Source organism: Maritimibacter sp. 55A14 (assembly GCF_003122205.1).
In the GTDB taxonomy this organism is placed as follows: Bacteria; Pseudomonadota; Alphaproteobacteria; order Rhodobacterales; family Rhodobacteraceae; genus QEYE01.
In genome coordinates, this window is sequence record NZ_QEYE01000006.1 from 110,664 (window position 1) to 165,940 (window position 55,277).

55 protein-coding genes (1 of these 55 only partly in view) are annotated in these 55,277 nt (G+C 66.7%); 24 read left to right on the top strand and 31 right to left on the bottom strand.

The genetic code is table 11. The annotated features are described in order from the left end of the window. A protein-coding gene (locus tag DDZ14_RS06910; protein ID WP_109424218.1) for a hydrogen peroxide-inducible genes activator crosses the window boundary here: on the top strand, positions 1-472 show its 3' portion. 467 nt of this gene lie to the left of the window's left edge; 472 of the gene's 939 nt are visible here — the last part of the coding sequence; the start codon falls outside the window, past its left edge; the stop codon is at positions 470-472. Positions 473-481: 9 nt separating this feature from the next. Here the strand turns inward: DDZ14_RS06910 and DDZ14_RS19860 are convergent, their stop codons facing one another. Further along, positions 482-658: a hypothetical protein gene (locus tag DDZ14_RS19860; RefSeq protein ID WP_199221303.1), complete on the bottom strand. Its 177-nt coding sequence runs from the start codon at positions 656-658 to the stop codon at positions 482-484. Between the two features lie 217 nt (positions 659-875). Here DDZ14_RS19860 and lipA point away from each other — a divergent pair, with 217 nt between their 5' ends. Next, positions 876-1,835 carry a lipoyl synthase gene (gene lipA, locus DDZ14_RS06915; RefSeq protein WP_199221304.1) on the top strand — a complete coding sequence of 320 codons (960 nt, stop codon included), beginning with the start codon at positions 876-878 and terminating at the stop codon, positions 1,833-1,835. 13 nt (positions 1,836-1,848) lie between these two features. On the opposite strand, the gene DDZ14_RS06920 is transcribed toward lipA, so the two are convergent. From DDZ14_RS06920 to hpt, 3 genes are read right to left on the bottom strand one after another with little or no spacing between them, the layout of a single operon-like run. Further along, entirely contained in the window at positions 1,849-2,739 is an 891-nt protein-coding gene (locus DDZ14_RS06920; RefSeq protein ID WP_109424220.1) for a cytochrome c, read from the bottom strand. A gap of 9 nt (positions 2,740-2,748) precedes the next feature. Continuing rightward, positions 2,749-2,904 carry a hypothetical protein gene (locus DDZ14_RS06925; RefSeq protein ID WP_369914626.1) on the bottom strand — a complete coding sequence of 52 codons (156 nt, stop codon included), beginning with the start codon at positions 2,902-2,904 and terminating at the stop codon, positions 2,749-2,751. 34 nt (positions 2,905-2,938) lie between these two features. Continuing rightward, positions 2,939-3,478 (bottom strand): hypoxanthine phosphoribosyltransferase, encoded by a 540-nt coding sequence (gene hpt / locus DDZ14_RS06930; RefSeq protein ID WP_109424221.1) that lies wholly within the window; start codon positions 3,476-3,478, stop codon positions 2,939-2,941. 76 nt (positions 3,479-3,554) lie between these two features. Here hpt and DDZ14_RS06935 point away from each other — a divergent pair, with 76 nt between their 5' ends. The 4 genes from DDZ14_RS06935 to DDZ14_RS06950 all read left to right on the top strand — a co-directional run bounded on the left by DDZ14_RS06935 (position 3,555) and on the right by DDZ14_RS06950 (position 5,572). After that, the gene (locus tag DDZ14_RS06935; RefSeq protein ID WP_109424222.1) at positions 3,555-4,013 is read left to right on the top strand and encodes a type II toxin-antitoxin system RatA family toxin; all 459 of its coding nucleotides are present in this window, start codon (positions 3,555-3,557) and stop codon (positions 4,011-4,013) included. Between the two features lie 109 nt (positions 4,014-4,122). Beyond that, the gene (locus DDZ14_RS06940) at positions 4,123-4,632 is read left to right on the top strand and encodes a TetR/AcrR family transcriptional regulator (protein WP_158275471.1); all 510 of its coding nucleotides are present in this window, start codon (positions 4,123-4,125) and stop codon (positions 4,630-4,632) included. Between the two features lie 58 nt (positions 4,633-4,690). After that, complete coding sequence (locus DDZ14_RS06945; protein ID WP_158275472.1) at positions 4,691-5,260, top strand: carboxymuconolactone decarboxylase family protein; 570 nt, start codon at positions 4,691-4,693, stop codon at positions 5,258-5,260. A gap of 90 nt (positions 5,261-5,350) precedes the next feature. Further along, the gene (locus DDZ14_RS06950) at positions 5,351-5,572 is read left to right on the top strand and encodes a glutaredoxin domain-containing protein (RefSeq protein WP_109424225.1); all 222 of its coding nucleotides are present in this window, start codon (positions 5,351-5,353) and stop codon (positions 5,570-5,572) included. 36 nt (positions 5,573-5,608) lie between these two features. Here the strand turns inward: DDZ14_RS06950 and DDZ14_RS06955 are convergent, their stop codons facing one another. The 4 genes from DDZ14_RS06955 to DDZ14_RS06970 all read right to left on the bottom strand — a co-directional run bounded on the left by DDZ14_RS06955 (position 5,609) and on the right by DDZ14_RS06970 (position 9,082). Then, entirely contained in the window at positions 5,609-6,790 is a 1,182-nt protein-coding gene (locus tag DDZ14_RS06955) for an ammonium transporter (RefSeq protein WP_109424226.1), read from the bottom strand. A 161-nt stretch (positions 6,791-6,951) separates the two neighbouring features. Further along, positions 6,952-7,437 carry a CinA family protein gene (locus DDZ14_RS06960; protein WP_109424227.1) on the bottom strand — a complete coding sequence of 162 codons (486 nt, stop codon included), beginning with the start codon at positions 7,435-7,437 and terminating at the stop codon, positions 6,952-6,954. Continuing rightward, on the bottom strand, positions 7,434-7,922 hold the full coding sequence (locus tag DDZ14_RS06965; RefSeq protein ID WP_109424228.1) for a phosphatidylglycerophosphatase A: 489 nt from the start codon (positions 7,920-7,922) through the stop codon (positions 7,434-7,436). The genes DDZ14_RS06960 and DDZ14_RS06965 overlap by 4 nt, the downstream gene beginning before the upstream one ends. Then, positions 7,919-9,082: a bifunctional 2-C-methyl-D-erythritol 4-phosphate cytidylyltransferase/2-C-methyl-D-erythritol 2,4-cyclodiphosphate synthase gene (locus DDZ14_RS06970; protein WP_109424229.1), complete on the bottom strand. Its 1,164-nt coding sequence runs from the start codon at positions 9,080-9,082 to the stop codon at positions 7,919-7,921. Before DDZ14_RS06970 ends, DDZ14_RS06965 begins: the two co-directional genes overlap by 4 nt. A 105-nt stretch (positions 9,083-9,187) precedes the next feature. Here DDZ14_RS06970 and dusB point away from each other — a divergent pair, with 105 nt between their 5' ends. The 9 genes from dusB (at position 9,188) to hflX (ending at position 21,021) form a co-directional block, all read left to right on the top strand. Further along, positions 9,188-10,168 carry a tRNA dihydrouridine synthase DusB gene (gene dusB, locus DDZ14_RS06975; RefSeq protein WP_109424230.1) on the top strand — a complete coding sequence of 327 codons (981 nt, stop codon included), beginning with the start codon at positions 9,188-9,190 and terminating at the stop codon, positions 10,166-10,168. Then, positions 10,165-11,244: a nitrogen regulation protein NR(II) gene (locus DDZ14_RS06980; protein ID WP_109424231.1), complete on the top strand. Its 1,080-nt coding sequence runs from the start codon at positions 10,165-10,167 to the stop codon at positions 11,242-11,244. Before dusB ends, DDZ14_RS06980 begins: the two co-directional genes overlap by 4 nt. 28 nt (positions 11,245-11,272) lie before the next feature. Then, a complete protein-coding gene (locus DDZ14_RS06985) occupies positions 11,273-12,634 on the top strand; it encodes a response regulator (RefSeq protein ID WP_109424232.1) in 1,362 nt (453 codons plus the stop codon). Between the two features lie 131 nt (positions 12,635-12,765). Then, positions 12,766-14,976, top strand: a complete 2,211-nt coding sequence (locus DDZ14_RS06990) for a PAS domain-containing sensor histidine kinase (protein ID WP_109424233.1) — start codon at positions 12,766-12,768, stop codon at positions 14,974-14,976. A 25-nt stretch (positions 14,977-15,001) separates the two neighbouring features. Then, a complete protein-coding gene (locus tag DDZ14_RS06995; protein WP_109424234.1) occupies positions 15,002-16,414 on the top strand; it encodes a sigma-54 dependent transcriptional regulator in 1,413 nt (470 codons plus the stop codon). 64 nt (positions 16,415-16,478) lie between these two features. Beyond that, positions 16,479-17,855 (top strand): Trk system potassium transporter TrkA, encoded by a 1,377-nt coding sequence (gene trkA, locus DDZ14_RS07000; RefSeq protein ID WP_109424235.1) that lies wholly within the window; start codon positions 16,479-16,481, stop codon positions 17,853-17,855. Continuing rightward, the gene (locus tag DDZ14_RS07005) at positions 17,855-19,366 is read left to right on the top strand and encodes a TrkH family potassium uptake protein (RefSeq protein ID WP_109424236.1); all 1,512 of its coding nucleotides are present in this window, start codon (positions 17,855-17,857) and stop codon (positions 19,364-19,366) included. Before trkA ends, DDZ14_RS07005 begins: the two co-directional genes overlap by 1 nt. A 143-nt stretch (positions 19,367-19,509) precedes the next feature. Beyond that, complete coding sequence (gene hfq, locus DDZ14_RS07010) at positions 19,510-19,749, top strand: RNA chaperone Hfq (protein ID WP_109424237.1); 240 nt, start codon at positions 19,510-19,512, stop codon at positions 19,747-19,749. Positions 19,750-19,764: 15 nt separating this feature from the next. Then, on the top strand, positions 19,765-21,021 hold the full coding sequence (hflX, locus tag DDZ14_RS07015; protein ID WP_109424238.1) for a GTPase HflX: 1,257 nt from the start codon (positions 19,765-19,767) through the stop codon (positions 21,019-21,021). A 15-nt stretch (positions 21,022-21,036) separates the two neighbouring features. Here hflX and DDZ14_RS07020 read toward each other — a convergent pair whose 3' ends face one another. Both DDZ14_RS07020 and DDZ14_RS07025 read right to left on the bottom strand, forming a co-directional pair. Then, positions 21,037-21,654 carry a protocatechuate 3,4-dioxygenase gene (locus DDZ14_RS07020; RefSeq protein WP_109424239.1) on the bottom strand — a complete coding sequence of 206 codons (618 nt, stop codon included), beginning with the start codon at positions 21,652-21,654 and terminating at the stop codon, positions 21,037-21,039. 87 nt (positions 21,655-21,741) lie between these two features. After that, entirely contained in the window at positions 21,742-24,204 is a 2,463-nt protein-coding gene (locus DDZ14_RS07025; RefSeq protein WP_109424240.1) for a penicillin acylase family protein, read from the bottom strand. Between the two features lie 90 nt (positions 24,205-24,294). On the opposite strand from DDZ14_RS07025, the gene DDZ14_RS07030 reads away from it, so the two are divergent. Continuing rightward, the gene (locus DDZ14_RS07030) at positions 24,295-25,170 is read left to right on the top strand and encodes an NAD(P)-dependent oxidoreductase (RefSeq protein WP_109424298.1); all 876 of its coding nucleotides are present in this window, start codon (positions 24,295-24,297) and stop codon (positions 25,168-25,170) included. A gap of 37 nt (positions 25,171-25,207) precedes the next feature. Here DDZ14_RS07030 and DDZ14_RS07035 read toward each other — a convergent pair whose 3' ends face one another. Together DDZ14_RS07035 and hemB are read right to left on the bottom strand one after the other, a co-directional pair. Continuing rightward, positions 25,208-25,768 carry a YSC84-related protein gene (locus DDZ14_RS07035; protein ID WP_109424241.1) on the bottom strand — a complete coding sequence of 187 codons (561 nt, stop codon included), beginning with the start codon at positions 25,766-25,768 and terminating at the stop codon, positions 25,208-25,210. 118 nt (positions 25,769-25,886) lie between these two features. After that, positions 25,887-26,888, bottom strand: coding sequence for a porphobilinogen synthase (hemB, locus tag DDZ14_RS07040; protein ID WP_109424242.1), 1,002 nt, complete (start codon positions 26,886-26,888; stop codon positions 25,887-25,889). Between the two features lie 130 nt (positions 26,889-27,018). On the opposite strand from hemB, the gene DDZ14_RS07045 reads away from it, so the two are divergent. Both DDZ14_RS07045 and mfd read left to right on the top strand, forming a co-directional pair. Then, on the top strand, positions 27,019-27,546 hold the full coding sequence (locus DDZ14_RS07045) for a component of SufBCD complex (protein WP_109424243.1): 528 nt from the start codon (positions 27,019-27,021) through the stop codon (positions 27,544-27,546). Positions 27,547-27,585: 39 nt separating this feature from the next. After that, positions 27,586-31,047 (top strand): transcription-repair coupling factor, encoded by a 3,462-nt coding sequence (gene mfd / locus DDZ14_RS07050; protein ID WP_109424299.1) that lies wholly within the window; start codon positions 27,586-27,588, stop codon positions 31,045-31,047. Between the two features lie 115 nt (positions 31,048-31,162). On the opposite strand, the gene DDZ14_RS07055 is transcribed toward mfd, so the two are convergent. Genes DDZ14_RS07055 through DDZ14_RS07065 form a run of 3 tightly spaced genes read right to left on the bottom strand, consistent with a single transcriptional unit; the run spans position 31,163 to position 33,866 of the window. Then, complete coding sequence (locus DDZ14_RS07055) at positions 31,163-31,660, bottom strand: metal-dependent hydrolase (RefSeq protein WP_109424244.1); 498 nt, start codon at positions 31,658-31,660, stop codon at positions 31,163-31,165. After that, positions 31,657-32,310: a DsbA family oxidoreductase gene (locus DDZ14_RS07060; protein ID WP_109424245.1), complete on the bottom strand. Its 654-nt coding sequence runs from the start codon at positions 32,308-32,310 to the stop codon at positions 31,657-31,659. The genes DDZ14_RS07055 and DDZ14_RS07060 overlap by 4 nt, the downstream gene beginning before the upstream one ends. Further along, on the bottom strand, positions 32,307-33,866 hold the full coding sequence (locus tag DDZ14_RS07065; RefSeq protein WP_109424246.1) for a class I adenylate-forming enzyme family protein: 1,560 nt from the start codon (positions 33,864-33,866) through the stop codon (positions 32,307-32,309). The genes DDZ14_RS07060 and DDZ14_RS07065 overlap by 4 nt, the downstream gene beginning before the upstream one ends. 133 nt (positions 33,867-33,999) lie before the next feature. Here DDZ14_RS07065 and DDZ14_RS07070 point away from each other — a divergent pair, with 133 nt between their 5' ends. Further along, positions 34,000-34,623 (top strand): helix-turn-helix domain-containing protein, encoded by a 624-nt coding sequence (locus DDZ14_RS07070; protein ID WP_109424247.1) that lies wholly within the window; start codon positions 34,000-34,002, stop codon positions 34,621-34,623. A gap of 18 nt (positions 34,624-34,641) precedes the next feature. Here the strand turns inward: DDZ14_RS07070 and arsJ are convergent, their stop codons facing one another. The 6 genes from arsJ to DDZ14_RS07100 form a co-directional block, all read right to left on the bottom strand. After that, entirely contained in the window at positions 34,642-35,904 is a 1,263-nt protein-coding gene (arsJ, locus tag DDZ14_RS07075; protein WP_109424248.1) for an organoarsenical effux MFS transporter ArsJ, read from the bottom strand. Further along, on the bottom strand, positions 35,904-36,911 hold the full coding sequence (locus DDZ14_RS07080; RefSeq protein WP_109424249.1) for an ArsJ-associated glyceraldehyde-3-phosphate dehydrogenase: 1,008 nt from the start codon (positions 36,909-36,911) through the stop codon (positions 35,904-35,906). Before DDZ14_RS07080 ends, arsJ begins: the two co-directional genes overlap by 1 nt. Then, a complete protein-coding gene (locus DDZ14_RS07085) occupies positions 36,908-37,762 on the bottom strand; it encodes a helix-turn-helix domain-containing protein (protein WP_199221305.1) in 855 nt (284 codons plus the stop codon). Before DDZ14_RS07085 ends, DDZ14_RS07080 begins: the two co-directional genes overlap by 4 nt. 66 nt (positions 37,763-37,828) lie before the next feature. Beyond that, on the bottom strand, positions 37,829-38,254 hold the full coding sequence (locus DDZ14_RS07090; RefSeq protein WP_369914635.1) for a DUF4399 domain-containing protein: 426 nt from the start codon (positions 38,252-38,254) through the stop codon (positions 37,829-37,831). Between the two features lie 95 nt (positions 38,255-38,349). Then, positions 38,350-39,384: a patatin-like phospholipase family protein gene (locus DDZ14_RS07095; protein WP_109424250.1), complete on the bottom strand. Its 1,035-nt coding sequence runs from the start codon at positions 39,382-39,384 to the stop codon at positions 38,350-38,352. Between the two features lie 91 nt (positions 39,385-39,475). Beyond that, positions 39,476-40,249 (bottom strand): 3-hydroxybutyrate dehydrogenase, encoded by a 774-nt coding sequence (locus tag DDZ14_RS07100; RefSeq protein ID WP_109424302.1) that lies wholly within the window; start codon positions 40,247-40,249, stop codon positions 39,476-39,478. A gap of 282 nt (positions 40,250-40,531) precedes the next feature. Between DDZ14_RS07100 and DDZ14_RS07105 the strand changes: the two genes are divergently transcribed. Then, entirely contained in the window at positions 40,532-42,343 is a 1,812-nt protein-coding gene (locus DDZ14_RS07105; RefSeq protein WP_109424303.1) for an extracellular solute-binding protein, read from the top strand. Between the two features lie 8 nt (positions 42,344-42,351). Next, complete coding sequence (locus DDZ14_RS07110) at positions 42,352-42,462, top strand: entericidin A/B family lipoprotein (protein WP_109424251.1); 111 nt, start codon at positions 42,352-42,354, stop codon at positions 42,460-42,462. A 16-nt stretch (positions 42,463-42,478) separates the two neighbouring features. Here the strand turns inward: DDZ14_RS07110 and DDZ14_RS07115 are convergent, their stop codons facing one another. Both DDZ14_RS07115 and DDZ14_RS07120 read right to left on the bottom strand, forming a co-directional pair. After that, positions 42,479-43,189, bottom strand: a complete 711-nt coding sequence (locus DDZ14_RS07115; protein ID WP_109424252.1) for a DUF502 domain-containing protein — start codon at positions 43,187-43,189, stop codon at positions 42,479-42,481. Positions 43,190-43,283: 94 nt separating this feature from the next. Continuing rightward, a complete protein-coding gene (locus DDZ14_RS07120) occupies positions 43,284-44,198 on the bottom strand; it encodes a pseudouridine-5'-phosphate glycosidase (RefSeq protein WP_109424253.1) in 915 nt (304 codons plus the stop codon). A 198-nt stretch (positions 44,199-44,396) separates the two neighbouring features. On the opposite strand from DDZ14_RS07120, the gene rpsB reads away from it, so the two are divergent. Beyond that, complete coding sequence (gene rpsB, locus DDZ14_RS07125) at positions 44,397-45,188, top strand: 30S ribosomal protein S2 (protein ID WP_109424254.1); 792 nt, start codon at positions 44,397-44,399, stop codon at positions 45,186-45,188. Positions 45,189-45,273: 85 nt separating this feature from the next. Continuing rightward, the gene (gene tsf, locus DDZ14_RS07130; protein ID WP_109424255.1) at positions 45,274-46,149 is read left to right on the top strand and encodes a translation elongation factor Ts; all 876 of its coding nucleotides are present in this window, start codon (positions 45,274-45,276) and stop codon (positions 46,147-46,149) included. A 331-nt stretch (positions 46,150-46,480) separates the two neighbouring features. On the opposite strand, the gene DDZ14_RS07135 is transcribed toward tsf, so the two are convergent. After that, complete coding sequence (locus DDZ14_RS07135; RefSeq protein WP_109424256.1) at positions 46,481-47,236, bottom strand: LuxR family transcriptional regulator; 756 nt, start codon at positions 47,234-47,236, stop codon at positions 46,481-46,483. After that, positions 47,233-47,688 (bottom strand): type II 3-dehydroquinate dehydratase, encoded by a 456-nt coding sequence (aroQ, locus tag DDZ14_RS07140; protein WP_109424257.1) that lies wholly within the window; start codon positions 47,686-47,688, stop codon positions 47,233-47,235. The genes DDZ14_RS07135 and aroQ overlap by 4 nt, the downstream gene beginning before the upstream one ends. Positions 47,689-47,860: 172 nt before the next feature. On the opposite strand from aroQ, the gene DDZ14_RS07145 reads away from it, so the two are divergent. Then, positions 47,861-49,042, top strand: coding sequence for an FAD-binding oxidoreductase (locus DDZ14_RS07145; RefSeq protein ID WP_109424258.1), 1,182 nt, complete (start codon positions 47,861-47,863; stop codon positions 49,040-49,042). A gap of 66 nt (positions 49,043-49,108) precedes the next feature. On the opposite strand, the gene phoB is transcribed toward DDZ14_RS07145, so the two are convergent. The 6 genes from phoB to DDZ14_RS07175 all read right to left on the bottom strand — a co-directional run bounded on the left by phoB (position 49,109) and on the right by DDZ14_RS07175 (position 55,181). Then, positions 49,109-49,801 (bottom strand): phosphate regulon transcriptional regulator PhoB, encoded by a 693-nt coding sequence (gene phoB / locus DDZ14_RS07150; RefSeq protein ID WP_109424259.1) that lies wholly within the window; start codon positions 49,799-49,801, stop codon positions 49,109-49,111. Further along, on the bottom strand, positions 49,801-50,526 hold the full coding sequence (phoU, locus tag DDZ14_RS07155) for a phosphate signaling complex protein PhoU (RefSeq protein WP_109424304.1): 726 nt from the start codon (positions 50,524-50,526) through the stop codon (positions 49,801-49,803). Before phoU ends, phoB begins: the two co-directional genes overlap by 1 nt. A gap of 14 nt (positions 50,527-50,540) precedes the next feature. Next, positions 50,541-51,338, bottom strand: coding sequence for a phosphate ABC transporter ATP-binding protein PstB (gene pstB / locus DDZ14_RS07160; protein ID WP_109424260.1), 798 nt, complete (start codon positions 51,336-51,338; stop codon positions 50,541-50,543). 16 nt (positions 51,339-51,354) lie between these two features. Further along, positions 51,355-52,662 (bottom strand): phosphate ABC transporter permease PstA, encoded by a 1,308-nt coding sequence (gene pstA, locus DDZ14_RS07165; RefSeq protein ID WP_233252512.1) that lies wholly within the window; start codon positions 52,660-52,662, stop codon positions 51,355-51,357. Between the two features lie 10 nt (positions 52,663-52,672). Beyond that, the gene (pstC, locus tag DDZ14_RS07170) at positions 52,673-54,049 is read right to left on the bottom strand and encodes a phosphate ABC transporter permease subunit PstC (RefSeq protein ID WP_109424261.1); all 1,377 of its coding nucleotides are present in this window, start codon (positions 54,047-54,049) and stop codon (positions 52,673-52,675) included. 76 nt (positions 54,050-54,125) lie between these two features. Further along, positions 54,126-55,181 carry a substrate-binding domain-containing protein gene (locus tag DDZ14_RS07175; protein WP_109424262.1) on the bottom strand — a complete coding sequence of 352 codons (1,056 nt, stop codon included), beginning with the start codon at positions 55,179-55,181 and terminating at the stop codon, positions 54,126-54,128. Positions 55,182-55,277 lie beyond the last annotated feature (96 nt).

Here is a 55,277-nt window from a genome sequence, read left to right on the forward strand (position 1 = left end):
GGTAGAAACGGAATTGTTCGAGGATCGTTTCCTGCTGGCCGGCTCGCAGTCCCAGATCGCCGCGCTGCGCGAGACCGGCGACAGGTTGCGCCCGCGGGAGATCAAGCCGGACCGGTTGCTGCTGCTCGACGAGGGGCATTGCCTGGCCGATCAGGCACTCGAGGTCTGCGGGCTGGACCGCCCGGCGACGCGGGTGGATCTGGGAGCCTCGTCGCTGGCCACGCTGGCGCGGCTGGTGTCCGAGGGGTTCGGTCTGACCTTCCTGCCGGAGATCGCGCTGCGCGCGGAAACCGCGGGCACGGACGGGCTGGCGCTCATGCGCTTCGCCGAACCGCAGCCGGGACGCAGGATCGGCCTGGTGCGCAGGGGCGCATCGCAGCCCGAACCGTGGTTCGAGGAATTGGCCGGTCTCCTGCGTGATGCGGGCGAACGGCTGCTTTCGCAGGTCTCACAGCAGTGTGGCGCCGCCTGAGCGCGGCGGCTAGTTTGCCGCCGTCGCCATGTTCGACGCGATATTGGCCGCGAGCGACTCGGTGGGTTCCGTAAGCGCCGTACCGACAATGAGGCCGAGCACCGCCACACCGGCTGTGAGAACGACCCAGTCAACGGTCACGGCCCCCGATTCCTCCTGAAGAAATTTTTCAAATGTAAGCCGCATGGCCTTGTCCCTTTCCCTTTGTCACACCGTGGTATCCAATCAGCAGTGCTTGATATGGTTATTCCACCCAACCGTGACGCGAAATCGTGGGAATTCAGGTCATTCTGTGGCTGCATACACCATAAACACGGCGTAAATGAGTCGCTGATCCACTAATCTTGGACAATCCCTGCCACGCGGCATAAATAGTGCGATGCGACCGACGAAAGGACGAGCAATGGCCCCGCGCGATCTCAAGCTCCCCGAACAGCGCCATCCCGAGAAGGCGCACCGTCCGGACAATGCCCAGCCGCGCAAGCCGGACTGGATTCGGGTGAAAGCCCCGACATCGGCGGGCTACAAGCAGACCCGCGACATCATGCGCGAGAACAAGCTGGTCACGGTGTGCGAGGAGGCGGGCTGCCCCAATGTCGGTGAATGCTGGAGCGCCGGCCACGCCACGATGATGATCATGGGCGAGATCTGCACCCGCGGCTGCACCTTCTGCAATATCGCGACGGGCCGGCCGGATACGCTCGACCTCTTCGAGCCGGGCCGGGTGGCCGATGCGGTGGCCAAGCTGGGGCTCAACCATGTGGTGATCACCTCGGTGGACCGGGACGATCTGGAAGACGGCGGGGCGGAGCATTTCGCCATGACGATCCGCGCGATCCGCAAACGCGCGCCGGAAACCACGATCGAGATCCTGACGCCGGATTTCCTGAAATGCGCGCCGGAGGTGCTGGAAACCGTCGTCGCGGCCCGGCCGGATGTCTTCAACCACAATCTGGAGACCGTGCCGGGCCTCTATCCCGAGGTGCGGCCGGGCGCGCGCTATTTCCATTCGCTGCGCCTCCTGCAACGGGTGAAGGAACTCGATCCATCGATGTTCACGAAATCCGGTATCATGGTGGGGCTGGGAGAGGACCGCGCGGCGGTCGGGCAAGTAATGGATGACATGCGCGCCGCGGATGTCGATTTCCTGACCATCGGGCAGTATCTGCAACCCACGCCGAAGCATCACGCGGTGGACCGTTTCGTGACGCCCGAGGAATTCGCCGCCTATGAGAAATCCGCCTATGGCAAAGGCTTCCTGATGGTCTCTGCCACGCCGCTGACCCGGTCCTCCTATCACGCGGGCGAGGATTTCGCCCGGTTGCGCGCGGCGCGTATGAAGCGGTTGGGGCTCGAGGCATAGCGCCCCGCGTGCGTCACGGCCGGCCCGGTACCGCCTTCAGATAGGCCGCGATCGCGGCGCGATCCGCATCCGCCAGGCGCGAGAGCGCGGCGATCACCTCCACCATCTCGCCGCCGGCGCTGTCGTATTCCGGCGTGAAGCCGGTCTTCAGGTAATAGGCAATGTCCTCCGCCGACCAGTCGAGCGCGCCGGGCGTGATGTTCGGAATGCGGCCCTCGCCATCGGGGTCGGGCGCGCCGGCCAGCCAGTTCTCGCGGTCGAGCCCGCCCAGCGGGCCGCGCGGGGTGTGGCATGCGCCGCAATGGCCCAGCGCCTCGACCAGGTAGCGCCCGCGCCGGGTGGTCTCGTCCAGCCCGTTCTCAGGCACCACCCAGTCCGCGCGCAGGTGGAGCCGTTTCCAGAGGCCCAGCATGGGCCGCAGGCTGTAGGGGAAGCGGATCTCGTGCGGCGTGTTCGGTGTGGCTGCGGCGGGCAGCGTGTCGAGATAGGCTTTCAGATCGGCGATGTCGCGGGCCGAGGCATGTCGGTAGCTGGTATAGGGGAAGGCGGGATAATAATGCCGGCCATCGGGCGAGACCCCGTCGCGCATCGCACGCAGCAGGTCGCGCGCGCTCCAGCCGCCGATCCCGTGTTCGGGGTCGGGGGAGATGTTGGGCGCCACGAATATGCCGTAGGGCGACGCCAGGCGCCGCCCGCCCGCCAGAACCAGCCGCGCCGCACCCTCGGCCCCCGGTTCGGCGTGGCAGCCCGCGCAGCCGCCCGCATCGAAGACGGCCTTGCCCGCCGCCGGATCGCCCGCGCGCCTGTCCAGAACGTTCGTCCCGGCGGGCAGGGGGCGCGTCAGGACCCAGCAAACGGTGAGCGTGGCGGCGAGGGCGGCGAGGAGGGCGGTCCGGTATCGCATGGGGCTCGGTCAGGGGCGCGCGCCGCGCGCGCCGCCATTGGTGGTCAGCCAGTCGGGCCAGCCGATGAAATACTCGATCCCGCCCAAGAGCAGGCAAAGCGCGATGATCGAAAGGACGATCTTCACCCGGCGTTCCGAGGGCGGCCTGTGCGCCCATTTCGCCATCCTCAGCATCCAGCGGATATTCATCGCCCCCACATCAGCCCGTGAACCGGACCCTGCCGATGAAGGGCAGGTTGCGGTTGCGCTGCGCATAGTCGATCCCGTAGCCGACCACGAACTCGTCGGGGATCTCGAAGCCGGTCCAGTCGGCCCGCACATCGACCTCGCGCCGTGAAGGCTTGTCGAGCAGCGCGCAGACCTTGAGCCGGGCGGGCCCGCGCGCGCGCAGCAGGGTCAGCACATGGGCGAGCGTGAAGCCGGTATCGACGATATCCTCCACCACCAGCACGTCGCGGCCCTCGATCTCGCCGCGCAGGTCCTTGAGGATACGCACCTCGCGGGAGCTTTCGATGCTGTCGCCATAGGAGGAGGCTTCGAGGAAATCCACCTCCACCGGCAGGTCCAACTCGCGCACCAGGTCGGCGATGAAGACGAAGGAGCCGCGCAGCAGCCCCACGACCACCAGCTTGTCGGTGCCGGCGAAACAGTCGTGGATCTCGCGCGCCAGCGCCTCGACGCGGGCGGCGATGGACTTGGCCGAAATCATCTCGTCAATCAGATAGGCGCCATCCGGCATGGCCTTCCCCCTTGCATTCCGCGGCGCATCCTAGGACAAAGACCGCCGCATTTGTAAGGGGCAAAGGGCGGGGCGCATGCCGACACATGGCGAAAAACGCAAGCTGCCGTATTCCGCGCAGCAGATGTACGACCTTGTCGCGGATGTCGGCCGTTATTCCGAGTTCCTGCCCTGGTGCGCCGCCGCGCGCATCCGCGGCCGCCGCCCCTTCGAGGAGGGCGAGATCCTGGATGCCGACCTGGTGATCTCCTTCAAGGTCTTCCGCGAACGCTTCGGCAGCCGCGTCACGCTGCGCCCCGCGCGCACGATGATCGACGTGGAATACCTGGACGGGCCGTTCCGGTATCTCAACAACCACTGGCATTTCACCGACCGGCCCGAGGGCGGTTGCGAGGTGGATTTCTTCGTCGACTTCGAATTCCGCTCGCGCACGCTTCAGGCGCTGATCGGCGTGGTCTTCAACGAGGCGATGCAGCGCATCGTGGCCGCCTTCGAGAAACGCGCCGAGGCGCTCTATGGCCGCCCCTCGGAGTGACATCAGGGCGGATACCGCTTTTTCCATTTGAACAAGCGTTCCGAATCTGTATTCTTCCGCCATGCCTTGGGAAAAGACATATGATGACCGGGACGTCGTGGAGCGCGCCATGCGGGCCTTCTGGGCGCAGGGCTATGGCGGCACGTCTGTCGCGGATCTGGTCGCCGCGACGGGGATCAACCGCGGCAGCCTCTACAGCGGCTTCACCGACAAGCGCACGCTCTTCCTGACCGCGCTGCGCCATTACGACCGGGTCCAGCGTGAGGAGTTTCTGGCGCGTCTCGCGCGCGAGAACCCGCCGCGCGAGGCGATCCTCGCGGCCTTCGCCGCCGCCGCGCGCAGCCCCGACGACACGCCGCCGGGATGCCTGCTGGTCAACACCGCGCTGGAGGTCTCGCCACATGACGCGGAGGTGCGCGCCGTGGTCAACGAGGCGCTGGCCGGGGTCGAGGGGTTCTTCGCCGACCGACTGGAGGCACTGGAAACCGGCACCGGAACGCGCGCCACGGTGCAGGCACTTCTGGGTCTTTTTCTGGGGCTTCGGGTTCTCACCCGCGCGGGCGCGCCGCAATCGACGCGGGAGGCCGTCTCGGCCCAGGTGGCGGAAATGCTTGGGTAAAAAAAATTTCACTGATTTGGAACGAACGGTCAAACGCAAGCAAAAGGGAGATAGACAGATGACGGTATCCTATGTGGAACGCGACCAGGCAGGTCCGAAGACGCTGCAATTCTACGATGCGGCCGAGGAGCGCTTTCAGGCGCTGCTCAACATCTTCAAGGTCTTCGGCCACCAGCCCGAATACGGGCGGGTCTTCACCGACACGATCATGGCGATCCTCAAGGACGGGGTGATCGACTGGAACACCAAGGAGCTGCTGATCCTCAAGGCTACGCAAGGCAACGACTGCCAGTATTGCGTGGTGCAGTACGAACGGCTCTGCGACATGCTGGGCATCCCGGCCGAGAAGATTGCCGATCTCGACGGCACGAAGTACCGCGACAGCCCGCATTTCACCGAAGGCGAGAAGGCGCTGCTGGATTTCTGTGTGCAGATCGGGGAGGACGCGAACCGTGTCTCCAAAACGCTCTGGGACCGGCTCCACGCCCATTGGACCGATGCCGAGATCGTCGATGCTGCCTTCGTCATCACCACCTATATCGCGGTGTCGAAATTCGGCGACGCGCTCGGCGTGGAACTGGAGCCGATGTTCGAAGGCGTGACCCCGCAACTGACCATCAAGCACTGAAGACCGGCCGGACCACACCACTCACGGAAAGCCGGTGCCGGGCCGGGATGCGCGCAGGCTGATCCCGGCCCGGCGGAAAGGAGGAAGCCCATGCAGATCGAGATTTTTACCGGTCCGGGCTGCGGATATTGCGAGCGCGCCAAGGCGCTGCTGACCCGCAGGGGCCTGGACTTCCGCGAACGCGACATGAGCGATCCGGCGGTGCGCGCCGAGTTCGCCGAGCGCCTGCCGCGGCAGAAGGCTATACCGCAGATATTCATCGACGGCGCCCATATCGGCGGCTTCGAGGATCTGGAGATACGCCTGGGCTAGGGGGCGCGGCGCGCAGAACACGCGCCGCTGCCCGGATCAGGAGGTGAACTCGTAGGCCCGCTCGCCATGCGCGGTCAGGTCGAGTCCCGTCACCTCCGCCTCGGGATCGACACGCATCGGGGTCACGAGCCCCGCCAGCCTGGCGACAAGCACCGTCATGACCACCGTGAAGACGCCCACGACGGCGAGCCCGCCCAGTTGCGCCGCCCAGGCGCCCTGACCGAAGACGGCGATCATGAGGGTGCCGAAAATGCCGCCCACGCCATGCACGGCGAAAACATCGAGCGTGTCGTCGATCTTGAGCCTGAACTTGATCAGGTTCACCGCTTCCTGGCAGAGGATGCCCGCCACGCCGCCGATCGCCAGCGCCTCCAGCGGGCCGACGAAGCCCGACGCGGGCGTGATCGACGCCAGCCCGGCGATGGTGCCGGTCACGATCCCCACAAGCGACGCCTTGCCGTATTTGATCTTTTCCCACAGCGCCCAACTTAGCGAGGCGGTGGCAGCCGAGATATGCGTGACGGTCAGCGCCATCGCCGCGCCACCATCGGCGGCCAGTTGCGAGCCGCCGTTGAAGCCGAACCAGCCGACCCAGAGCATCGCCGCGCCGATCATCACGTAGCCGGGATTGTGCGGCGGCTTGGTCTTGTCGCGCCGCGCGCCCAGCATCACCGCCAGCACCAGCGCGGCAAGCCCCGCGGTCTCGTGCACGACGACGCCGCCGGCGAAGTCCCGCACCCCGGTCGCACCGAAGATGCCGCCATCGGCCATCATGCCGCCACCCCATATCCAGTGCACCACCGGTGCATAGCAAAACAGCATCCAGAGTCCCGAGAAGAGCATCACGAACCCGAAGCCCACGCGCTCGACATAGGCCCCCACGATCAGCGCCGGCGTGATGATGGCAAAGGTCATCTGGAAGGCGAAGAAGAGCACTTCGGGCAGCGTTCCCGACAGGCTCTCGGCGGTGACACCGGCCAGGAAGGCCTTGCCAAGCCCGCCCCAAATCCCGCTGTCGGCCGGCCCGAAGGCGATGGAATAGCCGAGCGCCAGCCAGAGCACACTCATAAGGCAGGCGATGGCGTAGCATTGCATGAAGACCGACAGCACGTTGCGCGAGCGCACCAGCCCGCCATAGAAAAGCGCCAGTCCCGGCAATGTCATGAACAGCACCAGCGCGGTGGCCACGATGATCCATGCAGTATCTGCCCCGTTCATCGGCCTCTCCTCCCGTTGTTTCCTGCGTTGGGCCGAGGAAGCGGGGAGCGAACGGGGGCGCAAGCGAAGATTGCCCGAAGATTGGGCAGAGCGGGGTGCAAATCGGCGTTTGCCTGAAAATTGTGCGCTATGGGGCGGCTGCGGCTATGGTGAAGGCAGTTTCAGGACGCCGCGTGGGCGCCCTCCAGCAGTCGGGTGAGTGCGTGGAGCACCGTCGCTTCGCGCACCTTGGCCCGACCCAGCGGGCCGAAATCGCGGGTTTCCGAGAAGATGGCCGCCCCGTCGCGGGCGAGGGCGAAGCAGACCCGGCCCTCGGGCTTGTCGTCGGACCCGCCGGGGCCCGCGATGCCGGTGACCGCCACGGCGAGTTGCGCGGCCGAGCGCGCCAGCGCGCCTTCGGCCATCTCGCGCGCGACCGCCTCGGAGACCGCGCCATGCCCCGAGAGCGTCTCGCCCGAAACGCCCAGCATCTCGACTTTGGCAATGTTGGAATAGGTCACGAAGCCGCGCTCGAAGATGTCCGAACTGCCGGCGATATCGGTGATCGCAGCGGCGATCATGCCGCCGGTGCAGCTTTCCGCGGTCGCCACCATCAACCCCTTCGTGCGGGCGGTTTCCAGAAGATCGCGGGCCAGAGCTTGTGTCACAACAGCACCCCATGCGCCAGCGCGGCTAGGACGGCCACGACGATGGCGGCCATGATACCAGCGATCACGTCGTCAAGCATCACCCCCAGCGCGTCGGCACGCCGGTCGGCGCGGCCCACGGGCCCCCATTTGGTGATGTCGAAGAGCCGGAAGAAGAGGAAGGCGCCCAGGATGCCGGGCCAGAGCTGCGTCACCTCGGCGCCCGTGTGCCAGGCCCCGGCGGAGACCGGCAGCAGCGCGATCCATTGTCCGGCAACCTCGTCGATCACCACCTCGGACGGGTCGTGATCGGCCTTGCCGCGGGTCCATGCCTCGGTCGCCCACCAGCCCAGCGGCAGCACCGCGAGCGTGGCCAGCAGCAGCAGCGGGAAGCCGCCCAAACCATGCAGCACCCAGGCCGCGGGCAATGCGGCGAGCGAGCCCCATGTGCCCGGCGCGGGGCGCAGATGCCCGACATAGAAGAAGGTCGCGACAAGCCGGCTCATGCATGCACCAGCGCGGCGGTGGCGGTGGCGGCGATGCCTTCCTCGCGCCCGGTGAAGCCCAGCCGTTCCGAGGTGGTGGCCTTAACCGAGATACGTCCGGCCTCCAGCCCCGTGATCTCGGCCAGCCGGGCGCGCATCGCTTCGGCATGGGGGCCGATCCTGGGCGTCTCGCAGATGATCGTGCAATCGATGTTGTTGATGGCGAAGCCGCGCCGGGCCGCGAGGTCCACCGCATGGCGCAGGAAGACATGGCTCTCCGCGCCCTTCCACTTCGGGTCGCTCGGCGGGAAGTGGCGGCCGATATCGCCCTCGGCCAGCGCTCCGTAAAGCGCATCCGTGATCGCGTGCATCGCCACATCCGCGTCGGAATGGCCCTGAAGCGCGCGCCCGTGCGGCACCGCCACGCCGCAAAGCATCACGTGATCGCCCGGCCCGAAGCGATGCACGTCATAGCCATGTCCCAGCCGCAGATCCATCGCGCCCCCCATCAGCCGTTCAGCCCGCGCGAAATCGTCGGGGCCGGTGATCTTCATATTGGCCTCATCGCCCTCGACGATAGCCACGTCAAGACCGGCGGCGCGCGCCACCGCCACATCGTCGGCGGCCTCGCCCGCATGGGCACGGTGGGCGGCCAGAATGGCCTCGAAATGGAAACCCTGCGGCGTCTGCGCACGAAAAAGGCCCTCGCGCGGCTCCACGCCGGTCACGCGGCCCTCTGCCCCGCGCCAGAGCGCATCCGTCACTGCCAGCGCCGGGGCGGCGGCCGGGGTCTCCGTCAGCGCCACCAGCACCCGGTCGATGACCACATGAGGCAGCAGCGGGCGCGCCGCGTCATGGATCAGCACAAGGTCCACGCCACGGCCCGCCAGCGCCTCCAGACCCGCGCGGACCGAGGCAGCACGGGTCGGACCCCCGGTGACGGTCCGCACCTCCCCACCGACATGCGCGGCGAAGAGCCCGTCATCCTCCGGCCCCAGGACCATCACGATCTCGGAGATCAAGGGATGGCTGCGGAGCGCGCCCAGCGTATGCGCCAGCACCGCCTTGCCCCGGATCGGCCGGTACTGCTTGGGCAGCCCCGCACCGGCGCGCACCCCGCGTCCGGCGGCGACGATCACCGCGGCGATGCGCGGACGGGGCGAGGGGGGCTCGGTGGTCATCCGTCTTCTCTAGGGACGAACGCGACGCGGGGCAACGCCGTGCCGCATTGTGCGGCAGACGGAATCGGGTTAGGAAATCGCCACGAACGCACAAGGATTGGGCATTTGACCATTCTATTGGCAGATACGCCGCTGGACCCGCCCGTATTTCTGGCCCCGATGGCCGGAATTACCGATCTTCCCTTCCGAAAGCTGGTCGCGCGCTTCGGCGCGGGGCTTGTCGTCTCGGAAATGGTGGCCTCACAGGAAATGGTGGAAGCGAAACCGTCTGTCCGCGCCCGCGCCGAGTTGGGATTCGGCGACGAACACACCGCAGTGCAGCTTGCCGGGCGCGAGGCGCACTGGATGGCCGAGGCCGCCCGCATGGCCGAAGCGCAGGGCGCTCGGATCATCGACATCAACATGGGCTGCCCGGCCAAGAAGGTGACTTCGGGCCTGTCGGGCTCGGCGCTGATGCGCGATCCCGAGCACGCGCTGCGTCTGATCGAGGCGGTGGTGGGCGCTGTGCGCGTGCCGGTGACGCTGAAGATGCGGCTGGGATGGGACGGAAACTCGCTCAACGCGCCGCAGATCGCCGCCTGGGCGCAGAGCGCGGGCGTGCGGATGATCACGGTGCACGGGCGCACACGCTGCCAGTTCTACAAGGGGCGGGCCGACTGGGCCGCGATCCGCGCGGTGCGCGCAGCCGTGAGCATCCCGGTCGTGGCCAATGGCGACATCACTGGCCCGGACGCGGCGCGCGCGGCACGTGCGGCCTCGGGCGCGGACGGGGTGATGGTGGGGCGCGGCGCGCAGGGGCGGCCCTGGCTGCTGGCACAGATCGCCGCGGCGCTGCACGGGCATCCCGCGCCCGAGATCCCGCGCGGCCCGGCGCTGGCGGACATGGCCGTGGAACATTACGAGGCCATGCTGTCCTTCTACCGGCGCGATCTGGGCCTGCGCGTCGCGCGCAAGCATCTGGGCTGGTACATGGATGGAGCCGGCGCTGTTCCGGCCCTGCGCCGCGCCGTGCTGACCGCGACCGAACCCGGCGCGGCACTCAACGCGTTGCGGCGGACGCTGACGGACGGGCGGGTTGCGGCATGAACGGGCTTTCGGAAGATACGATCTGGGCCTCGCTGCCGGTTCCCGCGCTGATCGTCGCGCGCGACGACCGCATCATGGCGATGAACCCGGCCGCCGAGGCGTTCTTCAACGCGCCGGCGCGGGCGCTGCTCGACGCGCCGGTCTGGGACCGCCTGATGGTCGACGCGCCGATCGAGGAGAGCTTCGCGCGGGTGCGCGAGGGGCATGCGGCACTCTTTCTCAATGACGTGGATATCGGCACCGGCGCGCGTGCGCCGCAGCTTTGCAACATGCAGATCGCCCCGATGGCCGACCGGTCGGGCCGGGTGCTGCTGCTTCTGGAGCCGCGCGAGGTGGCCGGGCGCCTGGGCCGCGCGATGGGGGTCAAGTCGGCGGCCAAATCGGCGATCGGCATGGCCGAGATGCTGGCCCACGAGATCAAGAACCCGCTGGCGGGCATCACCGGGGCGGCCCAACTCCTCAGCATGAGCCTGAGCGGCGACGGCATTGAAATGACGGACCTTATCGTGGCCGAGGCGCGGCGCATCCTCGGCCTGCTCGAGCAGGTGGAGCAATTCGGCAACCTGCGTCCGCCGGACCGGCGCGTGGTCAATCTTCACGACATCCTGGACCGGGCGCGCAAATCCGCCGCCGTGGGCGTGGCCGCGGATATGGATATCCGCGAGGATTACGACCCTTCACTGCCGCCCACATGGGGCGATGCGGACCAGCTACAGCAGGTGTTCCAGAACCTGCTGAAGAACGCCGCTGAGGCCGCCGGGCCGGAGGGCGGCACGATCACCCTGCGCAGCTTCTATGAGCACCGGCTGCGGTTGCGCAAACCCGATGGCAGCGCCGGCGCAGTGCCGCTTCAGGTGGAGGTGATCGACGACGGGCCGGGCCTGCCGCCCGAGATCGCGGGCGAAGTGTTCGAGCCTTTCGTGTCGGGCCGCGAGAATGGCACCGGACTGGGGCTGGCGCTGGTCTCGAAGATCGTCTCGGACCATGACGGCTGGATTGCCGTCGATTCGGTGCCGGGCCGTACCGTGTTCCGGGTCTCTCTCCCGGTTGCGCCGAAAGGTGAAGAAGCACAATGAAGCCGTTGACCAAAAAGGAACAAATCTGATGGATGGCACGGTTCTGGTCGCTGACGACGACCGCACGATCCGCACGGTTCTGACCCAGGCCCTGACGCGGGCGGGCTGCAAGGTTCACGCGACATCCTCGCTGGTGACGCTGATGCGCTGGATCGGCGAGGGCAAGGGCGATCTGGTGATCACCGATGTCATGATGCCCGATGGTAACGGGCTGGACATGTTGCCCAAGATCGGCGCGGAGCGCCCCGGCATGCCGGTGATCGTGATCTCGGCCCAGAACACCATCATGACGGCGATCCAGGCGGAGGAGGCCGATGCCTGGGACTACCTGCCGAAACCCTTCGACCTGCCGAATCTGATGAAACGCGCCGCGCGTGCCTTGCAGACCCGGCGCCAGCGTCCCGCGCCCGACGAGGCCGCGCAGGAGGCCAGCGAGTTGCCGCTGGTGGGCCGCACGCCGCAGATGCAGGCGCTCTACCGGCTGGTGGCGCGGGTGATGAACGCCGATCTTCCGGTCCTGATTTCTGGTGAAAGCGGCACCGGCAAGTCACTGATTGCGCGCACGATTCACGATTTCAGCGACCGGCGCGCACAGCCCTTCGTCACGGCGTCCGCCGCCGATCTGGCGGGCATGGACGGCCCCTCTGCGCTGGTGGCGCGGGCGCGCGGCGGCACCATTCTCTTCGACGAGGTGGGCGATTTCGACGCCGAGGCGCAGCTTCGCATCACCCGGATGCTGGACGGGTTCAGCGACACCGCGCCGCGGGTGATGGCCACGACGCAGCAGGATCTCTCTGCGCGGATGGATGCGGGCGCCTTCCGGCAGGATCTCTTCTACCGCCTGGGGGGCATCACGCTCGACGTGCCAGCGCTGCGCGAGAGGGTGGATGACATCCCGCTCCTGGCCGAGCATTTCCTGGCCCGGATCGCGCGCGAGGGTTTCTCCGTCAGGCATCTGTCGGAGGGCGCGGCCAAGCACCTGCGCGCCTATAGCTGGCCCGGCAACGTGCGCCAGCTTGAGAACACGATCCGCAGGCTGGCGATCACCAGCCCGGAGAGCGAGATATCAGCCGGGGACGCCGAGTCGGTTCTGGCCAACCAGCCGGCGATGGAACCCGTGGGAAGCGCCGGCGAGGGCGACAAGCTCTCGTCCTCCGTCGCCGCCCACCTGAAACGCTATTTCGATCTGCATGGCGGCGTGTTGCCGCCACCGGGGCTCTACCAGCGCATTCTGCGCGAGGTTGAGTTTCCCCTGATTGAGATCGCCCTGGATGCAACAGGCGGAAATCAGGCCAAATGTGCCGATCTGCTGGGCATCAACCGCAATACCTTGCGCAAAAAGATTACAGAGCTTGATATCCGCGTGACACGCCGCCGCAAGTTGATGTAGATTGGCAACAGTAACAGTGGCCGATTGGACCCGGCGGCGAAGCCGGGCTCCGTCAGGCGTGGCAGGCGCGACATGAGGGTGGTGTGAACAGCCCCGCAGGCAGAATTCTTTCGTGGAGCCGGCTCAACCGAATGCGCAAGGAGCGTCGGGTCCAGAACGCCTTGACGCTTGGCCTCGTGCTGTTGGGGCCCGCACTGGCCCTGACCACGTTCCTGGTGCTCAGCGTCTTCGATCCGGGCGCCAATGCCTCCAGCCTGCGCACGGTGCTGCTGGCCGATCTGGTCTATGTGCTGGTCATCGCGGCGCTGGTGCTGCAGCGCGTGGCGCAGATGGTCGCCGCGCGCCGGGCGCGTTCGGCCGGATCGCGGCTGCACCTGCGCCTGACCGGCGTCTTCGCGATCGTCGCGCTGATCCCCACGGTTCTGGTCGCGGTCTTCGCGGTTCTGACGGTGAATTTCGGGATCGAAGGCTGGTTTTCAGACCGGGTGCGCGACGCGCTCGGAAATTCGGTGGCCGCAGCAGAGGCTTACGAGCAGGAAAACCGCGACGACCTGATCGAGGACGCCACCGCGCTCGCCAATTTCCTGGAACGCGCCAAACGCTCGACAAGGCTGCTTTCCGACGGCGAGTTGCGGCAATTGCTGACCCAGGGACAGGCACAGATCCAGCGCGGCCTGCGCGAGGCCTATGTCATTGATGGCGGCGGCGAGTTGAAGGCGCGCGGCGAGCGCAGCTATCTCTTCAACTACGAACAGCCCAGCCCGGATGAATTGACCGAGGCCCGCGCCGAGGGCGCTGTCGTTCTGGAGGACTGGGACAATAACGAGTTTCGCGCGCTGATCCCGCTGGACGGCTGGGTGGACCGGTTCCTCTACGTTTCGCGTAACGTGGACGGCCATATCCTGGGGCTGCTGGACGACACGCAGGCGACGGTGCGGCTTTACCACCAGCTCGAGAGCGAGCGCGGCCGGCTGCTTTTCGAGTTCGGCTTGCTCTACCTGGGATTCGCGGTGATCCTGATCCTCGCGGCGATCTGGCTGGGCCTGTGGTTCGCCGAACGTCTGGCGCGGCCGGTGGGCCGGCTGGCCGGAGCCGCGCAGCGCGTCGGCGCGGGTGATCTCGATGTGCAGGTACGGGTAGCCGACGGCGACGACGAGATCGCGATGCTGGGCCGGCTCTTCAACCAGATGACCCGCCAGCTCAAGGGCCAGCGCGACGCGCTGCTCGACAGCCACCGCCAGACCGACCGGCGGCGGCGGCTTTTTGACAGCGTGCTCGCCAGCGTGACAGCAGGGGTGATCGGGCTCGATTCGGCGGGCCGGATCGAGTTCATGAACCGTTCGGCCCACCGCCTGCTGGCGCTGGAGGACGGGCAGGGCGATCTGGGTCCGGTCCAGGCCGCGGTGCCCGAGTTCGGTGCGCTCTACGAAAATCTCGTGGAAAGCCGCCGCGAGGTCGCGCAGGAAGAGATCCGCATGACCCGCGGGGGCAAGGCCGAACGGCTGCTCGTGCGCGTGGCGACGCGGCGCGCGGGCGACGGCCGGCTGGAGGGCTACGTGGTCGCCTTCGACGACGTCACCGATCTGGTCAGCGCGCAGCGCATGGCCGCCTGGGGCGACGTGGCGCGGCGCATCGCCCATGAAATCAAGAACCCGCTGACGCCGATCCAGCTATCGGCCGAGCGCCTGAAGCGCAAGTTCGGCCCCATCGCGGGGGAGGAGGCGGGCGTGCTGGAGCAATACACGGATGTCATCATCCGGCAGACCAACGACCTGCGGCGCATCGTCGACGAGTTCTCCCGCTTCGCGCGGATGCCCGAACCCGAGCGCCGCGAGCATGACCTGATCCGCATCCTGCGCGACGCGGTGCTCTTGCAGGAAAGCGCGTTGCCGGAGGTGCGTATCACGCTGGACTGCCCTGATGGGCCGCTGACCGCGGAGCTGGACGAGACGATGATTGGGCAGGCGTTGACGAATTTGATAAAGAACGCCGGGGAAGCCATTGACTCCTATACGGAAGCGTCGGGCGAAAGCATTACGGGGGAGATCCGTGTCGCGCTCGTCCAGGACGGCGACGATGTGGAGATCACCATCTCGGACAACGGCATCGGACTGCCCGAGAACCGCGCGCAGCTTTTCGAGCCATACGTGACCACGCGGGAAAAGGGCACCGGGCTGGGACTGTCCATCGTCAAGAAGATCATCGAGGAGCATGGCGGGACGCTGGAACTGGCGGATGCGCCGGTAGTCGAAGGCCACGCCCATCACGGGGCGATGGCCAAAGTGACATTGCCGCTCGCCTGGGCGCAGACCCAGAACGAGGGCGGACGACAAGTGGCCTGATACGGCCGGAACGAGGAAGGCAGATATGGGCGATATTCTGATTGTCGATGATGAGCGCGACATTCGCGAACTGGTCTCGGACATCCTGCGGGACGAGGGCTACACCACGCGGCTCGCGGCGAATTCCGACGAATGCATGCGGGAGATCAACGCCGACGCGCCGGCGCTGATCGTTCTGGATATCTGGCTCAAGGACAGCCGGATGGACGGGATCGACATCCTCAAGACCGCCAAGCGCGACAACCCGGACATTCCGGTTGTCATCATCTCCGGTCACGGCAATATCGAGATCGCCGTCGCCGCGATCAAGCAGGGCGCCTATGACTTCATCGAAAAGCCCTTCAATATCGACCAGTTGATGGTCGTGATCGGCCGCGCGATGGAAGCCTCGCGGCTGCGGCGCGAGAACATGGAACTCAAGCGCCGCGATGTCATATCGTCGGACATGATCGGCTCATCGGCTGCGTTCAAGGCGCTCAAGTGCCAGCTCGACAAGGTGACGAAATCGAACGGCCGCGTGATGCTCAGCGGCCCGCCCGGAGCCGGCAAGGAGGTCGCAGCGCGTTACATCCATTCCAATTCCGCGCGCTCCGGCGGACCGTTCGTGTCGGTCAACTGCGCCTCCATCGCGCCGGAACGGATGGAGGAGGTGCTTTTCGGCCGCGAAACGCCCGAGCGCGGGATCGAGCCGGGCCTGCTGGAACAGGCGCATGGCGGGGTGATCTTCTTCGACGAGGTTGCGGACATGCCGCTTGGCACCCAGTCGAAGATCCTGCGGGTGCTGGTGGAGCATCAGTTCCAGCGCGTGGGCGGGGCCGACAATGTCCGGGTGGACAACCGCGTGATCGCCTCGACCAACCGCGACCTTCAGGCCGAGATCGCCGCCGGGCGGATGCGCGAGGAGCTTTATCACCGGCTCAACGTGGTGCCGATCGAAGTGCCGTCGCTGGAAGAGCGGCGCGAGGACATCCCCGAGCTTGCGCGGCATTTCATCGACGAATTCCACCGCGTACAGGGGCTGCCGATGCGCAGTTTCACCAGCGAGGCTGAGGCGCTGATGCAGACCATGCACTGGCCGGGCAATGTGCGTCAGCTCAAGAATGTGATCGAGCGGGTGCTGATCCTGGGCGACACCAGCGACGAGATCGGCGCGCGCGAGCTGCCCGCCGGCGAAGGCGCTCCCGAGGAGGGCGGGGGTCTCGCGCTCAACGGCTCCGTCGCGACGCTGCCGCTGCGCGAGGCCCGCGAGCTGTTCGAACGCGAATACCTGTTGACCCAGATCAACCGCTTCGGCGGAAACATCTCCCGCACCGCGAGCTTCGTCGGGATGGAGCGCTCGGCCCTGCACCGCAAGCTGAAATCGCTGGGGGTCGTGACCTCCAACAAGGCCGGCGCGCGCATCGCGCGGGTCGAGGGCAACTCCTCCGAGGACGCGTGATCCCCGTTGACCGTTCCGGCAGCGTCTGCTTAGACAGAGCCGGGATCGCTGGCAGGAGACCGCGATGAAGGTCATCATTTGTGGGGCCGGTCAGGTCGGCTGGCAGATCGCGCGGCACCTGTCGTCGGAACGCAACGACGTTACCGTGGTGGACAACAACCCCGAACTGGTGCGCCGCGCCTCCGACAGCCTGGATGTGCAGGGCATCGCCGGCTTTGCCTCCTATCCCGACATCCTGGAACGCGCCGGCGCGCGCGACGCCGACATGATCATCGCGGCGACCTATTCGGACGAAGTGAACATGGTCACCTGCCAGGTCGCCCATTCGATCTTCGCGGTGCCCCGCAAGATCGCCCGTCTGCGCTCGGAAAGCTATCTCAACGCGATCTATTCCGATCTCTATCGGCGGGACCACCTGCCCATCGACGTGGTGATCAGCCCCGAGCGCGAGGTGGCCGAGGCCGCCTTGCAGCGCCTGGCCGCGCCCGCCACCTTCGACACCGAGAACTTCCTTGAGGGCAAGGTCCAACTCATCGGCATTGTGCTGGAAGATGACTGCCCAGTGGTCAAGACGCCGCTGCGTCAGCTCTCGGAACTCTTCTCCACGCTGCTGGCCATCGTGGTGGGGGTGCGACGCGAGGGCACGCTTTTCACGCCCGAACCGGGCGATCAACTCTTTGCCGGCGATCAGGTCTATGTCTGCACGCATATCGACGATCTGGGCCGCACGCTGGAGATCTTCGGCAAGGCCAGCCGCAAGCAGGAACGCATCATCATCATCGGTGGCGGCAATGTGGGGCTGACCGTCGCCAAGCGGCTGGAGGTCCGGCCCGACCGGGTGCGCGCCCGCGTGATCGAGCGCGACCGGACGGTGGCCGAGTTCGCCGCCGACGCGCTGGAACGGACGATCGTGCTGAACGGCGACGGGCTGGATATGGAATTGCTGGAAGAGGCCAATATCAGCCGTGCCGACGCGGTGCTGGCGGTCACGGACGACGACAAGACCAACCTGATCGCCGCCGTTCGCGCCAAGGCGGCGGGCTGTCCGCTGGCAATCAGCCTGATCAACGATCCCACGCTCACCTCGCTCATGGAGCCGCTCAATATTGACGCCTTCATCAACCCGCGCACGACCACCGTGTCGTCGATCCTGCGCCATATCCGCCACGGGCGTGTGCGTGCGGTCTATTCCATCGGCGACGCCGAGGCCGAGGTGATCGAGGCGCAGGTGCTCTCGACCTCGCCGATCTCGGGGCAGGCGATCCGCGACATTCCCTTCCCCGAAGGCGTGCTGGTGGGCGCGATGATGCGCCGCGGCAAGGTCATGCGGCCCACCGGCAAGACCCGGATCGAGGAGGGCGACGTGATCGTGCTCTTCGCGATGGCGGCGGACGTGGCCGAGGTGGAACGGCTGCTTCAGGTCTCGATCGACTTCTTCTGATGGACCGGATCCTTCAGCTTCCACTCTTCCTGATCCTGGCTCTGGTGGGCGTGCTGGCCATGTACATCCCCGCCGCCCACGGCTTCGTGCGCGGCGATTACGACACCGCGCGCGTGTTCTTCTATTTCGCTACGCTCCTGCTCTTTCTCTGCCTGATCGTCGGGTTGGCCTCGGCCAATTACGACCCCCGCGTTTCCGCCGGCAGCCACCTGCTGGCGCTTCTGGGCGGGCTGGTGGTGCTGCCGGTCTTCCTGGCGCTGCCGATGTCGGAACTGGTGCGCGACACGCATTTCCTGAACCTCTATTTCGAGATGGTCTCCAGCCTGACCACGACGGGGGCGAGCGTCTTCGACGCGCCCGAGCGGCTCAATCCCAGCCTGCATCTGTGGAAGGGGCTGGTGGCCTGGCTGGGCGGGTTCCTCTTCTGGCTGAGTGCCATTGCCATCATGGAGCCGCTCAACCTGGGCGGCTTCGAGGTCTTCGCCTCGATGAAGACCGGCAAAGCCGCGCAGGGCATGGCGCGCATCCGGGTGGCGGACGCCTCCGAGCGGCTGGTCCGATACGCGCGCGAGCTATTTCCGGTCTACCTGACGCTGACGCTGCTGCTCTGGATCGGACTGCTGATCCTGGGCGAGGGTTCGCTCATGGCGCTGATCCACGCGATGTCCACGATTTCCACCTCCGGGATATCGCCGGCCGGAGGGCCTTCGGGCGGCTCCGCAGGGCTGGGTGGCGAGTTCCTGATCTTCTTCTTCCTCTTCTTCGCGGTCTCGCGCGCGACCTTCAGCAACCGGCTCGGTCCGCGCACGCTCACCCGGCTTCGGGACGACCGGGAATTCCAGCTTGCGCTGATCTGTCTCGGCGTACTGCCCCTGGCGCTGGTGCTGCGCCACTGGCTGGGCGCGCTCGAGGTGGAGGAGCAGGAAAGCCTGGGCGCCGTGGCCCATGCGCTCTGGGGCGGGCTCTTCACCGTCATGTCCTTCATGACCACGACGGGGTTCGCCAGCGCCGACTGGGCGGCGGCGCGCGATTGGTCGGGTCTGCAAACGCCGGGGCTGATCCTGATGGGCCTGGCGCTGATGGGCGGTGGTGTTGCTACAACGGCGGGAGGGATCAAGCTGCTGCGGGTCCATGCGCTCTACAAGCACGGGCTGCGCGAGATGGAGAAGCTGGTGTATTCGTCCTCGGTCGGCGGCGCGGGCATCCACGCCCGGCGCATCCGCCGCGAGGGCGCGCATATCGCCTGGATTTTCTTCATGCTTTTCATGATGTCGGTGGCGCTGGTGATGATCGCGCTGTCGCTGACCGGCGTCTCATTCGAGGAGTCGCTGACCTTTTCCATCGCCGCGCTCAGCACCACAGGGCCGCTCGCCTCGGTGGCAGCGGAGACGCCGCTCAGCTACGGCGATCTGAACGCGGCAGGCAAGCTGGTGATGTGCGCCGCGATGATCCTGGGGCGCATGGAAACTTTGGCGATCATTGCGCTTCTGAACCCGGATTTCTGGCGCTGAGTGGCGCAACTGCGACACAATTGCCAAATTAGACGGGCGATTCGGGTGGAAATCCTCCCGCCTGCCATCCATATTCTTCCGGAACGACAAAAAGAATGCGCTGCACAGGCAGGGCAGTTCCCGTGAAGTAAAGGCAACGAAGAATGGCCGCTGATAAGCAGAGTTTGCAGGACGCTTTCCTCAACAATGTCCGCAAGACCAAGATTCCAGTGACGATTTTCCTGATCAATGGTGTGAAACTTCAGGGCGTCATCACCTGGTTCGACAATTTCTGCGTGCTCCTGCGCCGCGACGGGCAATCGCAGCTCGTCTACAAGCACGCGATTTCCACGGTGATGCCCTCGCAGCCGATCAACCTTTACGATGGCGACGACGACCAGTAGGTCCGGGCGCTGACCGTGCGCGCCTACGTTATCCACCCGGATATCCGCAACGATCCCGGCCGCCGGAATGCCGCCCATGCGCTTGACGAGGCCGTGGCGCTGGCCGCGGCCCTCGACGATATCGAGATCGCGGGCAGCGACAGCGTATCCCTGCAATCGCCGCGGCCCGGCCTGCTCTTCGGCAAGGGCAAGATCGAGGAGTTGCGCGCGCGCTTCGAGGAGGCCGATGTCGGGCTGGTGCTGATCGACGGGCCGGTGACGCCCGTGCAGCAGCGCAACCTGGAACGCGCCTGGAAGGTCAAGATCCTGGACCGCACCGGGCTTATCCTGGAGATATTCGCGGATCGCGCGCGCACCCGCGAGGGTGTGCTTCAGGTCGATCTGGCGGCGCTGGAGTACCAGAAGACCCGGCTGGTGCGGTCCTGGACCCACCTGGAACGGCAGCGCGGCGGGCTGGGTTTCATCGGCGGCCCCGGCGAAACCCAGATCGAGGCCGACCGCAGGGCGCTCAACGACGCGATCATTCGTATTCGCCGCCAGCTGGCCAAGGTTGCCAGGACGCGCGGCCTGCACCGCGCGGCGCGCAAGAAGGTGCCCTATCCGGTGGTCGCGCTGGTGGGCTACACCAACGCGGGCAAGTCCACCCTTTTCAACCGGCTGACCGGGGCGGGCGTGATGGCCCGCGACATGCTCTTCGCCACGCTCGACCCCACGATGCGGGCAATCACGCTGCCTTCCGGGCGCGAGGTGATCCTGTCGGACACGGTGGGGTTCATCTCGGATCTGCCGACGCAGCTCGTCGCAGCCTTCCGCGCCACGCTGGAGGAGGTGCTGGATGCCGATCTGATCCTGCATGTGCGCGACATCAAGCACTCCGAATCGGACGCGCAGGCCCAGGATGTGCGCGACATTCTCGATACGCTGGGCATCGACCGCGACAGCGCGGAGGGGATGATCGAGTTGTGGAACAAGATCGATCTGGTCGCGCCGGAGCGACGCCAGGCGCTGGAAACCGCGGCGGCGCGCGATCCGCAGGTCTTCACCGCCTCGGCGGTCACGGGCGAGGGCATTGCGGCGCTGCTCGACGGCGTGGACCGGGCGCTGGCCGAACCCGTCAGCCGGGCGGTGTTGCATCTGGGCTTCGGCGAGGGACGCAAGCGCGCCTGGCTCTACGAGCAGGGCGTCATCACCTCCGAGGAACAGACCGACGAAGGCACACGGCTCGACGTCGAATGGACCGAGGCGCAGGCCCGGCGTTTCGCCAGGCTCTGAGCCGTCACCCGCGCCTCAGAGCCGAAGGTCGACCCGCGCCTCGGGCAGCCCGTCGCGCATCTCGAAACGCATCGCCACGGCCTCGCGCTCGGCGGGCGTGAGGCGGCGGTAGATCCCGTCGGCCCGGTTGCGCGGGTCGTCCGCGATGTAGAACTGCGTGGTGACGACCTGGTCCCCGGCGAAGAGCTTGACATGGATGTGCGGCGTGCGGCCGGGATAGGGCACGGGTTTGATCGTGGTGAAGACATAGGCGCCGTCGGCGCCGGTGACCATCTGCCCGAAGCCCTGGAATGCGGCGTCGCGCATCCGCCCGCCACGGTCGCGGCGGTGCAGGTAGCGCCCGTTCACGTCGCATTGCCATATCTCCACCCGCGCGCCGGAAACGGGCCGCCCGCGCCGGTCAAGAACACGGCCCGCCAGCCGCACCACCTCGCCGCCGGCCGCGCGCACCGCGCCTGCGACGCGCACCAGGTTGTTGTCGGTGTCGCGCAGCTGCATCGCGGGGGGCGGGTAGAATGGGCCCTCGGTGGCCTCGGGCGTGCGCGTGGCCGCGGCGAGCCGCGCGGGTATCAGCGAGATCGCCGCCGCACCGGCGGCGCGCGAGAGGATGAAACGTCTGCTTCGGTTCGCCATGATCCGTGGTCTCTGGCAGTTCTGCGGACAACATAGCACGGTCGCGCACCCGGTCGATGGCTCTGGCCGATCACAACTCCATGAGGCTCAGCGCGGCTCCAGCCGGGTGATGCCCACCGCCGCGGCCCGCGCCAGCGCCGGGTCGAGCGACATCGGGATATATTCACCCCGCCGCCACAGCTCCCCCAGGTCGTCGTAATGGCGCGACAGGAAATGCCCCGACTGGCCGGTGGCGGTGACGAAGACCGAGCTGTCGGGATCGGCGAAATCGTAGACGCCGCGATAACCGCCGGCATGGACATTGGCGAAGGGGTTGTCGCCGCTGCCCGCCGTCAGCCCGCGTTGCAGCGTGTTGTCGCCGCCGCTCGTGGACTGACGGATATTCACGAACCAGCGCAGGAGCGGCAATTCGCCCAGTACCGCGTGGTCGTGGCGCGCGACATGGACATCGCCCCAGCGCCAGCTCTCGATCGCCGGGCCATAGCGTTCCGCGAGCCAGAGCAGCGCCTCATCCAGCGCCAGCCGCGAGACGTCCGCGCAGGTCTCCTCCTGCGTGGACTGGATCACGTCGCACCAGACGGCAGCGCCCTCGACATCGCGAAAGACACGTTCGACAAAAATTGGGTCGGGATGGGTGAAGGCATCGGCGAGCGGCCCCAGTTCGTCGCGCGCCAGCCGGTCCTGGAGTGTCCTGAGCCAGGCCGCGAAGATCAGCGGTTCGGGCAGATGCTCGTTCATCTCGCCGTTCCAGTCGGCCAGAAGCCGGAGCGCATCCTGGCGCTGGCGCTCGGGCGTGCCTTTCGGGGCGGGCTCGCCGCTGTACCACAGGTCGCGGGCCATCAGGGGCAGCAGCGCGCGGGCGGTGAAGGAGACGGTGTCGAGCTGCGCCTCGATGAAGCTTTCCCGCGTATGCACCTCGCGGTTCTGCATCAGCCGCCGCCAGCGCTGGATGCGCTGCGTGTCGCCCCAGTCATAGCTCACATGAAGCGGGAAGCTGCGGTCGATGATCTTGTTGTTGGTGTTGCCCACGATGCCCCCTGCTGGCCGCGCGAAGCGCGGGTTGACGGCATAGGGCAGGGTGCCTTGCCAGCGGTTCTGCGTCTTCCAGCCAGGCGCGGGCAAGCGGCCCAGGCTCTGATGGCCGGGCAGGCGTTCGGGCATCGCGCCGATGAGTTGCAGGGCCACGCTCTCGTGGTCGGCGAGCGTCACGTTGAGCGACGGCGCGACATGCAGCGATCCGGCCTCGATCGCCTCCGGCACCGAGCCGGACTTCATCAGCCGGATGCCCGCCGTCATGGACGTGTCGTCGGGCGTCAGCATGGTCCAGCCCAGCGATGCGATATGGCCCGCCGGCGTGACCTTGCCCAGATCGTACTGGCCGGGGGGCAGGACCGGACCATTTTCCGTCCAGCGCAGGGTGATCGTGATGGGCGCCTCGTCCTTCACCTCGATCAGCGACTTGCGGGTGGTGAAGGGGGTGTAGCCGTCCGGCGTCAGATATTCATCGCGCCGGTCCGGGTTGAGTTTCTCGATGAAGAGATCCTGATCGTCGAGATAGGAGGAGGTCATTCCCCAGCCGAGGGCCGCGCTGCGCCCCGTCAGGATCAGCGGTACGCCGGGGATCGACCCGCCGATCACCCCGCCCGATGTCAGCTCCAGCCGCGCCAGATACCAGATCGTGGGCGCGCTCAGCCCCAGATGCGGGTCGTTGGCCAGCAGCGTGCCGCCCGCCGCCGACCGGCCCGGCGCCGCCGCCCAGGCGTTGGAGGCGCCCGCGAAGCCGCGCCGCGGGAACGGGTCGAGCGGATCGGCCGGCGCAGTCCCGGCGGCGCTGGCCTGCCGCTCGAGACCGGGGAAGAGCGCCGCATATTCCGGCAGCGCAGCAACGCCGTCACCCGGCGCGTCGGGCAGGATGTCGCGCAGCCGCTCGGGCGAGAGCGCGAGGCCCACGCGGGCGCGCAGCACCTCCTCCTCCAGATGCGTCGAAAGCCGCACCGCCATCAGCTTGAGCACCGCCAGGCTGTCGGCGGGCTGCCAGGGGGCGATCTGGTTGGAAAAGAGGAAAAATTCCGGCGCGCCGCGGCCCAGGGCCTCGGCATTGACGCGCGTCAGCCAGGCGTTGACGCCGGCCGCATAGCTCTCCAGCGCGGCGCTTGTGGCGGCGTCCTGCGCCTCGACCGAAGCCTGCGCCAGCCGGTAGAGGTCCAGCCTGCGCATCAACTCGTCGATCTTCAGCGTCCGGCGGCCGAAAAGCTCGGACAAGCGTCCCTGCGCCGTGCGCCGCAGCATTGTCATCTGCCAGAGCCGATCCTGCGCATGGGCAAAACCCAGCCCGAAGAACACGTCCGGGTCGCCCGCGCCGAAGATATGCGGAACATTGTGGTTGTCGCGCACGATCTCCACCGGACCGGAGATGCCGCTGACCACATGGCGCGCGGAATAGTCGGGAATGGACCGCGAGGCCATCCAGGCGAGCACCGCCGCGGCCAGTCCGGCCAGCACCGCCAGCCCGACGAAGAGGCGCAGCAACCAGATGAAGATTCGTGCCATGCGACTCGTGCCCGTTGACCCCATGCGTGGGTCCGTTAGTTAGAGAGAAACGCCTGCGCACGCAAACAGATGAACGACCGGGAGGAAGACATGGCGAGAATCGCGTTTCTGGGGCTTGGGGTCATGGGCTATCCGATGGCGGGGCATCTGGCCGCCGCCGGCCATGATGTGACAGTCTACAACCGCACTGCCGCCAAGGCCGAAAAGTGGACCGGCGAACACAAGGGCGCTGCTGCGACCACGCCTGCCGAGGCCGCAAGCGGGGCCGAATTCGTGATGACCTGCTTGGGCAATGACGACGACCTGCGCGCGGTCTGCTCCGGGCCGGACGGCGTGTTTTCGGGCATGGATAAAGGCACGATCCTGGTGGATCACACGACCGTCTCCGCCGATGTCACCCGCGAGCTTTCCGCGCTCGCCGCCGAGGCCGGATTGGGCTTCGTGGACGCCCCGATCTCGGGCGGGCAGGCGGGCGCGGAGAACGGCCAGCTTTCGGTGATGTGCGGCGGCGAGGTTGATGCCTATGCGCGCGCCGAGCCGGTGATCGCCGCCTATGCCAAGATGTGCCGTCGGATCGGCGGCAGCGGTGCGGGCCAGATGACCAAGATGTGCAACCAGATCGCCATTGCCGGGCTGGTTCAGGGCCTCAGCGAGGCGCTCCATTTCGCCGAGAAGGCCGGGCTGGACGGGCGCGCCGTGGTCGAGGTGATCAGCCAGGGCGCGGCGGGTAGCTGGCAGATGTCGAACCGTTACGAGACGATGCTCGACGACGAGTTCGAGTTCGGCTTCGCGGTCGACTGGATGCGCAAGGATCTGGGCATCTGCCTGGGCGAGGCCGACAACAACGGCGCGAGCCTGCCGGTCACCGCACTGGTCGACCAGTTCTACAAGGATGTGCAGAAACTGGGCGGCGGGCGCTGGGACACGTCCAGCCTGATCCGCCGTCTGCGCGCGGTGGAGGGTTGAGGCGGAAGGCGGACCGAAGCGGCTTCAGGCCCGCCCGTCAGCGGATGATGCGGGTGTATTTGTTGCCCTTGAGCGTCGCGCCGATGATCAGCCCCGATTGCCCGTAGACTACCGCGATGACGGGCGACAGGCTGGTCGTTGTCTCCACCCCGATATTGCCGCCCTGATCGGGCACCGCGTATTCCACGTCGCCGCCTACGGCCCAGCCGTCGGAGCCCCGGAAATCGGCAAGCGCCGCCGGGGTCATGAAGAAGAGCGTATGGGCGAATTGCTGCGCCCCGATCTGCAACCCGAAGGACGCCTGCGCGGTGGAGTAATAGTCCACTGTCACGCCATCGACCAAGAGCGCGCCCTCGCCATAGGCGCCTCCGATGCCGAAGCCGGCCTTGGTGATGCGGGGCATGACAAGCATGCCGCTCGACTTGTCGCGCAACTCCTGCGTGCCCGGAATTTCTGTGTACATGAAGTTCAGCGCGTTGCGCACCCGCGCGTCGATGATCTCGCCCTTGTTGGTGCGCGTGCCGTTGCCGCAAGCTGCGGTCGTGGCGGTAACCGCCAGGGAGCCCGCGATGAATTGACGGCGATTTGTCCTGCTCATGATATAGGCCCTCTTCGCTCATCTCGGTTGCTCCGAGACTTTGGTCACAAACTATAGTGTATCAATCCCGCCCTGTCACCACGAAGCGGCACGGGGCACAAGCGAATTATCGCCGGTTTCAGCCGCCCTGCAGGATCTTGGCGGCGCGCGGGGCGAAATAGCTCAGAACGCCGTCGCATCCGGCGCGTTTGAACCCCGCCAGGCTTTCGAGCATCGCGCGCTCTCCGTCGAGCCAGCCGTTCAGCGCCGCCGCCTCGATCATCGCGTATTCGCCGGAGACTTGATAGGCGAATGTGGGCGCGCCGAAGGCATTCTTCACGCGCCGGCAGATATCCAGATAGGGCAGCCCCGGCTTGACCATCACCATATCCGCGCCGTCCGAGAGATCGCGCGCCACAAGCCGCAGCGCCTCGTCCGAATTGGCGGGGTTCATCTGGTAGGTCTTCTTGTCGCCCTTGAGCGCGCCCGTTGCACCCACCGCATCGCGGAACGGCCCGTAGAAGGCCGAGGCGTATTTCGCGGCATAGGACATGATCACGGTGTCGCGGTGTCCGGCCGTCTCCAGCGCGCTTCTCAGCACGCCGATGCGCCCGTCCATCATATCCGACGGCCCCAGGATGTCGGCGCCGGCCTCGGCGTGGCTGAGCGCCTGCTTGACCAGCACCTCCAGCGTCTCGTCGTTGAGCACCACGCCGTCGCGCACCAGCCCGTCATGGCCGTCGCTGTTATAGGGGTCCAGCGCCACGTCGAGCATCACCGCGACATCCGGCACGGCGGCCTTTATCGCGCGCGTGGCCCGGTTGACGAGGTTTTCGGGATTGTACGCCTCCGCCGCGTCCGGGGTCTTGAGGGCGGGATCGGTATAGGGGAAGAGCGCCACGACCGGAATGCCCAGCGCGGCAGCCTGCCGTGCCGCGGCCACGGCCCGGTCCACCGAAAGCCGTTCGACACCGGGCATGGAGGCCACGGGCTCGGCCAGGTCCTCGCCGTCGCGCAGGAAGACGGGCCAGATCAGGTCCGAGGGCGCCAGCGCCGTTTCCGCAACGAGCGCGCGCAGCGCGGGCGTGCGGCGCGGGCGCCGGAACCGGGTGGCGGGGAAGGGCGCGGAAAGGGGCTGCATGCTGAACCTCCGGACAGTTTTTTACTGAGTTGCACATCCGGGCGCGGTGCCACAAGAAGAAAGCCGGAAAGCGGTGGGATTCACGGATCAACCGCATTAGTGTCACGCATAACGCGGCCGGGGACAGGAATTGGACTTCTACGCCAGGGTATTCGAGCTGATCGACATGCGGTCCTTCAGCAACCTGTGGTACTGGATCATGCTCGCCGTGGTCTGGTCGACCGCGAGCCATTGGGTGATCGGCGTGCCCTTCGACATGGTCGCCCGCGCGCGGCGACACGGCGGGCAGGCGGCCCACGATGTCGAGGCGATGGTGGCGATCAATGTCGGCCGGCTGACCTATATCGCGGATACCGCCGGGCTCTGGCTGATGGCGCTCGGGACATTCCTGCTGGCCGGTCTCGCCACGATGGGCTTCGGCTACAGTGTCGAGTTCTGCCAGGCGCTCTTCCTGATCGCCGCGCCGATGTCGCTGGTCGGACTGCTGTCGATCCGCTTTGCGCGCCGGCTGCAACGTGAGACGCCGGAGGGCGATCTGCTCTACGCGCTCTTGCGCCGGCACCGGCTGGTCACTCAAGTGATCGGCATGTTCTCGATCTTCGTCACCGCCTTCTGGGGCATGTGGCACAACATGGCGACCAGCATCCTGGGCGGTTGACATTCGCGCCGGGCCCCGTAGCTCCCCCGCATGGACGATATGACGGCATCACGTGAAGACATAACGCTGGGCGGCGCGCCCGAGGGCTACGACGCCCGGCTCCTGGCCCGCGAGCTGGATCGCGGCGGCGTGCCGGTCGTCCATGTCGCGCGCGACGACAAGCGGATGGAGGCGATGCGCCGCGCGCTGGCCTTCTTCGCGCCCTCCGCCACGGTGCTGAGCTTCCCGGCCTGGGACTGCCTGCCCTATGACCGTATCTCGCCCAATGCCGAGGTCTCGGCCACGCGGATGGCAACGCTGGCGGCGCTGGCGCATGGGGTGCCGGGCCCCTTCATCCTGCTTACGACGCTGGGCGCGGCGATGCAGTGCCTGCCCGCCCGCGAGATCCTGCGCGAGGCCAGCTTCACCGCCCGCGTGGGCAAGCAGATCGACGAGGAGGCGCTCCGCAGCTTCCTGGTGCGCATGGGCTTCTCGCAGGCCCCAACGGTGACGGAACCGGGCGATTACGCGGTGCGGGGCGGGCTGATCGACGTCTATCCGCCGGGCGAGTCCGGGCCGGTGCGGCTCGATCTCTTCGGCGATGTGCTCGACGGCGCGCGGCGGTTTGATCCGGCTACGCAGCGCACCACCGAGACGCTGGAGCGGGTGGAGCTTGCGCCGGTCTCCGAAGTCATCCTCGACGAGGCCGCAATCACCCGATTCCGCCAGAACTACCGGATCGAATTCGGCGCCGCGGGCACCGATGATCCGCTTTACGAGGCCGTGACTGCGGGGCGCAAGCATCAGGGGATGGAGCATTGGCTGCCATTTTTCCACGAGCGGCTGGAGACGCTTTTCGACTATCTGCCCGGCGCCGCGGTGACATTCGACGACCAGATCTCCGCCCTCCACCTGGCCCGGTGGGAGGCGATCGCCGACCAGTACGATGTCCGGCGCGAGGCTATGGACCGGAAGAAACGGATGGACACGATCTACAAGCCCTGTCCGCCGGAACTCCTCTATCTCGACGAGGCGGCTTTCGAGGCCGCGCTGGGGGGCCGGCGGGTGATCCGGTTCAACCCGCTTCCCCAGGGCAGCGGGCCCGGCGTCCTGGATGCCGGCGGGCGGATCGGACGCAATTTTGCGCCGGAACGCCAGCAAAGAGAAGTCAGTCTTTTCCGTGCCTTGGCGCTTCATGTTCAGGCACAGCGCGAAGACGGAAACGTGGTCATTGCCAGTTGGTCGGAAGGCGCGCGCGACCGGCTGGCGGGCTTGCTGGCCGACGAGGACCTGCCGGATGCCCCGACGCTGCGCGACGCGCGCGGCCTGCCTGAGGGAAAGGGCCATGTCTTCCTGACGGTCTGGCCGCTGGAGCAGGGCTTCACCGCGCCCGGCCTGACGGTGATCTCGGAACAGGACGTGCTGGGCGACCGGCTGATCCGCGCGCCACGGCGCAAGCGCCGGGCCGAGGATTTCCTGACCGAAGCCGCCAGCCTCAGCCCCGGTGATCTGATCGTGCATGTCGATCACGGCGTGGGCCGCTATACCGGGCTCGAGACGGTGGAGGCGATGGGCGCGCCGCATGAATGCCTGGCGCTGGAATATGCCGGCGGCGACCGGCTCTTCCTGCCGGTGGAGAATGTCGAATTGCTCAGCCGCTACGGGCATGAGGAGGGCATCCTCGACCGGCTGGGTGGCGGCGCCTGGCAGTCGAAGAAGGCACGGCTCAAGGAACGCATCCGCGAGATGGCCGACCGGCTGATCCGGATCGCGGCGGAACGCGCGCTGCGCTCGGCCCCGATGCTGGAGCCGCCGGGCGACATGTGGGACGCCTTCGCGGCGCGCTTTCCCTATCAGGAAACCGACGACCAGATGGCCGCCATCGAGGCGGTGCTGGAAGATATGGGCTCGGGCAGCCCGATGGACCGGCTGATTTGCGGCGATGTCGGCTTCGGCAAAACCGAGGTGGCAATGCGCGCGGCCTTCGCCGCCGCGCTCTCGGGCGTCCAGGTTGCCGTGATCGCGCCCACGACGCTGCTTTCGCGCCAGCATTTCAAGAGCTTCGAGGAACGCTTCCGCGGCTTCCCGGTCACCGTCCGGCAGCTTTCGCGCTTCGTCGGTGCGCGGGAGGCCGCCGAGACCCGCAAGGGCATCACCGAGGGCAGCGTGGACATCGTCATCGGCACCCATGCGCTGCTGGCCAAGTCGGTGAAATTCCACAAGCTCGGCCTGCTCGTCATCGACGAGGAACAGCATTTCGGCGTCGCCCACAAGGAGCGGCTGAAATCCATGCGAACGGACGTGCATGTCCTGACGCTGACCGCGACGCCGATCCCGCGCACGCTTCAGATGTCGCTCTCGGGTGTGCGGGACTTGTCGATCATCGGCACCCCGCCCGTGGACCGGCTGGCGATCCGCACCTATGTCAGCGAGTTCGACACCGTCACCGTCCGCGAGGCGCTGCTGCGCGAACACTACCGCGGCGGGCAGAGCTTTTTCGTCGTCCCGCGGGTCCGCGACCTGGGCGAGATGGAGGAATTCCTGGCCCGCGAAGTGCCAGAGGTCAGCTACGTGGTCGCCCATGGTCAGCTTGCGGCGGGCGATCTGGACGGGCGGATGAACGCCTTCTACGACGGCAAATACGATGTGCTCCTGGCCACGACGATCATCGAATCCGGGCTCGACATTCCGACGGCGAACACGATGATCGTGCACCGCGCCGACATGTTCGGGTTGGCGCAGCTCTACCAGATCCGAGGCCGGGTCGGGCGCTCCAAGACCCGCGCCTATGCCTATATGACCACCAGGCCGCGTGTGCCGCTGACCCCCGGCGCGGAAAAGCGGCTGCGCGTGCTCGGCGCGCTCGACAGCCTCGGCGCCGGGTTCACCCTGGCCAGCCAGGACCTCGACATCCGCGGCGCGGGAAACCTGATCGGCGAGGAACAGTCCGGGCAGATGCGTGAGGTCGGGTTCGAGCTGTACCAGTCGATGCTGGAGGAGGCGATCGCGCGCATCAAGGCGGGCGAACTGGAAGGGCTGAGCGATACGGATGACCAGTGGGCGCCGCAGATCAATCTGGGCGTGCCGGTGCTGATCCCGGCCGATTACGTCCCCGATCTCGATGTGCGGCTGGGGCTCTACCGGCGGCTCTCGGGCCTGACCACGAAGGTCGAACTGGAGGGCTTCGCGGCGGAGTTGATCGACCGGTTCGGCAAACTGCCCAGGGAGGTCAACACGCTGCTCCTGGTCGTGCGCATCAAGGCGATGTGCAAGCGCGCCGGCATAGCGCGGCTGGATGGCGGCCCCAAGGGCGCCACCGTGCAATTCCACCGCGACAAGTTCGCCAATCCCGCAGGGCTTGTGGAATTCATCCAGGCCCAGCACGACCGCGCGAAGATCCGCGACAACAAGATCATCATCCGCCGCGACTGGCGCAAGGAGAGCGACAAGATCAAGGGCGCCTATACCATCGCGCGCGACCTGGCGGAGAAGGTGAAACCGGTGACGCCCAAGGGAAGCTAGGTCAAATCGCCTGCCCGGACGGGCGGTCCGGCGGTCGCGGGGCGGCCTTTGTCCCGTGCGGGGGCAACGGGCATACCGCCGCTCAAGGCCATGTGTTGATTTTATGGGGACCGCTCTAGACGCGCCGTCGCAGAACCATGGCCGGCGCGCCACGCGCCCTGAGCCACAGCGCGGCCGCCAGCGCGGTGATCGACAGTTCGATGGCGAAGCTCCAGTGCAGCATGAAGGAGAGGATGAAATGCCCATGCGCCATCGGCACGTCGATGAGCGAATAGAGCCGCTCGCCGAAGGGCCAGGCCCACATGATCCCGCCGCCCACGCTGTCGAGCGCGAGATGCAGGAAGACGCCGGCCATCAGCAGTGTGGCATGGGGCAATAGGCGGTGCGCAAAGATCCGGCAGGCCGCAATCCCCGCCAGCCCGAGGACCAGCCAGAAACCCGGCGCGTGAAACCAGTAGAGATGGTGATCGATCCGCCCGCCATCGACGAGCCAGTACCACGCCAGGTCGAGATCGGGCAGCACCGCACCGGCCAGCGCCGCCATCATCAGCCCGCCGCGTGCCCCGACGCCGCGCCCCAGCAGGTAGCCCGAAGGTAGATGCGCGATCATCATCGGCCGGCCCCTCCGGCGGCGGCCTTACCGGTCAGTTCGTCGATCACCTTGCCCCAGAGATCGCTGGGCTGCGCGCCGGTCAGCACATACTGGCTGCCGACCACGAAAGTCGGCACGCCGGTCACGCCGCGCTCGCGCGCATGGGCGTCGCGGGCGCGAATGTCCTCGGCATCGGCCGAACCGGCCAACAGCGTGCGCGTCATCTCCGCATCCATCCCGCAGCTTCCCGCGATCTCCACCAGCACCTCATGCGCGCCGATGTCCCGGCCCTCCATGAAATAGGCCCGGAATAGCGCCGCGACGACCGGCGTCTGACGCCCCTCCAGCCCCGCCCAGTGGATCAGGCGATGCGCGTCGAGCGTGTTAGGCGCGCGCTCGATCTTCGACCAGTCGATGGAGAGGCCCGCCTGCTCGGCGGCCTCCGCGATCCGGCCATAGACCTGCACCGCGCCCGCCTTTCCGCCGAACTTGGCCTCCAGATAGGTCTGCCGGTCCATGCCGCCGGCCGGCATGTCGGGGTTCAGCTGGAAAGGATGCCACTCGATGGCGAAGGGATGGTCGGGATGCGCCTCCAGTGCCCGGTCAAGCCAGGTCTTGCCGATCAGGCACCACGGGCAGATCGGATCGGAGATGATGTCGAGCTTGATCATTCGGGCCCTTTCCATGTCTTGCGAAGCGCGCCCCGGCGCAGCTTGCCGTTCGCCCCCCGCGGCAGCGCCGCCACCCGGAGGAATATTCGCGGGCATTTGTAGCGCGCCAGGCGCCCCGCGCACCACCCCGCCAGCGCCTCCTCCGCAATATCGTGATCGGCGGTATAGAAGGCGGCGATCACCTCGGCCCCGGCCTTGACCGGCACCGACGTTGCGGCAGCTTCCCGTATCTCGGGATGTTCGGCCAGCGCCGTTTCCACTTCCAGCGGCGAAACCCTGTAGCCGCCCGCGTTCATCATGTCGTCGCACCGGCCCAGATAGGCGATCGCGCCGTCCGCCTCCATGCGCACCATGTCCCCGGTGACGAACCATTCGCCGCGAAACCGCGCCCGCGTCTCGGCCTCGGCGCCGCGATAGCCCAGCATCAGCCCCGGATCGCGCGCCGAGACCGCCAGCAGGCCCGGCTCGCCCAGCGGCACCGGCGCGGTGCCGCGCGGGGCCAGGACCGCGACGCGGCGGCCCGTCTGCGGACGGCCCAGCGTCCCCGGGCGCGCCGGGGCGGCCGGGCTCCCGGAGATGAAGGTCGAGCATTCCGACATGCCGAGCGCCTCGTGGATCGCGGTGCCGGTGCGCGCGCGCCAGTCCCGCGCGACCTCCGCGGGCAGCGCCTCGCCGGCCGAAAGGCCGTGCCGGAGCCGCGGAAGGTCGAGGGGTGCGCCGGTCTCCAGGATCTGCCGGAAAACGCCCGGTGCGGCGGCGAATATGCTGGCTTCGTGGCGGCGCAGGAGCAGCGGCAGGCTGTGCCGGTCCGCGCCCGCACCGGGGATGAGCGCGGTCGCCCCCACCGACCAGGGATCCATCAGCCCGGTGCCCAGCGTGTAGGTCCAGTTGAAGGCGCCGGCATGCATCAGTCGGTCGTCGGGCCCCAGCCCGTACCAGCCCTCCAGTATCATCCGCCGCGCCCAGATCGCGCGATGCGCATGGACCACCGCGCGGGGCCGGCCCGAGGTGCCGGAGGTGTAGACGATATAGCCAGGCCGCTCCGGATCGCCCATCGCATAGGGCGCGGGCGCCCCGTCATGCATCGCCGCCAGCGCCACGGCGGGCATGACCGGGCAGGGCAGGGGATCGGGCAGCGCGAGGCCCTCGCCCTGCACGATCAGCGCCGGCGCGAGGCCGGGCAGCAGCGCGGCCAGTTCGCGCGCGGTGAGCTGCGCGGAAACCGGCACCGGCACCAGATCGGCAGCAAGGCAGGCCAGGAAGAGGATCGGAAATTCCACATCGTTGCCCAGCCGCATCAGCACCCGGTCGCCGGGCGCGAGCCCCCGGTCCGTGAGCCCGCCCGCCACGCCGCGCACCGCGCCCTCCAGCCGGCCATAGCTCCAGCGCCGCGCACCGCGCGCATCGACCACTGCCAGCGCCACCTTGTCGGGCTGCGTGCCCGCGCGCGCCAGCACATGCGCGGCCATGTTGAAGGGCGCGGGGCAGGGCTCGGGCGCGCCTGCGTCGAAAACCGACAGCCCCGCCGCCGTTCCCGCACCGTCCCGACCGCCCATCGCGCCCGTCCTTTCTTCTTGCTCCAAATATCCCCGCCGGAGGCATGCGCCTCCGCCGCCGGGCGCCCCTTTCTCGCTAAGTCGCGCCCGGCGCAGTTGCAAGCCCCCGCGACCCGGCCTAATCTTGGCGCCCATGACAACGCAGCAGTCCCATTCCCTCCTGCGGCTGGCGCGCGAATGCGGGGGCGTGGCGCAGGTCGCGCCGCTCAATCTCGGCCAGCGCGTGCGCGAGATCCGCAAATCGCGGGGCTGGACGCTGGAAAAGGCGGCGCGACAGGCGGGGCTCGCGCGCTCCACGCTTTCGAAGATCGAGAACCAGCAGATGTCGCCCACATTCGAGGCGATGCGCAAGCTGGCCGACGGGCTGGGCATCTCCCTGCCACAGCTTTTTACCCCCTCGCCGGGACTGGAGAGCGCACCGCGCATGGATGTCACCCCCAACGGCGCGGGCAAGCCGCTGCTCACCCCCACCTACGAGCACGAACTGATGGCCGGCGGGCTCGATCCCAAGCGCATGCTGCCCTACCGCACCCGCGTCCGGGCGCGCTCGCTCGACGCCTTCGACGGCTGGGTGCGCCACGAGGGGGAGGAATTCCTCTATGTACTCACCGGCGTGATCCGGCTCTATACCGAGCATTTCGAGCCTGTCGAGATGCGCCGCGGCGACGGCGTCTATTACGACGCGGCAATGGGCCATAACGTGATTTCGGTCAGCGACGACGACGCGACGCTGCTCTGGGTCACGTCGCTGGTCTGAGCGGCGCGCGCGGCGCGTCTACACCGATCCCGCCTCGCCCGCCACATGGCGCGAGAGGCGGGCCGCGCAAAGCCAGCTCAGCCCCGCCATCGCCGCCGCCGTGGCGAGGCAGAGCGCGAGCCCGCCCGCCTGGTAGCTCAACCCCGACAGGACCGTGCCCGCCAGCCGCCCGGCGGCGTTCGACATGTAGTAGAACCCCACATCCATCGTTACCCGCTCGGCCTGCGCGAAGGCCAGGATCAGGTAGGAATGGAGCGACGAGTTGATTGCGAAGACCAGTCCGAAGACCAGGAGCCCCAGGACCAGCGTGACTGTCAGCCAGCCCGGCGTGCCCGTCGCCGCCATCGCGGCCAGCGCCAGCGCCGCGGGCACCAGCACCAGCGCGCCCGCCCAGATCCGCGCTAGAGTCACGATCCGCGCCAGAGGCAGGCGGGCCGCGCGCAGGAGCTTCGGCGCGCCGGCCTGCATCGCGCCGTAGAGGATGATCCAGAGCGCCATGAACCCGCCGACCTGGAAGAAGGTCGCTCGGTCGCCGGCCGCGCTTCCATCCGACAGCACCGCGTAAAAATAGATCGGAATGCCCACCACGAACCAGGTGTCGCGCGCGCCGAAGAGAAAGAGCCGCGCCGCCGAAAGCCGGTTGATATTGGCGTCCCTGGAGATGACCTCGGCAAATTTCGCGCCCCTTCGGCCCGCCGGAAGCCCGCGCGGCATCAGCAGCGCCACCGCCAAAAGGACCATCGCCAGCGCCGCCGCCATGCCCAGCACCGAGGCGCGGAACCCCGCGAGCGCCAGCAGTGCGGCACCCAGCAGGAACCCCAGCCCCTTGACCGCGTTCTTCGAGCCGGTCAGCAGCGCCACCCAGCGGAAAAGCGCGCCCTCCTGCGCTGGGGCCAGCAACTTGACCGCGCTTTTCGACGACATCTTGGCCAGATCCTTGGCCACGCCCGAGGCGCCCTGCACCGCCATCACGAAACCGACCGAGGCGGCGAGCGTCCAGCCGGGATCGAGCTGCGCCAGTGCCAGCAGCGCGGCCACCTGTATTCCGAGCCCCGCATAAAGGGTCGAGGTCAGCCCGAACCGCGCCGCGATCCAGCCCGCCGAAAGGTTGGTGACTATCCCCGCAACCTCATAGAGCAGGAAGAGCCAGGCCAGTTGCAGCGGCGTGAAGCCCAGCACGTGGAAATGCAGCAGCACCAGCATCCTGAGCGCGCCGTCCGTCAGCATGAAGGCCCAATAGGCCGCCGTCACCGCGCCATAGGCCGCAAGCCCGTCGCGCATCACGCCGCCCCGGCGATCAGCCGCGCCAGATCGGCCAGCCGGCAGGCATAGCCCCATTCGTTGTCATACCAGGCATAGAGCTTCACCTGCGTGCCCGCCACGACCATGGTGGAGGGTCCGTCGATGATGGCCGAGCGCGGGTCGTCGGTGTAATCGGCCGAGACGAGCGGCCGCTTCTCATAGCCCAGGATGCCCTTGAGGGGCCCGGCCGCCCAGGCTTCGAAAAGCCCGTTCACCTCGGCCACGTCGGTCTCGCGCACCATCTCGAAGACGCAATCCGTCAGGGAGGCGTTGAGCAGCGGCACCCGCACCGCATGCCCGTCGATCCGGCCCGCCAGTTCCGGATAGATCAGGGTGATCGCGGTGGCCGATCCGGTGGAGGTCGGGATGAGCGAATTGAGCCCCGACCGCGCCCGCCGCGCATCGCGCGCCGGACGGTCCACGATCGTCTGGGTGTTGGTCACGTCATGGATCGTGGTGATGGAGCCGTGGCGGATGCCGATCTCCTCGTGCAGCACCTTGACCACGGGCGCCAGGCAATTCGTGGTGCAGCTTGCGGCCGTCACGATGTGATGCACGGCCGGGTCGTAGAGATCGTGATTGATCCCGTAGACGAGGTTCAGGGCAGGGGCCTCTTTCACCGGGGCGGAGACCAGCAGCTTGCGCACTCCGGCTTCGAAATAGGGTTGCAGCCGCGCCGGGGTCTTGTGCGCCCCGGTGCACTCGATCACCAGATCGACGCCCATCTCCTCCAGCGGCAGTTCGGCGATGTCGCGCGCGCCCGTCACGCGCATCCTCTGGCCATTGACCGTCACCCCGTCCACGTCATGGACGATCCGTGCGTCCCAGCGGCCATGAACGGTGTCGAATTCCAGCCAGAGCGCGTGTTGCTCCGGCGTGCCTGCGATGTCGTTGATCAGCACAATCTCGCCCGCCGGATCGTCCGCCAGCGCGCGCAGCACGAGCTTGCCCATCCGGCCGAGGCCGTTCACTGCGATTCGCATCACGCGGTCTCCCCGGCCTCAGCGCCGATCTCGTCGACGGATTTCTGCATCGCCACCCGGTCAAGCTCTGAAAAGGGCAGGTTGGCGAAGGCCGCGATCCGGCGGCGCAGCATGGCATAGGCATCGGCGAAGGCGAGCGCGCGCTCGGCCTCGCTGCCCTCCGCGCGGGCCGGGTCGGGCATGCCCCAATGCGCGGTCAGCGGCAGGCCGGGCCAGGGCGGGCATTCCTCGCCCGCGGCCCGGTCGCAAACCGTGAAGACGAAATCGAAGGCGGGCGCGTCGGCGTCCCGGAATTCTTCCACGCCCTTGGCTCCCAGCGCCGCGGTGTCATGGCCGTTGCGCTCCAGCAACCGTTGCGCCTCGGGATGGAGCGCCGCGCCGGGCTGTGTTCCGGCCGACCAGACCTTGAACCGCCCGCCCCCCAGATCCCGGAGGAGCGCCTCGGCAAAGATCGACCGGGCGGAATTACGGGTGCAGATGAAAAGCACGTTGAAGGATGTCTCGGGCATGAGGGGTGTCTCCTTTTCCCGCGTGAAGACATGGCGCGCCGCCGGCGCGCAGAGATCCGGCCGGCCCCGGCAGCAATCGGCGACCAGGAAATCCACCAGCCCGCCGAGTGCCACCAGATCCGCGCGATACTCGATCGCCTTGCCGTGCCGCGTGCCATGCACCAGCCCGGCCTGCGCCAGCGCCGAAAGATAAACCGAAAGCGTGTTGGGTTTGATCGCCAGCGCCTCGGCCATCCGGCCCGGCCGGACCGGCCGGGGCGCATGCCGGACGAGCAGCCGGAACACGGCCAGGCGGCCGGGATGGCCGAGGGTGGTGAGGATGTTTGCCTGCCGGTTCAGTTCCATAATTCATGAATACTGGAATTATGTCTGCCCGCAAGTGAAGCTTTTATGGCGGCGGCCCGGCCCGCGTCACTCCACGGTGATCACAATCCGGTCAGAGGCCACGGGCGGGTCGTGCGGCGCATGATTGGCATCGCCCAGGACCAGTTGCAGGCTATGCTCGCCGGGGCTCAACATCAGTTCCACCTGCGTCTCCCCGGCGCCGAAATGCCGGTGATAGGCGTCTTTCGGGATGCCCGCGGCAGCCTTATCGGCAGAATAGGCCGACCGGTCGATGAACAGGTGGTGATGGCCCGCACCCTCGGCCTCGGTCCCCGCGGGCGCCACGCCCATGCCCTTGAGCCCGAAGATCACCGTCACCGGGCTCGACACGCGCGCGCCGTCCTCGAGGTTGACGAAATATAGCTCCGCGCCCTCGGGCGCTTGCGCGTCCCCGGCGAAAGCCGGCGCGGCCAGGCAAAGCGCCACCGCGCCGATGCGTGCAAACATGTTCATGGTCGGTCCTTTCTTTCGGATCGTGAATAGTCGGGCTGGCCCGCCGGAGCAATCGGCCGCCATGCCGCGCACGCAAAGGTGACATGCCGTGCGGCCTAGCCGAACATCTCCGACAGCCCCACCGTGCCGCATTCCCCGAGATCGCCGCGATGGGACAGCAGGAAGCGGTCCGCGGCATGCCGCCCCGCCTCCTTCAGCCGGTGCAGCACCACCGGGTTGGGCATCAGCTTCGTGGCTACCGAAAGCTGCGTCATCAGCGCATCGTCGGCGATCATGTGGACCAGCACATCCTTCATGCTGCGCGGTTCCACCGCGCCCTCCGCGATCAGCCGCTTGACGAAGGCGATCGCCCGCAACTCGCGCAGCAGAGAGGAGTTGAAGCTGATCTCGTTGATCCGGTTCTGGATGTCGCGGGCTGCCTTGGGCACCGCATCGCGACGGAGCGGATTGATGTTCACGATCACGATGTTGCGCGGCAGATCGGCCGCGAAAAGTGGAAAAAGCGCCGGGTTCCCGGTATAGCCGCCGTCCCAGAACGCCTCGCACCGCCCGGTCGCGGGATCGTCCCATTCCACCGCCCGGAAAAGCGTCGGCAGGCAGGCCGAGGCCAGGATCGTGTCTGTGCATATCTCCTCGCCGGTGAAGACGCGCACCTTTCCGCTGCGCACATTGGTGGCACAGATGTGAAGCGCCGGTCCCGACATCGCGCAGACGCTGTCCCAGTGGAACCGCTCCACGATGCGCCGCAGCGGGTTGTCGCCGGGCAGGGCATAGGGGCTCAGGATCCGGCCCATCGCATCTGCCCAGTTGAAGAAGGGCGAGGCGTCGAGCACGCGTGCAAGCTGCTCCACCGGTGGGCTCACGGCCGCCATCCAGTCGGCCAGCACCGGATCGCTCAGCGCGCCGATCTGCCTCCAGAGCCAGTCCAGATTTTCGCGTGCGCCCGCGCGCCCGCCCTCCAGCAGCCCCGCCTTCAGCGCCGCCCCGTTCAGCGCCCCCGCCGAGGTCGCCGATATCCCGGCGATCTCGATCGCCTCATCCTCCAGCAGCCGGTCCAGCACCCCCCAGGTGAAGGCGCCATGCGCCCCGCCGCCCTGGAGCGCCAGGTTGATCGCACGCGTCCGGCTCATGCGCGGCCCTCGCGCCCGGGTCCGTATTCTTCTTGCCGAAAATATCCTCGGGGGGCGCGGGGGGCAGACAGCCCCCCGCCCGTGGCCGCGCTCACAGCGCGGTCCACCCGCCATCGACCGAGATGGTCGTGCCGGTGATCTGCGCGGCGGCCTCCGAGCACAGGAAAACCGTGGTCCCGCCGATCTGCTCCACCGTGGCGAAGTCCTTGGACGGCTGGCGCGCGAGCATGACGTCGCGGATCACCGTCTCGCGGTCCATGCCGTATTCCTTCATCGTGTCGGGGATCTGCGCCTCCACCAGCGGGGTCAGCACGTAACCCGGACAGATCGCGTTGCAGGTGATGGGCTCTTCCGCGGTCTCCAGCGCCGTGGTCTTCGAGAGCCCAACGATCCCGTGCTTGGCGGCGATATAGGCCGATTTGAACGGCGAGGCCGTCAGCCCGTGCGCGGAGGCGATGTTGACCACGCGCCCCCAGCCTCGCTTGCGCATATGGGGCAGGGCGGCGGCGGTCGTGTGGAAGGCCGAACTCAGGTTGATGGCGATGATCGCGTCCCATTTCTCGACCGGAAAATCGGGGATCGGCGCCACGTGCTGGATCCCGGCATTGTTGACCAGGATATCGCAGCCGCCGGCTTCCTCGATCAGCGCGCGGCAGCGGTCGCCCTTCGACATGTCGGCCTGGATGTATCGGCAATTCACATCGTGCTCGCGGGCGATTCGCGCGGCCAGGTCGTGGTCTTCCGGATCGTCGGTATAGGAATTCAGAATCACCTGCGCGCCCGCCCGCGCCAGTTCCTCTGCGATGCCCAGCCCGATCCCGGAATTGGAGCCGGTGACGACCGCGGTCTTACCCTTCAGCGACATATGCGTGATCCTTCCATAGATGGCGTTGCGCTGGCCGCAGCGTACATGCTGCGACTGCGAAATGTCCATCTGCGCACCAGGAAGTGATGACCAAAAAAAACGCCCGCACGAGGCGGGCGTTGAGTTATTGAGGCAGGTTTCATACAGGCAAGAAACCTATCGAGCAGTGCCCTCTTTATAGGCGATCAGATGCTTGAGGCCAAGTTAAAAGTTTGAAAAACGCATGCCCGGTCAGTAGCCTACCCTTCACCGCTCGCGCAGATGCTTCAGGAGAGTTCCCGCATGACATTGCCCGATCTGCCGCGATGGGCCGCGAGGCTGGGCCTTTGCGCGCTTCTCCTCATTGGCGCCCCGGCCCGTGCGGAACCGCAGCATGGCATAGCTATGTATGGCGCCCCCGCGCTACCACCTGATTTTGTGGCACTGCCTTACGCCGACCCCGACGCCCCAAAGGGCGGGCGGATCGTCTTCGGGGAAACCGGCGGCTTCGATTCGCTCAATCCCTGGATCGTGAAGGGGCGGGCGCCCAATGCGATCCGGACGCTGATGTTCGAAACACTCCTGGGAAGAAATTGGGACGAGCCGTTCTCGCTATACGGGTTGCTCGCGGAAACCGTGGCAACCGGGCCGAATCGCGACTGGGTGGCCTTCACCCTGCGCGAGGCCGCGCGCTTCTCCGATGGCAGCCCGGTCACGGTCGAGGATGTGATCTGGTCAATCGAGACGCTGGGCACCGGGGGTCACCCGCGCTACCACGCCGCCTGGTCGAAAATCGAGGCGATCGAGAAGACCGGACCGCGCAGCCTGCGCGTGAGCTTCAACACCCCCGATCGGGAATTGCCGCTGATCATCGGGCTGCGGCCGATCCTCAAGAAGGCCGATTGGGAGGGCGTGGATTTCGCCGCTTCCAGCCTGCGGGTGCCGGTGGGCTCGGGCCCCTACCTGATCGGCGGGTTCGAGCCTGGCCGCTTCATCAGCTTCCGCCGCGACCCAGATTACTGGGGCCGCGATCTGGCCTTCAACCGCGGCCGGCACAATTTCGACGAGATACGCCATGAGTATTTCGCCGACGCCAACGTGATCTTCGAGGCGTTCAAGGCGGGCACGGTCACGACCTACCGGGAAGCCTCGGCCACGCGCTGGCGAACCGCCTATGACGTGCCGGCGGTGCACTCGGGCGAGATCGTGAAATCGGAAATCCCTCATCAGCGGCCCAGCGGCATCGCGGGCTTCGTGATGAACACCCGTCGGCCGGTCTTCGCGGATTGGCGGGTGCGCGAAGCGATGATCCTGGCCTTCAATTTCGAGTTCATCAGCCGGACCCTCAATGACGGGCTTGAGCCGCGCATCACGTCCTATTTCTCCAACTCCTTCCTGGGCATGGATCACGGCCCGGCCGAGGGGCGGGTGCGGGAATTGCTGGAGCCATTCGCGGGCAGCCTGCCGCCCGGCGCGCTCGAAGGCTACAGCCTGCCCGTGGCCGATGGGAGCCGGCGCAACCGCGCCAATCTGCGCCGCGCGGTGCGGCTCCTGGCCGAAGCGGGCTGGAGCGTGCGCGACGGCGCGTTGCGCGACGCCGCCGGGCGGCCCTTCCGCTTCGAGATCCTGTTGCAGGTCGGCGCGCAGGAGATCCAGGCGGCGGTCGATATCTACACCGGCGCGCTGGCGCGGCTGGGCATCACCCCGACGGTCAGCGTGGTCGATGCCGCGCAATACCGCGAGCGCACCAATTCATACGATTTCGACATGACCCCGATGAGCCGCGGCCTGTCGCTTTCGCCCGGCAACGAGCAGCGGCTCTACTGGGGCTCGCAGGTGGCCGACCTGCCTGGCGCGCGCAACTGGATGGGCATGAAGAGCCCCGCCGCCGACGCGATGATCGACGAGATGCTGACCGCGCGCAGCCGCGAGGGCTTCGTCGCCGCGGTCAAGGCGCTCGACCGGGTGCTGATGGCCGGGCGTTACGTGGTGCCGATCTGGCATTCCGACGTGTCGCGGATTGCGCATGCGCGGGAACTGCATTATCCCTCCAAGCTGCCCATATATGGCGACTGGCTGGGTTTTCAGCCCGATGTCTGGTGGTATGCGGAGTAGGGACAGGAATGGCACGGATATTACTGATCGTGAGCCTTGCGCTTTCGGCATGCGGCACCGTCGAGGGGATGGGGCAGGACATATCGAGCGGCGCGCGGGCGGTCCGGAACGCCTTCTGAGCCGGTCGGGCCGCTGCTATTCGGCGGCCGTGGGCCGGTTCGCCGGGATTGCGGGGCGCGTGGGATCTTTCGGATTCGGGTAGACCAGCCCGGCCGAGATCACCAGCTTCGCCGCGTCCTCGACTCCCATTTCCAGGAAGATCACGTCACGTTTCGGCACGAAGAGCAGGAAACCCGATGTCGGGTTCGGTGTCGTCGGCAGGAACACCGACAGCATCTCGTCATCGACGTGGATCGACCCCTTGATCTCGCCCTTCGCGGAGGTCGAGACGAAGGCGATGCACCAGATGCCGCGGCGCGGATACTCCACCAGGCAGGCTTTCTCGAAATTCGATTCCGTCTGGCTGAGCACCGTCTCGGCGATCTGCTTGAACCCGTTGTAGAGCGTGCGCACTATGGGCATGCGGTCGACAATCCGCTCGCCCCAATGGATCAGCGAGCGGCCGATCAGCCCCTTGGCCATCCAGCCCACCAGCATGGTGAAGACGAAGAAGATCACCACACCCACGCCGCGCACATCGACGCCGATATAGGTGGAGGGCTGGTATTTCTTGGGCACGAATGGCAGCACCCAGGCGTCGATCGCGCCGATTGTCCACCAGACCAGGTAGAGCGTCAGCGCCACCGGCGCCACGATGATCAGCCCGGTCAGAAAATTCGCGCGCAGCGCCGCGAGGCGGCCCGGTCTGTGGCGCCTGGCGCCGTTTTCCGCGTCTTCGTTCTTCATCGGGCGTCCGTTGCAAGCATCTGCCGTGACTGCTGCAATCTAGGCATGTTGGGCGTTTTGTACAATATCGGGCGGCGAAAGGGGCGGCGGCGGGTCAGCGCCCGGCGAGTTCGCAGGCAATCGCGGCTGCCAGCCGCGCGTTGTTGAGCAGAAGCGCGATATTGGCCTCCAGGCTGCGCCCCTCGGTCAACTCGAAAAGCCGCGCCAGCAGGAAGGGCGTCACCGCCTTGCCGCGGATGCCCTCGGCCTCGGCCTCGCGCTGGGCGCGGGCGATGAGCGGCGCAAGCTCTTCCAGCGGGATCTCGGCTTCCGGCGGGATCGGGTTGGCGACGAGCTGGCCGCCGGGCAGACCGAGCGCCGCGCGCAGGGCATGGGCGCGCGCGATCTCGGCGGCGCTGTCCATCCGCGCCGGCGCCGGCAGGCCGGAGCGGCGCGACCAGAAGGCGGGAAACTCGTCGCTGCCGTGGCAGATCACCGGCACGCCAAGCGTTTCCAGCACCTCGAGCGTCTTGGGCAGGTCGAGGATGGCCTTCGCCCCCGCCGCCACCACCGTCACCGGGGTCTGGGCAAGCTCGGCCAGATCGGCGGAGATGTCGAAACTCGTCTCCGCACCGGCATGGACCCCGCCGATGCCGCCGGTGGCGAAGACCGAAATGCCGGCCAGCCGGGCGCAGATCATCGTCGCGGCCACGGTGCAGGATCCGGTCTGCCGCCGCGCCAGGCAAAGCGCGAGATCGGCGCGGCTGAGCTTGGCGGCAGCCACGTCGCGAGCGAGCGCGGTCAGCGCCTCGGGTTCCAGCCCGACGCAGATACGTCCGTCAATGACCGCGACAGTCGCCGGCGTGGCATCCGCGGCGCGCACGGCCTCTTCGGCTGCCTTCGCGGTTTCCAGGTTGCGCGGCCAGGGCATGCCATGCGTGATGATGGTGCTTTCCAGCGCCACCACCGGCGCATTGCCTGCAAGGGCCGCGCGCACGGGCTGGCTGACGATGAGAGGCGCGTCGGTCATGTCTCCGTTTCTGGACCGCCGCACGCGCCGTGGCAAGGGGGCGCGGGGCAGGGGCTTGCATCCGGATCGAGGGTCTTGTAAAGGCCAAGCCACTTCACAGGCGGGGGCTGGGCCCTGCGGGGAGACATCCCGCAACGGTCCGCCGGTTGGGCATATGCCCTGATCCCCCGCCCAGGCGCAAACCGGAAAGGAAACCTTATGGCGCTCCCCGAATTCACATTGCGTCAGCTTCTCGAAGCTGGCGTCCATTTCGGCCACCAGACCCACCGCTGGAATCCGCGGATGGGCCCGTTCATCTATGGTGAGAAGAACGGCATCCACATCATCGACCTGACCCAGACCGTGCCGATGCTGGATGCGGCGCTCAACGTGGTGCGCGAGACGGTGGCCAAGGGCGGCCGCATCCTCTTCGTGGGCACCAAGCGGCAGGCGCAGCGCGCGATTGCCGATGCCGCGGAGCGCTCCGCGCAATATTACATGAACCACCGCTGGCTGGGCGGCACGCTGACCAACTGGAAGACCGTGTCGAATTCCATCTCGCGGCTCAAGGCGGTCGACGAACAGCTCGAAGACGGCGCCGGCGGGCTGACCAAGAAGGAACGCCTCGGCATGGAACGCGAGCAGACGAAACTCCAGTCCTCGCTCGGCGGCATCCGCGAAATGGGCGGCGTGCCCGATCTGCTCTTCGTCATCGACGTGAAGAAGGAACAGCTCGCCATCGCCGAGGCCAACAAGCTGGGCATTCCGGTCGTCGCGGTGGTGGACAGCAACTGCTCGCCCAACGGGGTGGACTACATCATCCCCGGCAACGACGACGCGGCCCGCGCCATCGCGCTCTACTGCGATCTGGTCGCGCGCGCGGCACTCGACGGGATGTCCGCGCAACTCGGCGCCGCCGGCGTCGATGTCGGCGAGATGGCCGAGGGCCTGGAAGAGCAGGCCGTCAAGGACGAGCCCGAGGCCGCGCAAGAGACCCCGGCCGAAAGCTGAGGCCGACCGCGCGTCGCGCAATCGACATGCGGCCGGTGCAGACTGCACCGGCCGCTTATGCAATCGAGCATTTCAGGAGACGATCATGGCAATCACCGCAGCACAGGTGAAAGAGCTCCGCGACCAGACCGGCGCGGGCATGATGGACGCAAAGAAGGCGCTGACCGAAACCGATGGCGACATCGCCGCCGCGGTGGACTGGCTGCGCACCAAGGGCCTGGCGAAGGCGGCGAAGAAATCCGGCCGGACCGCGGCCGAAGGGCTTGTCGGCCTGGCCGTCGAAGGCGGCAAGGGCGTGGCGGTCGAGGTCAATTCCGAGACCGACTTCGTTGCCAAGAACGCCGAGTTCCAGACCATGGTGGGCGACATCACGAAGGCCGCGCTCGGCGCCGCCGATCTCGACGCGCTGAAGGCCGCCGATCTGGGCGGCAAGTCCGTGGAGGAAGTGATCACCGGCAAGATCGCCACGATCGGCGAGAACCTGGCCCTGCGCCGCATGGCGAAGGTCGAGGGCGACAGCGTCGCCGCCTATGTCCATAACCAGATGGTCGACGGCATGGGCAAGATCGGCGTGCTGGTCGCGCTCAAGGGGCAGGACAACGGCATTGGCCGGCAGATCGCCATGCATGTCGCCGCGGCCAACCCGGCGTCGCTCTCGGAAGCCGATATCGACCCCGCTCTGGTCGAGCGCGAGAAAGCCGTCCTGACCGAGCAGGCCCGCGAATCGGGCAAGCCGGAGGCGGTCATCGAGAAGATGATCCAGGGCCGGATGAACAAGTTCTTCGAGGAGGTGACGCTGCTGAAGCAGAAATTCGTCATCAACCCCGATATCACCGTGGGCCAGGCGGCGACCGATGCGGGTGTCGAGGTGCTGGGCTTTGTCAGGCTGGAGGTCGGCGAGGGCATAGAGAAAAAGGAAGAGGATTTCGCCGCCGAAGTCGCCAAGGTGGCCGGAAACTGACATCCCGGATGTTGATTTGAAAGCGAAAAACGGTGCCGCCTTGCGACGGCACCGTTCCCCTCGGGCAGCACGTGTCTGGGGATGAGAGACAGGCGACCCGGATTACCGATGAAGACCGGGTGCGACCGGAAAAAACCGGATCGACCCCCGGTTGTCGGAGGAACCGGCAGGCCCCCCCGAAAACACCGGGGCTGAACCTGCCGGAATGTTCCATGGCTATAATGCCACCACTCACGGAACGGTGACAGGATGCCATGTTCTTTTGGGTAAATAAAGTGGGGGATTCCGGCACAAAGGTCTGGAATTCCTTACCCATTGGCGAATCAACAATTCAGCCCGGTATCGTGAAGAACTGGTTCTGGACGGACGCCTTCAGAATCGCCTGCGCCGTGTTCTCGGCGTCGAGCGCTTCCCGCGCGCGGCGCAGATGTTTTTCAACTGTCGCTTGCGTGAGTCCCAGCAGGCAGGCGACATCCTGGGTTGTCTTTCCGTCGGCCACCCATTGCAGGACTTCGCGCTGGCGCTCGGTCAGCTTGCGCCCCTCGGAATAGGGCAGTTGGGTGATCCGCATATGCGCGACATTGCTCAGAAGCACGATCTCGTCGCCGGATGCCGCCCAGATCAACTCGACGTCTTCCTGGTTCAGATCGGTCCGCGCGCGCAAGCCCACCGCGGCGCGGCAGCGCGTGTTGCCTTCCTCGAAACTGATCGTATAGCCGGCGTGCAGCCCCATGCGCCGGTTCATCTCGACCACCTCGATCTCCTTCTCGCTGAGGCTCCCCTCACTCTGCCAGCGCTCGATCTTGCCCCAGCTACAGGCGCCCGTATGGCGCGCCGCCCAGCGGATCATCGGGCCGTGGTTGTAGAAGCCTTCGTCGAGAAACAGTCGGATATATTCCTGTTCGTGGTTGGTCAGGATGACCGCATCGCGTAAATCGCCGAAATTGTGCTGCCCCATGAACCGGGTATAGCCATAGAGAAGCCTGTCGAACCCGTAATCGGCCATGCGTTCAAGATAGAGCAGCCAGACCTCCTCGATGCTTCTGGCATTGGTGATCGCGGTCAATTGGCCGACGAAGTTCTTCATGTCGCCGCGTCCGTTGCGCCTGAGAGATGCGATGCCAGCGCATCCATCGCCAATACGTATCCGGTCGCTCCGAAGCCGCAGATCTGGCCGAGCGCCACGGGCGCGATATGACTGTGATGGCGGAAAGCCTCGCGGGCGTGGATGTTCGACAGATGCACCTCGACCACCGGCAGCCCGACCGACGCGATCGCGTCGCGCAATGCAACCGAAGTATGCGTGTAGGCGCCGGCATTCAGGATCAGCCCGTCATGCGTTCCCACCGCCGCATGGATCGCCTCCACCAGCTCGCCCTCGTGGTTGGACTGGCTGAAGGCCAGCTCGACCCCGAGCCGTTCAGCATGCGTGCGGCACATGACTTCGATATCGTTCAATGTCGTGCGCCCGTATATCTCGGGCTGACGCCGCCCCAGAAGATTGAGGTTCGGTCCATTGAGAATGGCCAGCGATTTCATAACGTTCATCCCTAAACTGTCGGCAGGATATTGCTCATGGCAGGACCTGTCGAGTGATATGCTTGTCGTGTTACAAATCGGCGCCCGGACGCCGGTTCTGTTTGTATCGAAGTCTCTGGTCATATCGGCCCCGGATGGGCTAAAGCCAGTGAAAGAGCCGAGGGGGTGACGGATGGACAGCTATGACGTGGTCATTGCCGGCGGTGCGGTCATGGGCAGCGCATGCGCCTACTGGTTGTCGCATATGGACGGATTTTCCGGCCGCGTGCTGGTCGTCGAGCCCGATCCCGGCTACGCCACGGCCTCCACCGCGCTTTCCGTAGCGTCGATCCGCCTGCAGTTCTCCAATCGGATCAATGTGGAGATATCGCGCTTCGGACTGGAGTTCATCCGCAACGCCTCGCGCTATCTGGGCAAGGAGGGCGGGGTGCATGATTTGTGCCTGCGCGAGAACGGGTATCTTTTTCTGGCCGGTAGTGATGCACAAGACGAAATTCTTCGCAATAACTGCGCCTTGCAGCGCGATCTTGGTGCCGAAACCGAGCTCCTGGATCCTGCGGCGCTGGCTGCGCTGTTTCGGTTCCTGAACCTTTCCGATGTCACCTCGGGCTCGTTCGGGCCTCGCCATGAAGGCTGGTTCGACAATATGGGCCTTCTGGGCGGCCTGCGTCGAGCAGCCCGCGCGCGCGGTGTGGACTACGTGACCGACCGGGTCACGGGGCTGCAACAGGATGGCGGCCGGATCACCGCGGTCGAACTGGCTTCGGGGCGGCGGGTCGCCGCAGGCGCGCTGGTGAATGCCGCCGGCACACGTGGTGCCGAAATCGCCCGTATGGCAGGTAAGGATATTCCCATAGAGGCCCGGAAACGGACGGTTTTCATCATTGATGCCCCGAATGCGGTTCACCCGGATGCGCCGCTTCTGGTCGACCATACGGGCTTTTACCTGCGGCCCGAGGGCGATCAATGGCTGTGCGCGACCATCCCACAGGACGATCCCGCCGTGGACCCCGACGATTTCGAGCCGCGCTATCAGGAATTCGAAGACCTGATCTGGCCGCGGCTCTGGGCACGGGCGCCGGGCTTCGATGCGATCAAGATCCTGCGCATGTGGGCGGGGCATTACAGCTACAACCGCCTCGACGCCAACGCGATCGTCGGCGCGCATCCGGAGATTTCGAATTTCTACTTCGCCAATGGCTTCAGCGGCCACGGATTGCAACAGGCGCCGGCCGTGGGTCGCGGGATCGCGGAACTGATCTGCCACGGGGAATACCGCAGCCTCGATCTGTCGGAGCTTGGTGTGGCGCGCATATTGGAGAACCGTCCGTTCCGGGAAATCGCTATCGTCTAGGGACTTGGCGCGCGATGCTTACCGGACGGCACAGTCACATATTTTACATAATTCATATTATACGCATCAGCCCAATGCGTATCCGGCGCCGCGCACCGTGCGCAACGGGTCTTCCCCGCCATGTTTGCAGAGCGCTTTGCGCAGCCGACCGATATGCACGTCCACCGTCCGCGTATCCACATAGATGTCGCGCCCCCAGACCCGGTCGAGAAGTTGCTCGCGGCTCCAGACGCGGCCGGGTTTCTCCATGAAGGCTGCCAGCAGGCGGAATTCGGTCGGCCCCAGCTTCACGGCATTGCCGTCGCGGAAGACCTTGTGCTGTTCGGAATCGAGCGTGATGTCCCCGAAGCTCAGCTCCTGTCCCACGGTCGCGGGCCGCGTGCGCCGGAGCTGCGCGCGGATACGCGCCAGAAGCTCCGAAACGGAATACGGCTTGACCACGTAGTCGTCCGCGCCGGTCTCCAGCCCGCGCACGCGGTCCACTTCCTCCGACCGGGCCGAGAGCATGATCACCGGGATCGCGCGGGTCTCGTTGCGGGTCTTGAGCCGCCGGCAGACCTCGATGCCCGAGACATTGGGCAGCATCCAGTCCAGCACGATGATGTCCGGCGATTCCTCGGCCGTCAGCAAAAGCGCCTCCTCGCCATTGGCCGCACGCGCGGTGCGGAAACCTTCGGCCTCCAGATTGTAGGCAAGCACCTCACGCTGGGCCGGTTCATCCTCCACCACCAAGACGAGCGGTGCGGTCGGGACAGCCATCAGTCGTCCTCCCCACCGGGATCATAAGGCGTCGTGCTGGTCTTGTCGCCCTTGGGGCGGTCATCTTCGGGCCGCGCGCCGGTGACGAGATAGATCACTTCCTCGGCGATCGAGGTCACATGGTCGCCCATGCGCTCGATATTCTTGGCGATGAAATGCAGATGCATGCAGGCGGTGATATTGCGCGGGTCTTCCATCATGTGGGTCAGGAACTCGCGGAATAGCGAATTGTACATCTGGTCCACTTCACGGTCGCGCTCCCGCACGTCCTGCGCCAGGTCTGCGTCCCGCTGGATGTAAGCGTCCAGCGCATCGCGCAGCATCAACTCCACCGCACGGGCCTGGCGGCGCAGGGCACTGGCCGCACCGCTGACCGGCTGCATCTCGACCAGGATCGAGGTGCGCTTGGCCATGTTCTTGGAATAGTCCCCCACCCGTTCGAGATTGGCGGCGATCTTCATCACCGTCAGCACCGTGCGCAGGTCGCCCGCCGTCGGCGAGCGCAACGCCAGCAGCCGCGCGGCCTCCTCGTCCACCTGCTCTTCCAGATTGTCCACCTGGCGGTCGCTCTGCACGACGCTGCGCGCCAGTTCCTCGTCGCGCAGCTCCAGCGATTTCGCGGCCAGCGATATCTCCGTCTCGACCATGCCGCCCATCTTCATGATGAGCGCCTGGATCCCTTCGAGGTCGCGGTCGAAGCCCGAGACGATATGTTTCTGTTCCATCATTTTGCTCTCCGTCAGCCGATCCGGCCGGTGATATAGCTTTCGGTCCGCGGGTCTTCCGGGTTGGTGAATATGTCGCCGGTGTCGCCGTATTCGACCAGATTGCCGAGGTGGAAGAAGGCGGTCTTCTGGCTGACCCGCGCAGCCTGTTGCATCGAGTGGGTCACAATCACCACCGAATAGTCGCGGCGCAGCTCGTCGATCAGTTCCTCCACCTGCGCGGTGGCGATGGGGTCGAGCGCCGAACAGGGTTCGTCCATCAAGAGCACCTCCGGCGCCGTGGCCACCGCGCGGGCGATGCAGAGCCGCTGCTGCTGACCGCCGGAAAGCCCGGTGCCGGGCTCATCGAGCCGGTCCTTGACCTCGTCCCAGATCGCCCCGCGCCGAAGCGCCTTTTCCACGATCTCGTCGAGCTCGGCCTTGTTGCTGGCCAGCCCGTGGATGCGCGGGCCGTAGGCCACATTGTCGTAGATGGACTTGGGGAACGGGTTGGGCTTCTGAAAGACCATGCCGACCTGAGCGCGCAACTGCACGGGGTCCACGCGTTTGGCGTAGATATCGGCGCCGTCCATCTCGATCTTGCCTTCGACACGGCAGATGTCGATGGTGTCGTTCATGCGGTTGAGGCAGCGCAGGAAGGTGGATTTCCCGCAGCCCGACGGGCCGATGAACGCGGTCACGGTATTGTCCAGGATATCGACGCTCACATCCTTGATCGCATGGGTCTCGCCGTAGAAAACCTGCACGTCGCGGGCCGATATCTTGATCGTCTTCTGGTCCACCTTGCGCTCCAGTCTGGTCATGTCGTTCATAGCTTGGACCCTCTCTTTACCATTTCCGCTCGAATTTGCTGCGCAGGAAAATGGCCAATGCGTTCATGGCGATCAGGAAGCCCAGCAGCACCAGGATCGCGGCCGAGGTGCGCGAGACGAAGCCGCGCTCGGGGCTGTCGGCCCAGATGAAAATCTGCGTGGGCAAAGCGGTGGCGCTGGAGAACGGCGTCTCCGGCGCAGAGGTGATGAAGGCGTTCATGCCGATCAGCAAAAGCGGTGCTGTCTCCCCCAGCGCCTGCGCGAGACCGATGATCGTGCCCGTCAGAATGCCCGGCATGGCCAGCGGCAGCACGTGGCCGAAGACCACCTGCTGGCGCGAGGCCCCTACCCCCAGCGCTGCCTCGCGGATTGAGGGCGGAACCGCCTTGAGCGCTGCGCGCGTGGCGATGATGATCGTGGGCAGCGTCATGAGCGCCAGCGTCATACCGCCCACGAAAGGCGCCGAACGTGGCAGGCCGAACCAGCCCAGGAAGACCGCCAGCGCCAGGAGCCCGAAAACAACCGACGGCACCGCGGCCAGGTTATTGATGTTGATCTCGATCAGGTCGCTGATCCGGTTCTTCGGTGCGAATTCCTCCAGGTAGATGGCCGCGCCGATGCCCACGGGAAAGGCCAGCAGGAAACAGGTCATCAGTGCGTAGAACGAGCCCAGAAGCGCACCCTTCAGCCCGGCAAGCTCGGGGAAGCGCGAGTCTGCATTGGTCAGCAGCGCGGTGTTGAGCGGCTTGCTGATCAGCCCGGCTTCGGCCAGTTGGTCGAATCGGGCGATCTCGTCATCCTTGAGCCGGCGGTGTTCCTCTGGCGTGTCGCGATCCAGAAGCCCCTTGGCGAGCTGGTCGTAATTGTCCGAGACCGGCACCTCCACCCGGATCGTCTGGCCGATCAGGTCCGGGTTCTCGACCACCCGGTCGCGGATGATGAACTGCGCCCCGTTCGAGACGATGCCGGTGGCGCTGCGCAGATCCGCCCTGTCCTCGATCTCGGGGAAGAGGTTTGCGACCGCTTCGCCGACGATGGCGCGGAAATTGCCGCGCGCCGGATTGTCGGCGCGGATATGCGCGGGGTCGAGACGGACCTCCATCGCGACATGGGTCTGGCGGAAAGCCTGGTAGCCGGTGGAGAGGAGCGAGCCGACCAGGATGAAGAGCATCGCGAAGGCCACCGAAATCGCGGCGAGTCCCAGCCCCTTCAGCCAGAACTGCCGGCGCTTGCGGCGGGCCAGCCGCGCACCGATGGCCGGGTCGGACCAGTTGATCCGCAGCGTGGCGGACGTGTCGCCGCGTTCGGCTTGCATGTCGGTCATTATCGGGTCCTCAATCGTAGATTTCGCGGTATTTGCGCACGATGCGCAGCGCGAAGATGTTGATGCCGAGCGTCACCAGGAAGAGCATCATGCCCAGGGCGAAGGCCGCCAGCGTCTTGGGGTTGTCGAAGGCCGTGTCGCCGATCAGCAGCGTGACGATCTGCACCGTCACGGTGGTCACGCTGTCGAGCGGGTTGATCGTCATCTTGGCGATCAGCCCCGCGGCCATGACCACGATCATCGTCTCGCCGATGGCGCGGCTCACCGCCAGAAGAACGCCGCCCACGATGCCGGGGATGGCGGCGGGAAAGAGCACTTTCGTCACCGTCTCCGCGGGCGTGGCGCCCAGCGCCAGCGAGCCGTCGCGCAGCGATTGCGGGACCGCCGAGAGCGCATCGTCGGCGAAGGAGGAGATAAAAGGCACCAGCATGATCCCCATCACCCCGCCCGCCGCAAGTGCGGTGTTGGGCGCGATCGCGATGCCAAGCTCGGCACCCGCCGCGCGCAGCGCCGGGGCCACGACGAGAATGGCGAAGAAGCCGTAGACGACCGTCGGCACGCCCGCCAGCACTTCCAGAACCGGCTTGACGACGGACCGGACCCGCGGCGTGGCGAACTCGTTGAGGTATATGGCCGAGAAGAGCCCGATGGGCGTCGCAATGAACATCGCCACCACCGAGATCACGAGCGTGCCCAGGAAGACCGGCAGCATCCCGAAGGCGCCCACGGCGGCGACCTGGTCCTCGCGGATCGGGATCTGCGGCTCCCAGTTGGTGCCGAAGAGGAACTCGTGGACGGGCACCATGCGGAAGAAGCGCCAGGTCTCGAAGACCAGCGAGACGACGATTCCCAGGGTCACGAAAATTGCCGCCGTGGCGCAGGCGATCATGATCCAGTGGACGATCCCCTCCACCCCCTGACGGGCGCGGAACTCGGCCGAGACGGTGCGGCGCGCGTAGACCAGGGCCGCCGCCATGATCCCGACCAGCCCCGCGATCATCAGCCAGCCGGCGGTGGCGCGCAGGCCGGTCATCCGCTCGGCCGCCTCCAGCTTCCACGGCTCGGGTTCGCCGAAGACGCGCCCGCCGGCGATCGACCTGATCTCGGCCAGAACGAGTTGCCGCTCGCCCGCGCCAAGTCCCTCCAGCACCCTGTCCGGCAGGCCGGACATCACCAGCCAGTCCACCACCGATCCCTGAAGAAGCAGCCACAGCACGATGAAGAAGAAGGCCGGTACGATGACCAGCAGCGCGGCGAACCCGCCGTGGAAGGTCGTGAGCGAATGCAGCCGCGCACCGTCGGCCCGGATCGCCTTCGCCGCGCGCAGGTTCAAAACGTATCCGATCGTCGCGGCGGCAAGCAGCAGAACGAAGGCGAGCAGGGTCATGTCGACGCGTCCCCAATTCGATGAATTGCTGCCCGAGGCGTGTGCCCCGGGCAGCATTTAGTCAGGCAGTCCGCAATCAGGACTTGGGTTCCATCGCATCCGCGTTGATGACCGCATCCTGAAGTTTCTGGCGGCGCTCGTCGCTCAGCGGAACGAGACCGCGCTCCGACAGGTAGCCGCCCGGCGCCAGCGCCGCATCGGACATGTATTCCTCGATGAATTCCTGGAAGTTCGGGATCACGCCGCGATGCGCGTTCTTGGTGTAGAAGTAGAGCGGGCGCGACACCGGGTAGGACTTGTCGGCGATGGTGTCGAAATTCGGCGCGGTGCCGGCGATCTTCACGCCTTTCAGCTTGTCCTCGTTCTCGAACAGGAAGGAATAGCCGAATATGCCCATCGCGTTCGGGTCGGATTCCAGACGCTGCACGATCAGGTTGTCGTTCTCGCCGGCCTCGATGAACGGGCCGTCGGTGCGCATGCGCGAGCAGTTTTCCTTGACCCAGGATTTATAGGCCTTCTTGTCCAGCGCCTCTTTCTGCGCCTTCACATGACCAAGCGCCTCACAGCCCTCATGCATCGCCAGTTCGACAAATGCGTCGCGGGTGCCCGAGGTCGGCGGCGGGCCCAGGACCAGGATTTCGCTGTCGGGCAGGTCGGGGTTGATTTCCGACCACTTGGTGTAGGGGTTGGCGATCCATTCGCCATCGACCTCAACCTCGGCGCCGAGCGCGGTGTAGACCTCTTCCAGCGACAGGTCCCAGTCGAAATCGTTGCTGCGCGACACCGCGATCGAGAGCCCGTCGAAACCGATCAGGGCCTCGGTGACGTCGGTGACGCCGTTCTTCTGGCACAGTTCCCATTCCGACGATTTCATCGCGCGGGAAGCGCCGGTCAGGTCGGGATGGCCTTCCCCGATCCCGGCACAGAAAATCTGCATGCCGCCGCCGGTGCCGGTCGACTCCACGATCGGCGACGGCGCGCCGGTCTGGCTGGCGAATTCCTCGGCCACGGCCTGGGTGTAGGGGAACACCGTGGACGAGCCGACGATGCTGATCTGGTTACGCGCGGCAGCGGCGGTCGCGGCAACGGCCGTGATCGCGAGCGCGGAGGCGGTCAGTTTTGCGAGAGACATATCTTCGCTCCTCAGGTTCAGGGTCTCGGGACACGCGAGCCGTGCCCTCGGCCCGCTGACTAGTCCCCGCCCGCTTACCTTTTGTGACACTTGCGT

Excerpts from the sequence above, each read along its gene's own strand:
- DDZ14_RS19860 (WP_199221303.1), bottom strand. The coding sequence starts at position 658 with ATGCGGCTTACATTTGAAAAATTTCTTCAGGAGGAATCGGGGGCCGTG.
- lipA (WP_199221304.1), top strand. The coding sequence starts at position 876 with ATGGCCCCGCGCGATCTCAAGCTCCCCGAACAGCGCCATCCCGAGAAG.
- DDZ14_RS06920 (WP_109424220.1), bottom strand. The coding sequence starts at position 2,739 with ATGCGATACCGGACCGCCCTCCTCGCCGCCCTCGCCGCCACGCTCACC.
- DDZ14_RS06925 (WP_369914626.1), bottom strand. The coding sequence starts at position 2,904 with ATGGCGAAATGGGCGCACAGGCCGCCCTCGGAACGCCGGGTGAAGATC.
- hpt (WP_109424221.1), bottom strand. The coding sequence starts at position 3,478 with ATGCCGGATGGCGCCTATCTGATTGACGAGATGATTTCGGCCAAGTCC.
- DDZ14_RS06935 (WP_109424222.1), top strand. The coding sequence starts at position 3,555 with ATGCCGACACATGGCGAAAAACGCAAGCTGCCGTATTCCGCGCAGCAG.
- DDZ14_RS06940 (WP_158275471.1), top strand. The coding sequence starts at position 4,123 with ATGCGGGCCTTCTGGGCGCAGGGCTATGGCGGCACGTCTGTCGCGGAT.
- DDZ14_RS06945 (WP_158275472.1), top strand. The coding sequence starts at position 4,691 with ATGACGGTATCCTATGTGGAACGCGACCAGGCAGGTCCGAAGACGCTG.
- DDZ14_RS06950 (WP_109424225.1), top strand. The coding sequence starts at position 5,351 with ATGCAGATCGAGATTTTTACCGGTCCGGGCTGCGGATATTGCGAGCGC.
- DDZ14_RS06955 (WP_109424226.1), bottom strand. The coding sequence starts at position 6,790 with ATGAACGGGGCAGATACTGCATGGATCATCGTGGCCACCGCGCTGGTG.
- DDZ14_RS06965 (WP_109424228.1), bottom strand. The coding sequence starts at position 7,922 with ATGAGCCGGCTTGTCGCGACCTTCTTCTATGTCGGGCATCTGCGCCCC.
- DDZ14_RS06970 (WP_109424229.1), bottom strand. The coding sequence starts at position 9,082 with ATGACCACCGAGCCCCCCTCGCCCCGTCCGCGCATCGCCGCGGTGATC.
- DDZ14_RS06980 (WP_109424231.1), top strand. The coding sequence starts at position 10,165 with ATGAACGGGCTTTCGGAAGATACGATCTGGGCCTCGCTGCCGGTTCCC.
- DDZ14_RS06985 (WP_109424232.1), top strand. The coding sequence starts at position 11,273 with ATGGATGGCACGGTTCTGGTCGCTGACGACGACCGCACGATCCGCACG.
- DDZ14_RS06990 (WP_109424233.1), top strand. The coding sequence starts at position 12,766 with ATGCGCAAGGAGCGTCGGGTCCAGAACGCCTTGACGCTTGGCCTCGTG.
- DDZ14_RS06995 (WP_109424234.1), top strand. The coding sequence starts at position 15,002 with ATGGGCGATATTCTGATTGTCGATGATGAGCGCGACATTCGCGAACTG.
- trkA (WP_109424235.1), top strand. The coding sequence starts at position 16,479 with ATGAAGGTCATCATTTGTGGGGCCGGTCAGGTCGGCTGGCAGATCGCG.
- DDZ14_RS07005 (WP_109424236.1), top strand. The coding sequence starts at position 17,855 with ATGGACCGGATCCTTCAGCTTCCACTCTTCCTGATCCTGGCTCTGGTG.
- hfq (WP_109424237.1), top strand. The coding sequence starts at position 19,510 with ATGGCCGCTGATAAGCAGAGTTTGCAGGACGCTTTCCTCAACAATGTC.
- DDZ14_RS07020 (WP_109424239.1), bottom strand. The coding sequence starts at position 21,654 with ATGGCGAACCGAAGCAGACGTTTCATCCTCTCGCGCGCCGCCGGTGCG.
- DDZ14_RS07025 (WP_109424240.1), bottom strand. The coding sequence starts at position 24,204 with ATGGCACGAATCTTCATCTGGTTGCTGCGCCTCTTCGTCGGGCTGGCG.
- DDZ14_RS07030 (WP_109424298.1), top strand. The coding sequence starts at position 24,295 with ATGGCGAGAATCGCGTTTCTGGGGCTTGGGGTCATGGGCTATCCGATG.
- DDZ14_RS07035 (WP_109424241.1), bottom strand. The coding sequence starts at position 25,768 with ATGAGCAGGACAAATCGCCGTCAATTCATCGCGGGCTCCCTGGCGGTT.
- hemB (WP_109424242.1), bottom strand. The coding sequence starts at position 26,888 with ATGCAGCCCCTTTCCGCGCCCTTCCCCGCCACCCGGTTCCGGCGCCCG.
- mfd (WP_109424299.1), top strand. The coding sequence starts at position 27,586 with ATGACGGCATCACGTGAAGACATAACGCTGGGCGGCGCGCCCGAGGGC.
- DDZ14_RS07055 (WP_109424244.1), bottom strand. The coding sequence starts at position 31,660 with ATGATGATCGCGCATCTACCTTCGGGCTACCTGCTGGGGCGCGGCGTC.
- DDZ14_RS07060 (WP_109424245.1), bottom strand. The coding sequence starts at position 32,310 with ATGATCAAGCTCGACATCATCTCCGATCCGATCTGCCCGTGGTGCCTG.
- DDZ14_RS07065 (WP_109424246.1), bottom strand. The coding sequence starts at position 33,866 with ATGGGCGGTCGGGACGGTGCGGGAACGGCGGCGGGGCTGTCGGTTTTC.
- DDZ14_RS07070 (WP_109424247.1), top strand. The coding sequence starts at position 34,000 with ATGACAACGCAGCAGTCCCATTCCCTCCTGCGGCTGGCGCGCGAATGC.
- arsJ (WP_109424248.1), bottom strand. The coding sequence starts at position 35,904 with ATGCGCGACGGGCTTGCGGCCTATGGCGCGGTGACGGCGGCCTATTGG.
- DDZ14_RS07085 (WP_199221305.1), bottom strand. The coding sequence starts at position 37,762 with ATGGAACTGAACCGGCAGGCAAACATCCTCACCACCCTCGGCCATCCC.
- DDZ14_RS07090 (WP_369914635.1), bottom strand. The coding sequence starts at position 38,254 with ATGAACATGTTTGCACGCATCGGCGCGGTGGCGCTTTGCCTGGCCGCG.
- DDZ14_RS07095 (WP_109424250.1), bottom strand. The coding sequence starts at position 39,384 with ATGAGCCGGACGCGTGCGATCAACCTGGCGCTCCAGGGCGGCGGGGCG.
- DDZ14_RS07100 (WP_109424302.1), bottom strand. The coding sequence starts at position 40,249 with ATGTCGCTGAAGGGTAAGACCGCGGTCGTCACCGGCTCCAATTCCGGG.
- DDZ14_RS07105 (WP_109424303.1), top strand. The coding sequence starts at position 40,532 with ATGACATTGCCCGATCTGCCGCGATGGGCCGCGAGGCTGGGCCTTTGC.
- DDZ14_RS07110 (WP_109424251.1), top strand. The coding sequence starts at position 42,352 with ATGGCACGGATATTACTGATCGTGAGCCTTGCGCTTTCGGCATGCGGC.
- DDZ14_RS07115 (WP_109424252.1), bottom strand. The coding sequence starts at position 43,189 with ATGAAGAACGAAGACGCGGAAAACGGCGCCAGGCGCCACAGACCGGGC.
- DDZ14_RS07120 (WP_109424253.1), bottom strand. The coding sequence starts at position 44,198 with ATGACCGACGCGCCTCTCATCGTCAGCCAGCCCGTGCGCGCGGCCCTT.
- rpsB (WP_109424254.1), top strand. The coding sequence starts at position 44,397 with ATGGCGCTCCCCGAATTCACATTGCGTCAGCTTCTCGAAGCTGGCGTC.
- tsf (WP_109424255.1), top strand. The coding sequence starts at position 45,274 with ATGGCAATCACCGCAGCACAGGTGAAAGAGCTCCGCGACCAGACCGGC.
- DDZ14_RS07135 (WP_109424256.1), bottom strand. The coding sequence starts at position 47,236 with ATGAAGAACTTCGTCGGCCAATTGACCGCGATCACCAATGCCAGAAGC.
- aroQ (WP_109424257.1), bottom strand. The coding sequence starts at position 47,688 with ATGAAATCGCTGGCCATTCTCAATGGACCGAACCTCAATCTTCTGGGG.
- DDZ14_RS07145 (WP_109424258.1), top strand. The coding sequence starts at position 47,861 with ATGGACAGCTATGACGTGGTCATTGCCGGCGGTGCGGTCATGGGCAGC.
- phoB (WP_109424259.1), bottom strand. The coding sequence starts at position 49,801 with ATGGCTGTCCCGACCGCACCGCTCGTCTTGGTGGTGGAGGATGAACCG.
- phoU (WP_109424304.1), bottom strand. The coding sequence starts at position 50,526 with ATGGAACAGAAACATATCGTCTCGGGCTTCGACCGCGACCTCGAAGGG.
- pstB (WP_109424260.1), bottom strand. The coding sequence starts at position 51,338 with ATGAACGACATGACCAGACTGGAGCGCAAGGTGGACCAGAAGACGATC.
- pstA (WP_233252512.1), bottom strand. The coding sequence starts at position 52,662 with ATGACCGACATGCAAGCCGAACGCGGCGACACGTCCGCCACGCTGCGG.
- pstC (WP_109424261.1), bottom strand. The coding sequence starts at position 54,049 with ATGACCCTGCTCGCCTTCGTTCTGCTGCTTGCCGCCGCGACGATCGGA.
- DDZ14_RS07175 (WP_109424262.1), bottom strand. The coding sequence starts at position 55,181 with ATGTCTCTCGCAAAACTGACCGCCTCCGCGCTCGCGATCACGGCCGTT.